This window comes from Flavobacterium sp. AJR (assembly GCF_002156885.1).
Classification (GTDB): Bacteria; Bacteroidota; Bacteroidia; order Flavobacteriales; family Flavobacteriaceae; genus Flavobacterium.
In genome coordinates this window covers 1-57,300 of record NZ_NCWQ01000071.1, presented here as the reverse complement: position 1 = coordinate 57,300, position 57,300 = coordinate 1, and the positions used below count along the sequence as shown (strand labels likewise).

Sequence of the window (57,300 nt, the reverse complement as noted above, 5' to 3'; positions counted from 1 at the left end):
TTCGATCAAACTTTTTAATAATGCTATTGCTTCTTGAGTAAGCGTTTCTGTATTTTTCATTTTTTGATAGGTACTGAAGTCTATCCCGAAGCTTCGGGGCTGAGTTTCTAAGATTACAAAAGTCTTGGTTTCTTAGAAACTTAGCAACTTTTTTCTTTTATAATTTAATAGTTGTATGCAATATATTGGAATTTTGCAACATACTATGGTGTCCGATTTTTATGGTCTGAACTCCCTTAGACAGGCTATTAAAACAATTGTCTAGTTTTGGAATCATTCCGGAATGAATTACTTTTTCGGCTTTTAGTTTTTCGTATAATTCGGCGTTTATTTCGGTAATAACCGAATCATCGTCTTCTGAATCTGATAAAACTCCTTGTTTTTCAAAACAATAGGTAAGCGTAACATCAAAATTTTCGGATAATGCAATCGCTAACTCGCTTGCAATTGTATCGGCATTTGTGTTTAGCAACTGTCCATTTTTATCGTGCGTAATGGCGCAAAAAACTGGTACAATATTGTTTTCTAGCAATGTAGCCAATAAACTTGTATTTACTTGTTTTACATCGCCTACAAAACCATAATCGATTGTTGGGTGGTTTCTTTTTGTCGATTGGATTAAATTTCCATCGGCTCCCGAAAATCCAATTGCATTATTGTTTTTTGCCTGCAATTGCGCTACAATATTCTTATTGATTTGTCCTGCATAAATCATCACGACAACATCCAGCATCGCTGCATCGGTTATACGACGACCATCTATCATTTGCGGAACTAAACCAATACTTTCGGCCATTTTTGTAGCCGACTTTCCACCACCGTGAATCAATACTTTATGTCCTTCTATCTTAGAGAAATCAGTTAAGAATTTCTCCAATTCTGATGGATTATCGATTATATTACCGCCAATTTTTATTAATGTAACGTTCATTTTTTATAGGTTCAGAGGAACAAAGGCTCAAAGGTTCAAAGGTTTCTTTTAAGGCTTCTAAACCTTTGTTCCTCTGCAACTTTGTATCTTTGTACCTTTATTTATAACTTTTTAAGAATCTTCTGTAATACCAATTGTGCTGCGTACGTTCTGTTATTGGCTTGCTCGATTACAATTGAATTTTCGCCATCTAAAACTTCATCGCTTACAATTACATTACGACGAACTGGAAGACAATGCATAAATTTTCCATTGTTGGTTAATGCCATTTTTTCGACAGTAACTGTCCAATTTGGATCTGAATTAGTTACTTTTCCGTAATCATTAAAATTACTCCAGTTTTTTACATACACAAAATCGGCATTTTCGAATGCTTTGTCCTGATCGTATTCTATTTTCGAATCCTTGGTAATTTCTGGACTTAGTTCGTATCCTTCGGGATGTGTAATTACAAAGTCTACATTTTTTTTCATTTGCATCATTTCTACAAATGAGTTAGCAACTGCTTGTGGCAAAGCCTTAGGATGTGGCGCCCAAGAAAGTACTACTTTTGGCTTATGCTTAGTCTTAAACTCTTCCATTGTAATAGCATCTGCCAAGGATTGCATCGGGTGACGAACAGCACTTTCCATATTTACGATTGGAACTGTAGCGTATTTTAAGAATCCCGAGATAACGGTTTCTGCATAGTCTTTTTCTTTATCTAATAATCCTGCAAAGGCTCTAATAGCAATAATATCGCAGTATTGAGAAACTACTTCGGCAGCTTCTTTAATATGTTCTGAAGCTCCTGAGTTCATAATCGCTCCATCCTCAAACTCTAGCGTCCAGCCTTCGTTGGTAAAATTCATTACCATTACGTTCATTCCTAAGTTTAAAGCGGCTTTTTGAGTACTTAAACGTGTTCTTAAACTCGGGTTAAAGAATAACATTCCTAAGGTTTTATTCTTACCCAGGTGTTGGTTTTTTAGTGGCTTTTTCTTGATTTTTAAAGCACCTTTTACCCATTTTGATAATGAGTTGATATCTTGAATTGAAATATAGTTCATTTTGTATGTTTTATATTGTTACGTATTTTGGACGCGGATTAAACTGATTCGCTATCGCGAAGACACAGATTTACACGGATTTCATTTATCATTAAATCTATTCTATCGGCGTTTCTGTTTTTAACAAATCTACATCCGTCGCGTTCCTCTTTGAACAATTTTTGCAATTTGAATTGAAATATAATTCATCGTTTTTTATTTAATCGGTTAATCATTTTTTGTTTAATCGGCTTACTAACTAAACAAACCTAACTTATATACTTTTCTAAAAAATTGTTCCGTAATGCTTTCTTTTAATCGATTAAACAAATTAAACGATTAAACAAATAAACATTTCTATACTATCTTGGTAAAAGGAATTTCATCCTTTAATGCTTTTAGAATAAAATTATCTTCTAGTCCGTTTACGATCCAGGTTTCGATATTTGCTGCTTTGGCGATTGCCGCTGCTTCAATTTTTGATTGCATTCCTCCTGTTCCGTGTGACGATTTAGATTCTCCTATTTCTTTTTCTAAAAGCTGTAAATCATTTACTAAAGTTATCGTTTCTGGCACTTCATTATGTATAGATTCTTTCGTGTAAATTCCGCTTGTATTTGTCGCAATTATCAAGATATCTACATTTAATAAAACTGCCGTTAATGCTGCTAATTTATCGTTATCTCCAAACTGAATTTCGTCGGTTGCAACGGTATCATTTTCATTGATAATCGGAATATAATTATTCTCGACCAAAACATTAATTGTGTTTACAATATTGATTTTGGATTGTTCTTTTTCGAAATCTGAATAGGATAACAAACATTGCGAAGTCAGCAATCCCAAATCACTGAAGTTCTCATGGAAAATCCGCATTAAATGAGGTTGTCCGATCGATGCCAAAGCTTGTTTTACAATAATCTCTTTGCCTTTGCTCTCTAATTTCACAAATTGTTTCGCTGCTGCAATAGCTCCGGAACTTACAATTACAAATTCATATTTGTCATTTAAAGCCGCGATTTGCATCCCAATATCCTCAATCTTTCCTCTCGAAATATGATTGGTTTCTTTGGTTAGTGTATTGCTTCCTATTTTTAATAAAATCCTTTTTTTAGTCATTTTTTTTAAGTGGCTAAGGTTCTGAGTTACTATCCCGAAGCCTCGGGACTAAGTTTTTATATTGTAAACGTTTTTACCGCAAAGGGCGCAAGGTTTTATATTCTGTTTGTGTTTACAAACGCTGAGTTCGCAAAGCTATATCTATAGTTAAATTCCAAATTTTAAAATCCAAATTCCAAATCGAGAATCATTAATCTATCCCGAAGCCTTGGGACTTAAATTCTAAGAAGTCTAAGTATCTAATAATCTAAGAAGTCTAAATTACCTAATTTGCCCTTCTCCGTAAATATACCACTTATTAGTAACCAGATGTTGTAATCCGATTGGTCCCCGCTGATGTAATTTATCTGTGCTTATGGCTAATTCTCCGCCTAAGCCCAGTTGTCCTCCATCGGTAAATCGAGTTGAGGCATTATGATAAACTGCCGCTGCATCTATTGATTCCATAAATTCTTGGGCAACATCATTATTTCTTGTAATAATCGCAGCCGAATGTCCGCCACAATACTTATTTATTTTTGCAATAGCATCTTGTTCTGAATCGATTGTTCCTAATACGATTTTATAATCAAGAAACTCTTCGTACCAAATATCTTCATCTTTTAGAACACTTGTGTTCGCAAAAGATTCTAATGTTTTATCTACAATAATCTCAACTTTCGATTCATCTAGTTCTTCTATTAAAATGGCTAGAAAACCTTCAAAATTTGGCAATCGTGAATCTACCAAAACTTTATCTACAGCATTACAAGCTGAAATTTTGGATGTTTTTGCATTCAGAATTACTTTTAGAGCAATATCTGTATTTGCTTCTTTATGAACGTAAACAAAATTATTTCCCCGTCCGCTTACGATTACAGGGCAAGTAGCATGTGCTTTTACAAACTCTATTAATTTTTCGCCTCCACGTGGTACAATTAAATCTACTTTTTGTGTTGGTTTTTCTAAAAAAGCTTGAGTTTCTTGTCGAGTAAAATTTAGATATTCCACCCATTCTGTCGAAACATTATGTTCTGCTAAAGCCTGATGCCATAAACTCACAATCTTTAAATTGGATTTTAGCGCTTCTTTTCCGCCTTTAAGCAAAATTTTATTTCCTGATTTAAAGGCAATTCCACCAGCTTCGATAGTTACATCGGGTCTTGATTCGTAAATAATCAATATCGTACCAAAAGCTGCTGTTTTATTACTGACTTTAATTCCGTTATCGTGTACAAAATGAAACCTTTCCACGCCAACTGGGTCTTCCTGAGAAGCCAATTGATTCAATGACAGAATCATTTCGTCAATCTTGGCGTTATCTACTTTTAAACGTTCTTCCATTGCTAGATCTTCGCCATTGTAAGCGGCTAAATCAGCTTGATTCGTCAGAATAATTTGGTTTCTTTCTTCTTCGACAAGCTTTGCCATCGAGAGTAAAACCAAATTTCGCTTTTCAATTGATAAATGGTGGTTCATAATTTTTGTAGTTGGTTGTTTTTGGTTGTTTTCTAAAATCTAGTCTGTGTTGAGAGATATAAATCTGCGTATAAAACTCCGTAATAAAGTAAAATATTTACTACTATCCATACTCTCCTTTTTATACTATTATCCGAGGAAAAATAAATCCTTGAAATCTGCATTATCAATATTATAACAGAAGATAATCCAATTAAAAAATATACAAAAAAAAGAATTAGGTTTATCATTTCTATATGCTTCCAAATAACAAACAAACTTTGAAAGCTACTAATTAAAATCGCCCAAAAAATGATAATCAAATATGCTAATGATTGAAATTTGAGAAACAAATCTGAAATCAAAAAATTATTGTTCATGTTCTTTAATTTTAAATCCATAAACTATTTTTTTTGGCTCATTTTCCTTTACTAAATTATATTTTTTAGCTAAAGCATTTTCTTCATTAGGCTGAACTTTATCTTCTTTCAATTTATAGGTGAATATTAAAGAATCATAACATTTACAACCTATTTCTTTCTCAATCAAAGGTGCGTATTTATTAATTTTTTCTTTAATAAAAGAATCATTTTTGATTTCTGAAAGTTCAATTTTAAAATTATCTAAAGAATCTAGCTTTAGATTCTCACAATCTCTCAAATACCATAGATCAACTTCATTATTATAAGTATCAATTTCTATGTCTTCTTGCTCATTGATTTCTTTTTGCATTCTTCCCAAAACTTTTTCAAGTCCAGCAGAAGGAATATATTCAGGGGCTCTTCTCATTCCCCACGCAAATGGATTCAGAAAAAGCAACATTGGTAGTAAAACACTAATTACCAATATAACACCCCAAATATTTTTTAATGCTTTCATTAATATTGAAGCTCTTCTAAACTTTCTTTTAATGCAACGATAAAGGTATCAATATCAGATTTCTTCACAGTTAATGGCGGCAAAATTCTCAATAGATTTTTGTTGTTGGCACTTCCTGTAAAAATATGTTTCTCAACAATTAACTTTTTACGAAGCGGACCAATTTCAAAATCGAATTCTACTCCGAGCATTAATCCTTTTCCTTTTACTTGTTTGATTTGAGGAACTTGCTTGATTTGCTCAAAAAAGTAAGCCGAAACTTCGTTTACATTATCCTGTAATTTCAATTTTTCGATTACATCCAGAACCGCAATTCCTGCTGCACAAGACAAATGGCTTCCTCCAAAAGTAGTTCCTAATAATCCGAAACTAGCTTCAAATTCTGGCGAAATCAAAATGGCTCCAACTGGAAATCCATTCCCCATTCCTTTTGCAACCGAAATAATATCGGCTTTGATATTGTGATGTTGGTACGCAAAAAACTTTCCGCTTCTTCCATAACCAGATTGTACTTCGTCTAAAATTAAAACTGCACCGTATTTTTTACAAGCTTTTTCTAAAGCCTGAAAAAACTCAGTTGTTCCTTCATCTAAACCTCCTACTCCTTGAATTCCTTCAATAATTACACTCGAAACATCTCCCTTTGCCAGTTCTGCTTCTACTAATTCGATATTATTAAGAGGTAAAAAAGTAACTACTTGTTGTGCATTTATTGGAGCTACAATTTTTTTATTGTCTGTAACTGCAACGGCTGCCGAAGTTCTTCCGTGAAAAGAATTATCAAAAGCAACAACTCTTGATTTTCCGTTATGGAATGAAGCTAGTTTCAAAGCATTTTCATTAGCCTCAGCTCCTGAACTACATAAAAACAGTTCATAATCTTCTAATCCAGAAAGTTTCCCTAATTTTTCAGCTAATTCTACCTGCAAAGGATTCTGAATTGCATTGGAATAAAAACCTAAATTATCTAATTGATTTTTAAGTTTTGCTACATAATCTGGTTGTGTGTGTCCAATAGAAATTACTCCATGTCCACTATATAAATCTAAATACTCTACTCCGTTATTATCTGTAATAGTACAATCTAATGCTTTTACAGGTGTTATGTCATAAAGTGGGTATACGTTAAATAAGTTCATTCTTTTAATTATTTAAAGATTTAAAAATTGAATAATTTAAAGATTCTGCGAGATGAATTAATTAAAAAGATTAAACTTTGATTTTTTTTTTAATATTTTATTTTTTGTAAAATTGAGATTATAAATATATTATTTTAAATTATAGTTTATACATAAAAAATCTTTTAAAAAGACATAGAATTCAGTATCCAAATTTTGTTAATAGTTGGTGTTAAAAGCTGATATGTGTTGTTGTTTTGGTGAATTTTTATAAAAAAAATTGGTGCTCCTAAACATCATACATGCGTAAATCTCCTCTAGAGCCCCCCCGCCACTTGTGCAAACGCACGAAACACCCCCACTTATTCTGAGCAATGACGAATTTCTTGCGCCTGATTTTAAATCATATTTTTTCCTATACATAAAAATTCAAGTTGAAAGCTGTAATTTTTTGTATGCGAATTGATGTTTTAACTCAGGGTATTTTCAACTCAAAAAATCAAAAATATGGTACGAATTGTAAACTATCAAAAAAGGCAAACAGAGGAGGGGAAACTATTCTTTGTATTAGAAATCCAAAGAGGGATTGAAATGATATTTAATAGAATACATTATGGGGTTTCTTGTAAAAATCACGATCAAAAAAATTATTTCTACTGTTTCGGTCTAAAATATTATTTTGAAGAATGTAGTTTTAGAATTAGTAGTTATTAAAATATATTGATAGTCTAGGATAGGGTATTTTAAAGATAGTAAACGAATTTAAAAGATAAGTTGCTTAATAACTTTAGATATAAGCTTAATTTTAATAATTACTTTTCACCTAAAATAGTTATTCCTTTAAATATTTCATTTAAATCAATTTTAAGAGCAATACAAAATCTTAGTAATAAATTGACAGTCATTCTTTGTTCATTTCTAAACACACGTCTCACAGTGGTTTCAGAACATAAAGCAACTCTAGCGAACTCAGATTTATTTCCATCAAATTTTAAAAGGAATTCTTTATAAATCCTTTTAACCAATTCGACTTCTATTTCCTCCAAATGCTTCTGCATATGACAAAGAAAACAAAGAAGAAAGTCAAAAAACCTTTTACATATCGACTTATAAGTCGAAAATTAATTTAAATTTGTACAAAAACTATTAATTAATCAATATTATGAAAAACAAATGCCTATTATTTATAGTACTTTTAATAATTTCAACACTAACTTATTCATGTACTTCAAACAATTCAGATAATGCAACTTCAAATGAAAGCTCATTTTCAAAATTAATTATAGGAAAATGGGGGCTTAATGGTACTTCAAAATGCTCTGATTATATTTCATTTGGCACATTGACAACTGGAATGTATCAAATAGTTTATGAGACTTGTAGTAATGTTCCTAAATATGACGACGGAGAATATGAAATAAAAGGAGATCGAATGTATCGAAAATCTTATGGTGGAATGATTGTTAATCCAACAACTATTATTAGTATAACTGAGACCACACTAGTGCTTAAGAGAGACAACATGGACACACAAGAAATCTATACTAAATTTAAATAATCTCTTCTTTTATCTAAAATTGATTATTTAGTCTATAAAATTAACAACAATACTTTAACTACTCAAAATACTATATTCAAAAAAAAAACATTAAAACAAAAACAATTATTGAGCTAATCAAAAACAACTATAAAAACAAGTATTCACAGTTGCCAGTTCAATATATTTCATACCTGAAAATTGAATAACGTTACTAAGGTTATACATCTACCCTATTTAAATAATTATAAAATTCAAAAAATGAAAAAGTATATTTTCTTAATAAGCATAATAGTTACGGTATCTTTAATGAGCTGTGAAATTAAAAACAACGGTAAAATTATTGGTAAATGGAATGGTACACATGAACAAAAATTGTATTATACCGATAAAGTATACACTAGATCATGTGAAATTGAATTTGGAAATGACGGTAAAGGTTGGAGTCAATTGTATAATGGAGAAGAAGATGAGAAGTATCCCTCAAAAATTTTTGATTATAAAATTATAAATGATTCAATAATTTTTACATCTTCAAAACATCCAGAAAACCTAAAAATTGAGTATGTTTCAGATACAAAACTTGTTTTAAAAAAGTTTAGCCAAATGAGCGGAACAATTACTTATGACCTTAATAAAGTTTTAAACTAAAATTATTTAAACTTTTCTAGTTTTTTAATTATCATTTTTGAATACGCAAGATAACCAACAATGGCACCCCACTTATTTTTAGAATTGGTGCTATCCCCCCCCTAACTTTATAAAATTAATAATGGGAACACCAATTGTATAATCTTAAACATTTAAAACTATGGTAACAATTGTAGATTACAAATCTTTCGAAAAAGAGAATGGAGAAAACTTCTTTGGCTTAGTTGTTCAAGGTGGAGTTGAATCAGTAAAGAGTGGAAAAACTGGTAAAATGTATTTAACTGCAAAATCAGCAACAGTTCCAACAACATTTAATGAGTCTGTGTGTAAAAGCTTATTGGGCTCAACACTTGAAGGCTCAGTTAGAAAAATTGAATGTGATTCTTATGAATACACTATTAAAGATACAGGAGAAATAATTGAATTAAAACATAGATATGAATACGTTTCAGATGAAATGGAAATCATTCAAAAGAATGTTTTAGAAGTGGATGTAGTTCTATAAACATACAATCATCAAAGAAAATTATAAAGGATACTCATATTTGGGTATCCTTTTTTTTTGCTTTAAAGAATTATCTAAAGCATAACATTTTATAATTATAATCTATAACAAAATTATTATGAAATTACAAAAAGCACAAAGACATCAAGTTAAGCTAAGACTAGGTTTAAGTGGTGCATCTGGTTTTGGAAAAACCTACTCGGCATTATTACTTGCTTATGGTATAACACAAGATTGGACAAAAATTGCAATAATTGACACAGAGAATAAAAGTGCAAGTTTATATTCTCATTTAGGAGATTACAATATTCTAAATTTAGAAGCACCATTTAATCCTGAGCGTTTTATAAAAGCAATTGAAACTTGTGAATTATCACAAATAGAAGTAATAGTCATTGATAGTATTACTCATGAGTGGCAAGGCAAAGGAGGATGTTTAGAACTCCACGAACAATTAGGTGGGAAATTTCAAGATTGGGGAAAAATATCTCCAAGGCATCAAGCATTTATTGATAAAATTCTAAATTCAAATTGTCATGTTATTACAACTGTCAGAAGAAAAATTGATTACAGTATGGATTCTGATATGAATGGAAAAAGCAAAGTTGTAAAACATGGCACAAAGGAAATAACACGCGAAGGGTTTGAATATGAGTTAACTGTAAATTTTGAAGTTATCAATGAAAAGCATCTTACTAAAGTATCTAAAGACAGAACAGGTTTGTTTTCAGGAAAACCTGAATTTATAATAAACTCAGCAACAGGAAAACGACTAATTCAGTGGTGTAACCAAGGAATTTCTTTAGATAAAATTAAAGAAGAAATAATGAGCTGTGAAACTAGTGACTCATTAAAAATTATCTATAATCAGTATCCAAATTTTGCTACAGAAATTTATCCCTTGATTCTTTCTAGGAAAGAAATACTAGATAATTCAATTATTCAACTCATAAACGAAAATGTTATTATTAACCCTAAAAACTCTTAAAAATGAATTTAATATTAAACGATAATGTTGACCAAATCATTGAAGAATCAGAAATTATTATAAATTCTAAATCCAATTTTATTGAAGCAAATACAATTAAGGTTGAATTAGAACATTTAAAAAATGAATGTACAATACCAGTATTTTCAAAAGACAATGAATCAACAATCAGTCATTATGAGTTTATTCAAAGTACTTTAGAAGTTGTGCACGAAATCCTAAATTATAAAAACTTTTTAAAGCCTGAAATTAGGACATCTCACGTAATAAAAGGGAGAATCCCTAGCGCAATAGGTAAACCAGTAAAAGATTTGCTAGAACACGAGAAAACTATTTATTATGAACGAATGGCTTTTGTAATTGAAGTTCCAGAGATTAGTGAAAGTATAAATGGAAATAAAATCAATTTAGCTATAGGAGGTGTAAGAGCTTACAATCAAGAAAACTTGTTTAGCAAGAAGACAATAGAGAAATTCAAGATTTTCATAGGATTTCAAAATTCAGTCTGTACAAATCTTTGTATTTCTACAGATGGTTTAAAAGAAGATGTTAGAGTAAGTTCGATATATGAACTAAAATCTAAAATTTATGAATTGATAAACAGTTACAACAGACAAAGTCATTTAGTAAAACTAAAAAGCATGGCTGATTATAGTATAACCGAAAAACAATTTGCTCATTTGATTGGAAAGATGAAGATGTTTGGGCACCTGTCGAAACAGGAAAAACAAAATATCTTTCCTCTTAACATGAATGATAATCAAATCAGTATTATAGTTAAGAACTATTACGAAGATTCTAATTTCTCAAAAAATAATTATTCTCATATTAATTTGTGGATGCTCTATAATTTATTTACTGAGGCAAATAAGAGCTCTTACATTGACCAAAACCTATCTAGAAATGTAAACGCATACGAGTTTATAAATGAGCTGTCCTATTCGTTAAAAAACAACACTCCGAATTGGTTTTTACATTTAGATAAATAGCTAACAAGTTTAATTTCCTTAATTCTAAAAAGAATAATGACTAAAAAAGAATTAGCAGAAATATTAAAATACAGTTCTCCTAATGAGTTATGGGTTATTTCAGAATTACACTCATTAATTAAATTAGAGTGCCCTTTTGAAGTCATGGTATTAAACGACATAGGCTCATTAAAAAAATGGCAAATTGTCAATGTCATAGAAGTAAAAGTAACAGTAGAATTAAAAACTGTATTTATCGTTGAGACCAATGCTTATTACTATCACCACTTTGATATTCTTATATAAATAGCTAAAAGGCAGTTATGTTGTATTTTGTATAACCAAACTTTTGAGGTCGTTTTCTGCCCAACCAAAAAAGCCCTGAAAATGTAAATCTAGATCAAAATAGGTAACGTAGTTTTATTAAATTGCGGTACCTATTTATTTAATAATAACTTGTCAAAGTTGACGTCAACTTTTTTACTATGCTTTTACATACCCTATTAAGATTTCAAGATTTTACTTCAGAAATCAATTATGCAGCACTACAACACAAATTTGCATCATACGATGCAAAATATAATGGCATTTTAGAACCTAGATTTGACCATTCTATAGAAGGTGATTTTTCCATAAATTATAAATACAACGAGGATGGTTACGCAGAATTATCTTTTTTTGATGATTTTTTATATCCAAAAATCGATAATTTATCAAAATCAACAATAAATATAATCCAGCAAAAAATAAAAACAACTTTTCAATATGATAAAATAAAAATTGAACTTTTTATCAATGACACATTGAAAGAATGCTACGAGAAGGAATCAATTATTAAAAAAAATGAATTTTTAAATGAGGAAACAAGAAGTAGGTTGTCTTCTCAAATGGCGATTGTTCTAGAATTCCTAAATGATGATTATCTTAAACAATTTGAATTTAAAGATAAATTTCAATTTAAACTCATGGAACAGGATTTATTAGTCCTACTTGCTCTATTGCGAGACAAAAAGAAACTTGTTCACCACAATGAATCACAATTAGGTCATTTAATTGAACGTCATTTTGAGTGTTTTGATGAATCTACTCAATCGTACAAAACAATTCAAAAAGCTGGAAAAAAATTAAACAACTTTAAAAACAGTTATAAAACAATACAAAATTCAATAACTAGATTAAAAATTCTGCTTCAAAACGATTCTTTTTACGAAATGTAAATCACCTGTTTTTCATATTCATTTTGTAGGGGAAAAAAAACTTCCCCCTATAGTAGACTTATTATATTTCTTCCTTTGCACTGTCAAAATAAGTATCCGGAGCTTATGAAAACAGCAAGGAAAGTGTTTCTCCTTTAATTATGAAACGCAAAATTAATATTAATAAATATGGAAATGAAAAATGTCTTTTGGACAGAGAATGGGGCACCAAAAATCCTGCATGTAGGTTTACTAAAGTTCTTAGGTGACAATGGATATGTCAGGGTAATAATAGGAGAGAATAATTATGTTTTCGCAAAATTGGTTAATAACAGATTACGTCTTACTAATGATGCTCAAATGGCTAATGAGGTTAGAGACTACCTAATACAAAACAAAAAAGCAGAAGTACTAGAAGTATTTGTAAAGGGTGTGAGCAGTTATATTTCAACAAAAAAATTGGAAATGCTTCCAACGATTGAAAATATAAATGATAGAGATACAAGAACTAGTTCAATATTCTATTTTAAAAATTGCTTTTGTGAAGTAACCAAAGAAGGTATTGCAACCAAAACTTATGAGGATCTAAAAAATCCTATTTGGGAAAAAAGAGTTATACCTAAATCATTTTCACATTCCTCTGAAAAAGGTCAATTTGAAATATTTTGTGAAAATATTTCAGGAAGAGATAAAGAAAGGTTACTAGCTTTAAAAACCATTTTGGGATATTTAATGCATCGCAACAAAGAAGTAGGAGAACCTAAAGCAGTCATTCTTTACGATGAGAAAATGAGTCAAGGCAACCAAGCACATGGAGGTACAGGAAAGACAATGCTAGCAACTGCTCTACGAGCTTGTAGAGAAGTTGAAATTTTTGATGCTAAAGACATCAAAGAAGGTAGCTGGTTTAAAAACCAAAGAATCCAATTAACTACAGATGTTTTAGTATACGATGATTTAAAACGCAATTACAGTATTGAAAATTTCTTTCCAATGATTACGTCTGGACTAGAAGTCGAACGCAAACGAGAAAAAGCCTTTTTTATTGACTTCAACAACTCCCCGAAATTATTGATCACATCAAATTACTACGTTTCTGGTCCTGGCGGTTCTTCTGATCAAAGACGAAGACATGAATTTGAAATCAATAATCATTACAATCAAGATCATACACCCGAAACAGAATTTGGAAATCGATTTTTTGGTTCACAATGGGATGTCGATGAATGGAATAAATTTTACGGTTTTATGTTGGACTGTTGTCAATCTTACTTTCAACATGGGCTATTCAAAGTACCTCACATTAATTTATCTCAGAATAAATTCCTAGATGGACTAAATGAACAATTTGTAACTTATGCCGATGCATATATTCAAAATAACACTTTAATTGATAAAAGAAAATTTGAAAGTGATTTTAAAACTACCTATCCAGAAATGCAAGAGATAACTTCACATCAAATGGCCAAATGGCTTAAGATTTACGCAGATAAAAAAGGGACAATATACTCCATTACTTCAACAGGAGGGAATTATAAATTTACTATGACACCTAATAATACAAAAAATGGCATATAGTATAATTTATAAGGCAGAAAACCGCTTAACAGGGGAAGTTTACATTGGAGCTAGTACCAAGTCATTAGAAGAACGCAAACAAGACCACCTTCAAAAAGCTGAAAAAAAAGTTGGCTCATATTTTCAAGAAGCAATCGCAACATATAGCCCTGAAGCTTTTACTTGGGAACAGATTGATACTGCAAATAATAACAATGAATTAGCTCAAAAAGAAACTAAATATATTTTCAAATACAATTCAGTTAAAAACGGCTATAACTGTGATCGAGGTGGAGGTATTAAAAAAGAAGTATACCAATACAATTTAGAAGGTAAATTGATCAAAACTTTTGAAAGTTTGAAAATAATTAAAGATAATTTAGGATTAGGAAAACAAAGAATATCAAATGCTTGTATTAATTCAACTATGTATTCTGATAGCTTTTGGTCTTATGAATTGGTTGAAAACTTTTCTCCAAAAAAAGATCTTCGAAAAAAGTCAGTTAGTCAATTTTCATTAGATGAAAAATTTATTGAAAATTTCAAATCTGCATCAGAAGCATCGAGAATAACAGGAATATCCAAAACTTGTATTACCAGATGCTGTAGGGGAGAAAGAGAACAAACAGGTGGATTTCTTTGGAAGTACATCTAAAATTAAGGCAACTCGAAAGGGTTGCCTTTTTTATTATAACCCATACAGATTAATTTTAACAACTTTTTATGATTGAAAAAAAATAAGTTGTACATTTAAAAACCAATTTATCGAATAAAAGCATAAAGTAAACGACAAAGTGTATTGAATATTATAATTTACAATGCTTTTCTTTAATTATGTGGCATGCTTAAAAAAGTAACATGAAAGCTAACATTGTATTTATAGGAGGGATTCACGGAGTCGGTAAAAGTACCATCTGTCAGCAAATCTGCAATGAAGTAAAATTACAATACTTATCAGCAAGTGAGCTTATTAAATGGAAAGACATAAACACAGATTTTCAAAATAAAAAAGTGCGGAATATTCCCGAGACTCAAGACAGTTTAATTATCGGCTTGAATAATAGCATTCAGAAAGACAAATCTTATATACTTGATGGACATTACTGTTTATTTAATAGCGCTAACGAAATTGTAAATGTCCCACTCGATACGTTTAAATTAATCAACCCTATTTCTTTGAATATTATCTTGGGAGACATCATTGAAATCAAGAATAGACTTGAAAAACGGGACAACCGCCCTTATGACAAAGAACTCTTAAACAGAATGCAAGAAAACGAGTTAAATTATGCTAGATATTTGTCAAAAACTTTGGAGGTAACTTTAAACATCGGAACTCAAAATGACTTTTCTGAATTGCTAACTTCACTTCGTGTTTTGATGGGGCAAACCAAAAGTAAAATTTAATATATATTTAGAAGTTAAACAAAGAGGAATAAATTAATGGAAAACTCATTTTTTATATATACCGAAAAAGGGAACACTATTCAAATAGAGAGGTTTCATATTTGTACTTGGGAGTTTAATAACAATAGTTCTTTAGTAGAGTTCGGTTTTGAAATTTCCAAAGAATCAATAACAAATGACAATTTAACTATTTCTCTTTTTATCCCTTGGGTAGAAAAATCTTGTGAAATGAAAGACTTGTATGATAAACTAAGTATTGCCGATAATAGTCGGTTTATTTTTAACGATTCAATAAGTGCAACTAAATACTTAAAAAACAACACAAATAAATCAGGGGTTATCCATACGTTTAACGACAGGAATGAACTTTGTGTGTTACCAGCCGACATAAAGATTGATGAAGACAAAATTGTTACAGCTACTTTAAACATTAAAGCTTATAGAGAGTACAATCAAGAAACAAAGCCAAATCTTTATTTTAGATTTTGGGTTAAACCCTCTGTCCCCTTTATCTCTATGCGTAAAAAAGGTGTGAGTAAATCCACAATTATTTATGACATTAAAGTTAATGAACGAAGAAATATACCAGACAACAAAACAGAGTATTTTAACGACCATCAATTTTGTAAAATAAAGTATTGCTTTTCTTTTAATATATTGCCAAATAAGTATGACATCGTGTTCTTTGATAATACATCGCTTAAAAATGTAAGGACATTAGAATACGAATCTTTCAATAAGTATTTGGGCGATAAGCGAGTAAAAAAAGATGAACTCATAGTCGTATTCAATAAGAAACAAGATTCTGAGTCTTATTCATTCTTCTCAATATATTCAATGGAAAGAATTGGAACGGGACAGTTTGCATTAGCTATATTGATAAATATTTTCTGTGGTGTGCTATTATTCATCCCCGCATTTAGAAAAACTTTTGTTCCTGAAATTTCACTTTTAAAAGTTTGGACAGAATTGCCATCCGAAATTTTTATTGCCCTTGGTCTAGCAATTACTACTCTTATATATTTTATATTACCCTTAATTGTTTACAATATAAAAAAGACTTGGTCTTGGATATCTACTAATTTTGGTTCGAAAAAATGAAATGTATATTCTGTAAAAATGATAGTTCAAATTCTAAATCAGTAGAGCATATAATCCCTGAAAGTCTTGGGAATAAAAATCAGGTGCTTTCTAAAGGTGTAGTATGTGATTCTTGTAATAATTACTTTGGTAATAAAATTGAAAAAACCGTCTTAGAAATGCCATATTTTAAATCGTTAAGGGGGCGAATAATGATTGAAAACAAAAAAGGTAAAATACCAAGGATTCCAGGATTTACTAAAGATAAAGATAATATTGAAATTAGTTTTTCTCAAGAAAGAAGCAATACGATTGAGGTTATATATAAGGGCAAAAAAGCATTAGAAACCATAATAAAACACAATGAACTTTATATTCCACTAATCCCTGAGCCTCCTAAAAATGATTTACTTGTTTCAAAATTCGTCGGCAAAATTGCTCTTGAAGCGTTTGCAAAACGAGTGTCCTCTGCAGAAGATTGGCAAGAAGATTTTGTTGAGAATAGTGGTTTAGATATGCTTCGTGATTTCGTTAGATATGGAAAGGGTTATACGATATGGCCTTATCATATAAGAAGAATCTACGATGAACATCAAATTAAGTATGATAAAAAATCAAATAAAATTTTACAAAAATTAAATGAGTATGATTTTTTAATCCCTGATAATCCAACAACTCAAAACGAAATTCACACTTTTGACAATCTATATTTTGTGATGGCTATAATGGGCGTAGAATATACAATAAATTTGACCGATGCAGGATTAAATAGATATGTTACTTGGTTATCTGACAACGAAAATAAATCAATCCTACAGATGGAAAAATCTGAATTTCATTCAAACTTAAATTTATGAGAGCATTACTCGACACTAATATCATAATTCATCGTGAAGCTTCAAAGGTAATTAATCAAGATGTAGGCATTTTGTATCGTTGGTTAGATAGAATAAAATACACAAAATGTGTTCATTCATTATCTATAGCAGAAATTGAAAAATATAAAGACCGACAGACTGTTCTATCTTTTCAAATAAAATTAGATAGCTATGAACAAATAGAAATTCCTTCGCCTTTGCAAGCTGAAGTCAAACTTGTTTCTGATAAAACGGATGTTAATGTAAATGATATAAATGACACTCAATTATTAAATGAAGTCTTTGTTGGCAGAGTAGATGTTTTAATTACTGAAGACAAAAAGATTCACAGGAAAGCAACTAAATTAGGGATTGAAGACAAAGTATTTACAATAGATTCATTTCTTGAAAAAACGTTTGCAGAGCACCCCGATTTAGTAAATTACAAAGTTTTAAATGTCCAGAAATTAAAATTTGGCAGAATAAATCTTGATGATGATTTCTTTACCAGTTTAAAGGAAGACTATATTGGTTTTGATAAGTGGTTTATTAAAAAATTTGATGAAGAAGCTTATATAACAGTTAACTCAAACAATGGATTACTGTTGTCATTTTTATATTTGAAAGTAGAAAATAAAGAAGAATCATTTACTGATATCATTCCTTTATTTACTCCAAAAAAACGTCTTAAGGTAGGAACTTTTAAAGTCATTAATAACGGTTTTAGGCTTGGTGAACGATTTATAAAAATTATTTTTGACAATGCACTTAAAAACAAAGTAGATGAAATTTACGTCACTATTTTTGATAAAAGAGATGAACAAAAAAGATTGATTGAACTTCTAGAACAATGGGGATTTACATTGTGGGGAAAGAAGAATGATGAATTTGTCTACATTAGAGATTTTAGTAGAAAAACTGATGAAAAAAATTTAAAACTATGTTATCCATATATTTCTAGTAATAAAGATTGCTATATTGTTCCAATTTATCCCGATTATCATACGGAATTATTACCTGACTCAATTTTAAATACAGAATCACCAGAAGAATTTATCGAAGATTTCCCTCATCGTAACGGTATAAATAAAGTTTATGTATCTAGAGCTCTGACACCTCATCCTAACATCGGTGATATATTAGTGTTTTATCGGACTGGAGGTTATTTTAAAAGTGTTATTTCTACAATTGGCGTAGTACAAGAAATTAAATATGATTTTATAAACGTTGAAGAATTTATATTATACTGCAGAAAAAGTAGTGTTTTTCCTGAAGACCAACTTCGCGCAATGTGGTCTTATTCAGCAAGTAAACCTTTTGTTATAAAATTTTTATATGTTTATTCTTTTCCACATCGAATAAACATGAAAGAATTAATAGATTTGCAAGTACTAAATGGAATTAATGATGCTCCTAGAGGATTTAAAAAAATTTCAAAAAATCAATTAAATAACATTTTAAAAGCAACAAAAAGCGATGAGAGTTTTATTGTCGATTAAGCCAGAGTATGCTTTCAAAATATTTGATGGCACTAAAAAATTTGAATTTCGTAAAGTTATATTTAAAAATCCTAACGTAAAAACAGTTATTGTTTACGCATCATCTCCCGTTCAACAAGTTATAGGAGAATTTGAAATTGATGATATTTTTAGCTTCAATCCTAAAGCTATTTGGGAAATGACAAAAAAGCATTCTGGAATAACAGAAGATTTTTTTTATAAATATTTCGCTGACAGAGAAATTGCACACGCCATTAAAATTAAGAATACAATAAAATATAAAAATCCATTGTCAATTAAGGACGATTTTAATGTTGTTCCTCCTCAGTCATATGTTTATCTACAACGGGAATTAGAAGAAAGCACGACCGTATAACTGCATCTACATCAAATTGGCGATTGAGTGGTTCAAGAACCTTAGATATTCAAACAAAAAGAATACTAATCAAATAAGAGTATTTGCAAATTATTAAAATAATTGACCCTAAATTTAGTTTTTAAAATTTACTTCCTAATTTAGGAATAGAAAATCTAATCTTTATTAGTGGGTTAACAATAATAAGTTATGATTAAATAAAAAACAATGAATGTTTAATAAATTATAATAGACTTACATTACAATATTTATATAAAATCATTAAATAAAATTAATAAATAAAATTAATAAAAGGCATACAATTCGGATGCCTAAATAATAATAGCATGCTTAATACTATGAAAAACAATCGCATAGCGCGTCACTGGAGAGCCCAGGTGGGACCACAGTTTAAATAAGAAAAGCCTTTACAGTAAAGTAGAGGCTTTTTTTGTGGGTAAAAATTTTTAGGGTTCAAAAAACAACAGGAAATTTATGTAATCCTCGTATTATGTTACTGGGGCGCCATTTAAGAACTTTGGCTTCTTTATCGAATCTTAAATTTGGTAACCGGTTTAAAATAGTATTTATGGCTATTTCGCATTCTAGGCGAGCTAAGGCCGCTCCCATACAGAAATGTATTCCATGACCAAAAGCAAGATGCTTGTTGTTCTCTCGGGTTATATCAAAGCGAAGTGAATCGTTGAACATGGCTTCGTCTTGGTTTGCAGATGAGAATAATGCCAATGCTCCTTCTCCTTTTTTAATTGTAATTCCTTTGATAGTGATGTCTTCTGCGGCCAATCGCATTGTTGAAGCAAAAAGGGGGCTATTATATCGTAGCATCTCTTCGATGGCAGAATGAATTAGTTTTGGATTGTTTTTTAAAAGCTCCAACTGGTCAGGGTGAGATAATAAAGCATGCATTCCGTTGCTAATAAGGTTAAGTGTGGTTTCATGGCCAGCGATGATAAGTAGTAGGATAGAGGCGTAAAGTTCGTCTTCGGTCATGTGGTCTTCGGCTTCTTCCAGTTTTAAAAAAGCGCTGATAAGGTCGTTACCAGGTTTTTTTCTGCGTAAATCTAGTATGTTTTTCATGTAGTCGATAAAAGCTTCAGAACTTTCATTGAGAGATTGTTTGTTTTTATCAGTTATATGAGACTCAATCAAAACATCTGACCAGCGTCTAAGTTTTTCTTGGTCTTCAATCGGGATACCTAATAATTCGATAATTACTGTAAAAGGAAGTGGGTAAGCAAAATCATCAAGGAAATCCATTTTTTTGTTGTCGTAGATTTTATCTATTAGCTCATCGGTTATCTGTTGAATTCGAGGACGCATCTCGGCAACTATTTTTGGGGTAAAAGCTTTTTGTGTAAAACCTCTCAGTCGTGTATGTTGAGGTGGATCGCTGGAAAGCATGTGCCATCTTCTTAGTATATATGCGGCTGTTGTTCGTTTGGCTTTTTCTTTTGAGGATTCGTTGTTAAGTGTTTGCGAGTTGTTTAGAGATTTGACAAATCTGGGGTCGCGTAGCATGTTGGTTACGTCATCGTATTTGGAAATTAGCCATATGGGGAATTCGTCCCCCAATGTAATTTGCTGAATTGGAGCAATGTTTCTTAGTTTCTGAAACGTCAATTCAGGATTTGCAATAAATGATTCGTCGTAAAAATCAAGTGGGACGTGTGATTTCGTAGCATAAGGACATGTGCTTCGGGTTTTGGTAAAGTCAATCTTGTTGTTGATAACGGGATTTTTCATAGTAGGTATTTTTAAAGGAGTTGTGTTTGGGTGAAACTCATTATAAAAATAAGGAAAAATCGTTCAATTTGTAATTAAAGTATTGATTTTTAGTAAATTAATTATTTTTGTACTTCAGAAGTAAATAAGAATTTGATAATGAGGAGCGGTTTTTGGGTTTTAGCTTATGTCTTGGTAATGTTTTTTGTGTAGGATTTTTAGTTTGTTAAATGCTGAATTGTGTGGATGTGATAAGAAATAAAATAGCTTATAATCAGGTTGTTGGGTGTTTTTGTTGATGATAATTGTTGTGTTTTTTAGAATTTGTTTAAGCTTTTTTTATTAAGGTATTGCAGCTTTCTATTAAATTTATACATTTGTCCAGCAATTTTGTTTTGAGTTTTTTCATTACAAGATTTAATAAAAAAAAACGGATTTCCTTTATTTATTGTGTTGAACTCAGGTAGCTAATATTTTTATATGAAAATTATTTCAAGTAAGTTTTTAATGGTTTTTTTCTTCATGTTTAATGTTGTTACTGTTTTGGCAGGTTCGATTCCGCCGGGGCCTCCGCAAAAAGGGCCAACAGGACCAATAGGGCCGCCTACACCTATCGATGAAAATTTGGTATTGTTGCTTGTAGGAGCATTATCGTTCGGGATATATAGTATATATAGACATAAATCAAAACAAAAAACTCCAGCATAGCTGGAGTTTTTTGTTTATTAATGCTTTTGTTTTTTTAGTTGTTTTTGTATAATCTCGATACATATTTTCCGATTACATCAAACTCTAGATTTATTTTAGTTCCAACTTTAAAATCTTTGAAATTAGTATTTTCAAAAGTATAAGGGATTATCGATACGCTAAATTGGTTTTTCTTAGAGTTTACAACGGTTAAGCTAACTCCGTTTACGGTAATTGACCCTTTTTCGATTGTAATATTGTTTAGATTTTCGTCGTATTCGAAAGTGTAGTTCCAGCTACCGTTGGCTTCTTCTATTGCAATACAGTTTCCTGTTTGATCTACGTGGCCTTGTACAATGTGTCCGTCAAGACGGTCATTTAGTTTCATGCCTCTTTCTAGATTGATAATATCACCAGTTTTCCAATCTCCAATATTTGTCTTTTGTATTGTTTCGGCGATGGCTGTAACGGTGTAAAGTGAGTCCTGTGTATTTACAACAGTTAAGCAAATACCATTATGGGATACGCTTTGGTCTATTTTAAGTTCGTTTGTGATTGTAGAATCTACAGTTATATGAAGATTGTCTCTGTCTTTTCTTATTTCGGTTACTTTGCCAAGGGTTTCTATGATTCCTGTAAACATTTCTTATTTTATTTTACTAAATTTGCACATCAAAATTAGTAATAAATAACCTGAGGTCATGATAAAAAATGCAGAAAATATAATCGTTGGAATTTCAATAGGAGATTTAAACGGTATTGGAAGCGAAGTTGTTCTTAAAACATTCGAAGATTCTCGGATGCTTGAGCTGTGCACACCAGTTATTTTTGCAAATGTGAAAATTCTTTCTTTTATCAAAAAGAATTTTACTTCATCGGTAATGTTGCATGGAATTGATAAATTAGATCAGATTTTACCAGGAAAAATTAATGTTTTTAATCTTTGGAGAGAAGGGATTGATGTTAATCTGGGGGCTAATGATGATAAAGTAGGGGAGTACGCGATAAAGTCTTTTGTTGCAGCTACTAAAGCTTTAAAAGAAGGAATTGTAGATGTTTTGGTAACTGCACCTATCAATAAGTATAATATTCAATCGGAAACGTTTAAATTTCCTGGGCATACAGATTATTTAGATCAGGAGTTAGAGGGTAATGCCTTGATGATGATGGTTCAGGATAATCTAAGAGTTGGTTTGTTAACAGATCATATTCCGTTAAGTGAGGTTGCATCGCATCTTACAGAAGAATTAATAGAGCGTAAAATTCAAACGATTAAACAATCATTGATTCAGGATTTTAGTATCAATAAACCGAAAATTGCAGTTTTAGGAGTTAATCCGCATTGTGGAGATGGTGGTGTAATTGGTAAAGAAGATGATGCGATTTTAAAGCCGACATTAAAGAAAATATTTGATAAAGGGACATTGGTTTTTGGACCTTTTCCTGCAGATGGTTTTTTTGGAAGTGGTCAATATGAAAAATATGATGCAATTGTAGCTACATATCATGATCAGGGATTGATTCCTTTTAAAACATTAGCATTTGGTAAAGGAGTTAATTATACAGCTGGTTTAAACAAGGTGAGAACCTCGCCGGATCACGGTACAGCTTATGATATTGCAGGGAAAGACGTTGCAGATTACAATTCATTTAAAGAGGCTGTTTATTTGGCAATAGACATATTTCGCTCTCGTAATCAATATGAGGAGATTAGCAAAAAACCTCTTAAAATAAAAGAAAAACAGTTATAAACAAAAAAAGGTGAATAAGATTATTAGTTTTACAATAATTTTATATCTTTGCACCCCGATTCAGACTTCTGTGGTTCAGAATATGAATTAGGAAAAATGATGTTGAAATGAGCAAGACAAAAGAATATTTAATTCCTTTCGTAGGATTAAAGTTAGGGAAACACCATTTTGAGTATCAAATAAATAATGTGTTCTTTGAGAACTTTGATTATGAAGAATTTCAAAATTCTGATATCAAGGTAAATGTAGTTTTAGAGAAGAAAAGCAACATGTTAGAGTTGGGTTTCAAACACAAGGGTACGGTAAATGTACCATGTGACTTAACAAGCGAAGATTTTGATTTACCATTAAAGGGTAGTATGAAGTTGATAGTGCGTTTTGGAGAAGCTTTTAATAATGACAATGAAGAATTGCTTATTCTGCCTTATGGTGAATTTGAAATAGATATAGCACAATATATCTATGAAATGATTGCACTTTCGGTTCCTCTAAAAAGAATTCATCCAGGAATTAAAGACGGAAGTTTAAAAACTGAAGCTTTGGATAAGCTGAATGAGTTAACTATAAAAGAACAAAAAGTAGAGAGTACAAAAGAAGAAGATATTGACCCTCGTTGGGACAAATTAAAGAAACTATTAACGGATAAATAATATAGTAAAATGGCACATCCTAAGAGAAAAATCTCGAAAACAAGAAGAGATAAGAGAAGAACACATTATAAAGCTACTGTAGCTCAAATCGCTACATGTCCTATTACTGGAGAAGCACATTTATACCACAGAGCTTACTGGCATGAAGGGAAAATGTACTACAGAGGGCAAGTTGTTATAGATAAATCTGTAGCTGTTGCTTAATACATTTTTGTAAATGATATTAGAACTCTCACTATGTGAGAGTTTTTTTTGTTAGTAATAATTTTCTTTATTTAAGAAAATTAAGACATTACGTTTAGAATTTTTTTTGTAATTTTCAAGTCTTTTAAAAATTTTTCAAATACCAGTATTTGGAAGGAAATAATTGAATATAATGAATACAATCACAGCCGCAATAACCGCTGTTGGAGCTTATGTTCCAGACTTTGTACTTTCAAACAAAGTCTTAGAAACTATGGTAGATACCAACGATGAATGGATTACTACCCGCACCGGAATAAAAGAAAGAAGAATTCTTAAAGATACTGATAAAGGAACCTCATTCCTTGCCATAAAAGCAGCACAAGATTTAATAGCCAAAGCTAATATTGATCCTCTGGAGATTGATATGATAATAATGGCAACCGCTACAGCAGATATGCCAGTAGCTTCTACAGGAGTTTATGTTGCTACAGAAATAGGCGCAACAAATGCATTCGCATACGATTTACAAGCAGCTTGTTCTAGTTTCCTTTACGGAATGTCTACAGCTGCAGCATACATTCAATCAGGAAGATATAAAAAAGTATTACTAATAGGAGCAGATAAAATGTCTTCGATAGTAGATTATACAGACAGATCAACTTGTATTATTTTTGGAGATGGAGCAGGAGCAGTATTATTTGAACCAAATTACGAAGGTTTAGGCTTGCAAGACGAATACTTGCGTAGTGATGGAGTAGGCCGTGATTTCTTAAAAATACCAGCAGGAGGATCTTTAATCCCAACTACTTTAGAAACAGTTCAAAATAATAGACATAATATTATTCAAGATGGGAAAACAGTATTTAAATACGCTGTTACCAATATGGCTGATTCAAGCGAATTGATTCTTAAGAGAAATAACTTAACAAATCAAGACGTAAATTGGTTAGTTCCACATCAGGCAAATAAGCGTATTATAGATGCTACTGCACACAGAATGAATTTAGAAGACTCAAAAGTATTAATGAACATCGAAAGATACGGAAATACAACTTCGGCTACATTACCATTGGTACTTAGCGATTTTGAGCATTTATTCAAAAAAGGAGATAACATTATTTTTGCCGCTTTTGGAGGTGGATTCACTTGGGGATCTATTTACCTAAAATGGGCTTACGATAAAAAATAAATTTAAACTAAAAACGAATATTATGGATTTAAAAGAAATTCAAAACCTAATCAAATTTGTAGCAAATTCGGGAGTTGCTGAAGTAAAGTTGGAGATGGACGATGTTAAAATCACCATTAGAACAACTTTAGAGGGTAATGTAACAGAAACCACGTATGTTCAACAATTGCCTACTCAAGCAACGTTACCACAAGCTGTAGTACCACAGGCTATTCCAGTAGTAACAAATACAGAAGCTCCAGCAGCAGCTGAAAATTCTAAATTTATCACTATAAAATCTCCAATTATTGGAACTTTTTATAGAAAACCTTCACCAGACAAACCAGCTTTCGCAGAGGTAGGTTCAACAATTGCAAAAGGAGATGTTCTTTGCGTTATTGAAGCAATGAAATTATTCAATGAAATTGAATCTGAAGTTTCTGGTAAAATTGTTAAGATTTTAGTAGACGATATGTCTCCAGTTGAGTTTGATCAACCATTGTTTTTAGTAGATCCATCATAAAAATTTAGATTTTAGATTTTGGGTTTTAGAAATTTTCTATAATCTAATGATCAAACTATCTAATTATCTAATTATCTAATTTTAAAAAGATGTTTAAAAAAATATTAATTGCGAATAGAGGGGAAATTGCACTTCGTGTAATTCGTACATGTAAGGAAATGGGGATTAAAACTGTTGCAGTTTATTCTACAGCCGATGCTGAAAGTTTGCATGTTAAATTTGCAGATGAAGCGGTTTGTATAGGTCCACCTCCGAGTAACTTATCGTATTTGAAAATGTCAAATATTATTGCTGCTGCCGAAATTACTAATGCAGATGCAATACATCCGGGATACGGATTTCTTTCTGAGAATTCAAAGTTTTCTAAAATATGTCAGGAACATGGTATCAAATTTATTGGTGCTGCTCCTGAAATGATTGACAGAATGGGGGATAAAGCTTCTGCTAAAGCTACAATGAAAGAAGCAGGAGTTCCTTGTGTACCAGGTTCAGATGGTTTATTAGAATCATTCGAACAAACACAAAAATTAGCTGAAGAATTTGGTTATCCAGTAATGCTTAAAGCTACTGCCGGTGGTGGTGGAAAAGGTATGAGAGCTGTTTGGAAAGCTGAAGAACTTCAAAAAGCTTGGGATAGTGCTCGTCAAGAATCACTAGCTGCTTTTGGTAATGACGGAATGTACCTTGAAAAATTAATCGAGGAACCACGTCATATCGAAATTCAGATTGTTGGTGATGCTTACGGTAAAGCATGTCACCTTTCTGAAAGAGATTGTTCTGTACAACGTCGTCACCAAAAATTAACTGAAGAAACTCCTTCGCCATTCATGACAGATGAATTGCGTGAAAAAATGGGTGAAGCTGCTGTAAAAGCTGCTGAATTTATTAAGTATGAAGGAGCTGGAACAGTAGAATTCTTGGTAGATAAACACAGAAATTTCTATTTCATGGAGATGAATACGCGTATTCAGGTTGAGCACCCGATTACAGAACAAGTTATTGATTATGACTTGATCCGTGAGCAAATTATGGTGGCAGCTGGAATTCCAATCTCTGGAAAAAATTACTTGCCACAATTACACGCTATAGAATGTCGTATTAATGCTGAAGATCCTTATAATGATTTTCGCCCTTCACCAGGAAAAATTACTACGCTTCATATGCCAGGAGGTCACGGTGTACGTTTAGATACTCACGTGTACTCAGGATATAGCATTCCGCCAAACTATGATTCTATGATTGCTAAATTAATTACTACTGCACAATCTCGGGAAGAAGCAATTAGCAAGATGAGAAGAGCTTTGGATGAATTTGTAATCGAAGGAGTAAAAACTACAATTCCTTTCCATAGACAATTAATGGATGACCCACGTTATATCGCAGGAGATTATACAACTGCTTTTATGGATACATTTAAAATGAAAGATCCAGAATAAAACATTACTATATTATTCTAAAAGCCTCACAGCAATGTGAGGCTTTTTTTGTTTCTGCTCTTTTCTAATGAATCTGTGTATACTTTTTACACACTTTTTATCCAGTTTACACACTTTGTAACTGGGTAGAATATAATGTGTTTTATTTAAATACCTGATAATTAGTTAATTGACTTGTTTTGTGGTTCGTTGAATTTTGCGGCATAATAATTTCTTTATCTGAAGTGTAAAAACAATACAAATAATTTAAAATCTATTATTATGAAAAAGTTAATCTTATCAGCCGCAATCGTATTAGGAAGTTTATCTTCATTTGCAACAACTTTACCAACTTCAGTTATAGATGTTAAAACTACATCAGTTCAAGAAGAATACACAGAAGTAAAAATCGAAGAATTACCAGCAGCTATTACTGCAGCCTTGAAAAAAGCATATCCAGATGCAGTACTTAATAAAGCATATGTAAATGCAAACAAAGAGTACAAACTAGATGTTACTGTAGGAGACAAAGTAGGAAATCTGTTTGCTGATGCTACAGGAAATTGGATTAAAAAATAATTTAATCTAGAAACTATAAACCCAAAATAGAATAAAAACATTAAAAATATATCATTATGAAAAAGTTAATCTTATCAGCCGCAATCGTATTAGGAAGTTTATCTTCATTTGCAACAACTTTACCAACTTCAGTTTTAGATGTTAAAACTACATCAGTTCAAGAAGAATACACAGAAGTAAAAATCGAAGAATTGCCAGCGGCTATTACTGCAGCTTTGAAAAAAGCATATCCAGATGCAGTACTTACTAAAGCATATGTAAATGCAAACAAAGAATACAAACTAGATGTTACTGTAGGTGATAAAGTAGGAAATCTTTTTGCAGACGCTACTGGAAACTGGATTAAAAAATAATCTAACTTAGTGGTTTAAAATAAATTAAAAACATTAAAATCTATTATTATGAAAAAGTTAATCTTATCAGCAGCAATCGTATTAGGTGGTTTGTCAGTTAATGCTGCAACTGTAGCGAGTACAGAACCAACAGTAAAAGTAATTAGTATTCAAGACGAATACACAGAAATTGGAGCAGATGCACTTCCTGCAGAGGTAAAAGCTACCCTGGAAAAATCTTTTCCAGGAGCAAAACTTGAAAAAGCATACAAAAATGAGAAAAATGTGTATAAACTAGAAATCGCTCATGGTGATAAAAAGTATACTATTTTCTCTGATGCATCAGGAAATTTGATTAAGAAGTAATTATAAGCCAAATAAATTAAAACATATATCATTATGAAAAAGTTAATCTTATCCGCAGCAGTTGTTTTTGGGAGTTTGTCAATTTACGCAGCAACTATAACAACTACAGAGCCAGTTGCTAAAGTTGTAACAGTGCAAGATGGTTACACAGAAGTTAGCGTAGATGTAGTACCGGTACCGGTAAAAACAGCTTTACAAAAGGCTTATCCGGATGCGAAACTTGATAAGGCATATGTGAATGAAAAGAAAGAATATAAATTAGAAATTTCAGTTGGTGACCAAAAGGCTACTGTCTATTCAGATGTCAATGGCAATTGGATAAAAATATAATTTAGGTAGATTAGTTTAGGTTTTTTTAAAAAGAGATTGCATCTGCAATCTCTTTTTTTTTGCAAAATTTTATGAGAATACAATTATTTTAGTCTTATTTTAGCATGAAAAGCCCAAACACTAATGCCAAAGATTTTATTAATAGAAGATGATATTTCGTTTTGTAAATTGTTAGATAAATTCCTGACAAAAAAGTTATACACGGTTGTGACTGCTTTTTCTGCAGCCGAAGCACGAAATATAATTAAAGAAGAATCTTTTGACCTTATTATTACCGATTTAAGACTTCCAGATTCAGATGGAATTGGGTTAATGTCTGAATTTAAAAAAATGTATCCCGAAATTCCAGTTATTTTAATGACAGGATATTCAGATGTAAATACTGCTGTAAAAGCAATAAAAAATGGAGCTTCAGATTATATTTCGAAACCATTTAATCCAGAAGAAGTTTTACTTGTAATTGCAAATGCTTTACAAACTTCACCTCAAGTTCCAGAAAAAGAACAAAAAGCTAAAGTTCAAAAAAAATCTAGTGAATTTGAATTTGTAAAAGGAATTTCTAAAGCTTCTAAAAAATTAGCAGAACATATCGAGTTGGTAAGTCCAACTAATATGTCGGTTTTAATTATTGGCGAAAGCGGTACCGGAAAAGAAATAATTGCCAAGAGTATTCATGAACAGAGCCCTAGGAAAGGCAATAACTTTATTGCGGTAGATTGTGGTGCAATACCAAAAGAATTGGCTGCAAGTGAGTTTTTTGGGCATTTAAAAGGTTCTTTTACAGGAGCAGTAACTGATAAAATAGGTTATTTTGAAGCGGCAAATGGAGGAACAATATTTCTGGACGAAATAGGGAATCTTTCGTATGAAAATCAAATTCAACTTTTAAGAGCCTTACAAGAACGAAAGATAAAACCTGTAGGTAGTAATAAAGAAATCGATGTTGATATACGTATTGTAACTGCGACCAACGAAGATTTGCGAGAAGCTGTAAAAAAGGGAGATTTCCGTGAAGATTTATACCACCGAATTAATGAGTTCTCTATACATTCACCTTCATTGATTGATAGAGAAGAAGATTTAATGCTTTTTGCAGATTTCTTTCTTGAAAAAGCAAATGATCAATTGAACAAAAACATTATTGGTTTTTCGGATGAAGTAATTACTATTTTTCAGAAATATAGGTGGCCAGGAAACTTAAGAGAACTTCAAAATTGTGTAAAGAGAGCAACGCTTTTATCACAAGGAGATTTTATAGAAAGTACTGTATTGCCAGTTGAATTTTTTCAGGTTCAGAAACAAGTTCCAAATGATTTCTCATTATCTGAAAATGAAAAAGAGGCTATTATTCATGCTTTAGCAAAAGCGAAAAACAATAAATCTGAAGCTGCAAAAATGCTTAAGATTACCCGAAAAACATTATACAATAAGCTAAAACAATACGATATAGATTAGGCTATTTCTTTTTCCAAAATTAAAAGCAGCGAACTAATCTTCGTTTTTAATGTATTGTAAATTGTTTCTAAATCGGTATCAGGGTATTTCTTTTGCTCTAGATTATCTAAAATTTTGCTGATTTCCGAAGCTTGAATTTGTTTAAACATTGGAGCAATTCTATGTGCAATAGCACTTATTTCCATGCTATCTTTCTCAGTAATACTTTTTTCTAAAATGACTAAGTTGTCTTTTGTTGTTTTTATGAAAGTTTTAATTACCTCTCGCAGTGCTTCTTTATCATTGGTTAAAAATGATTTTAAAGAGTCAAGAGAGAATCCTTTTTCTAAATTAGCATTATTGCTTTCATCATCTTCCTGATTGATTTCGGTTGAATCATCAAAGAGTGAAAGTATTGTTTGTAGTAATACTTTAGGCGAGTATGGTTTTTTTACAACAGTTGTAAATCCTGCATCAGTATAAACTTTCAGATCTAAATCGTCTCTTCCTGTTAAAGCAATTATAGGTTGGTTTTTATATTGAGAATTGTTGGTTTCTTTCAGCTTTTCTAAAAACTGAAATCCATCAATTTCTGGCATTTGAATATCGGTTAAAATAAAATCAAAAGCAGTGTTCTCAATCGTTTTTAGCGCTTCATTGGCATTGCCAAAAGCCAGAACCGTGTATTTATGCTGTTTTAAAACCTCAGAAGTTAAACCTAATAAATTACTATCATCATCTATTACAATTGCGGTTTTGGCCGTGATAATAGGTGTGATGTGAGGCTCTTTATTTGTTTCTTCTAGTTCTATTTCTGTGTTAGTGTCGAATACTAAAGGAAGTTGAATTTCAAAAGTACTTCCTTTTCCAAAAACGCTTTTTAGATGTAAATCACCACCCAAAAGAGTTGCTATTTTTTTAGATATAGCAAGTCCCAGACCAGTACCACCATATTTTTTTTCAATGCCTTCATTTGCCTGAGCAAATTCTTCAAACACAAGATTTTGGTTTTTTTTCTCAATCCCGATACCTGAATCTTCTATTTTAATAAAAACAAATTCTCCATTATGATTAATTGTAGCATCGATTTTTATAAATCCTTCTTCGGTAAATTTATAAGCATTCCCGATGATATTGCTTAAGATTTGTTTTAATCGAAACGAATCTCCAATTACTCTTTGGTTTAATCTCTCATCGGTTTTAATTATAAGTTCTATATCTTTTTGCTTGTAAACAGATTGGATGTTTTTAGCAACATCAGTTATAATTTCAGGAAGTGAGAAAGGTTTTTTCTCAATTGCAATTTTCCCAGCTTCGATTTGAGAAAAATCTAGCAAATCCTGTACTAATTGCGAAATGTACTCAGATGAATTTTTGATATTTTTAATAAAATACGATTGCTTCGTGTTTAAGTCAGAATTGCCCAAAAGCTCAGTATAACCTACAATTGTACTCAAAGGGGTTTTTAAATCGTGACTTACCGTAGAGATAAGTTGCTCACGACTTTTTAGGAGGTTTTTGGTCTTAAAATTGGCAATTTCTAATTGCTTCTTATACAGCTGTGTTTTAGAATAATCACTGGCGATAAGTATAGAGAAAAAGACTGTAAGCAATAAACCAACAACGGCTGCTCCAGTTACAATTTGATTAATTTTTTTTAATGATTTTTCTTTATCCGTATTGTATTTTATCGAGTTAATTATGATTTCTCGTTCAATAATTCGCAATACTTTTCGGAGTTGTTCGGATATTAAAATCTCATTTTTAAGTAGTTTATTCTCCTGATAATTTAGAGATTCTTTTTTCTTTTCAGTTTCTCTTTTTACAGAACTTAATAATTTTTTGGATGTAGATAAAATCGAATCAGATGCTTTTTTACTTAACGTATTTGTACTGTCATCTGGGATATTTTGGTTGAGATAATCAACATATTTTTGCAGTACATTACGCTGATAACTCCCCAGTTGTCCTGGGTTTTTGGTAAAATCCTCAAGTTGTAATTTACGTAATGAAAATTCTAGTTTTGTTAATTCGTCAATGGCATTGTTTACCGTAACTTCATCATTAGCCTTGCTTTTGATGGTTTTTAATTGACGAATATTTTTGGTCTTTTCAGCCAATAAATAATTTACGCTATCTAGTAGAACAATTTGTGATTGCGTAGTAACAATTTTTTTTAAAGAATCAATTCGAATTCGTAAAGAATCCGATTCTCTAATGTAATGTTCAAAGTCTGATTCCGAATTAGACTGAATTGTCTTTCGGGCAAGACTTTCGGTTTTATATACATTCGAAAAAAGCTGACTAACCTTTAAAATTTTAGTCTTTTCAAAAGCAATTTTGCTTTCTATTTTCGAATAAATAACATTTTCTGAATATAAAACCCACCCCACACTAATTACAAGCGAAGCTAATGCGATGTAACTTATAAAAACTTTAAGCGGAATGTAACTCTTCTTACTTTCCATATTGTATGGTTGAAATAATTAGTATGGGATGTGTTTTTAAATTTTAATTATAGGGTCTCGTTTAGCCATTTAAAGAATTCACTTTGCCAAACTTGAGCATTTTGAGGTTTTAAAACCCAGTGATTTTCTTCAGGGAAATACAATAATCTACTTTTTATACCGCGCAATTGAGCAGCTTGAAATGCTTCTTGAGATTGTCCAATTGGTACACGGAAATCTTTTCCACCCTGAATAATCAAGATTGGTTGGTTCCATTTATCAACATGGTTAATTGGGTTAAAAGTAGTGTATGTTTTTTGAGCAATTGCGTTGTCTTTTTCCCAGTATGCACCACCAAAATCCCAGTTGTTAAAGAAAACTTCTTCAGTAGTTCCAAACATACTTTGCGTGTTGAAAACACCATCATGAGCGATAAAAGTTTTGAAACGGTTGTTGTGGATTCCTGCTAGATAGAAAACAGAATAACCACCATAACTTGCACCTACGCAACCTAAACGAGTTTTGTCTACATAGTTTTCTTTGGCAACATCATCAATAGCCGATAAGTAATCGTCCATAACCTGTCCGCCCCAATCTTTACTAATTTGTTCGTTCCATTCTACACCATGACCTGGCATTCCGCGGCGGTTAGGAGCAACAACAACATAACCTTTGGCAGCCATTAATGAAAAATTCCAACGGAAAGAATATGATTGTGTTAAAGCAGATTGAGGTCCGCCTTGGCAATATAAAAGAGTTGGGTATTTTTTTGATGCATCAAAATTTGGAGGTAAGATTACCCAAACCAACATTTTTTTACCATCAGTTGTAGTAACATAGCGTCTTTCAGTTTTGCTTAAAGTTAAAGTACTGTAAGTAGCTGTATTTACATTTGATAATTGTTCCCAAGTGTTTTTCTTTAAATTGAAAGAAAAAATCTCGTTTGCATGATTCATATCCGATCTTGTTACAATGATATTATCACCTACAAAACCAACGATATCATTTACATCATAATTACCATTTGTAATTTGAAGTACTTTTATAGCAATTTTAGTTAATCCAGGAAAGTTTACTTCAAATAATTGTTTTGTACCATCTATTGGAGCTGTAAAAAATACTTTTTTACCGTCTTTGCTCCACGTAAAGCTATCAACAGTTCCGTCCCAATTAGCGGTTAGGTTCATTTTCATACCTTTAAAATCAACAATAATGTCGTTTTTATCAGCCTCATAACCATCACGCTTCATTTGTAACCAAGTTAGGTTTCCGGTTGGCGAAAATTGTGGTGCCATATCGTAACCTAAATTTCCTTCGGTTCTATTTGTTGTTTTACCAGTTTCAAGATTGTACTCGTAAATATCAGTATTGGTAGAAATAGCATATTGAGTTCCTGCTTTTTTCTTGCTTACATACAAGATACTTTTACCATCAGGCGACCAGATATAATCTTCGTCTCCACCAAAAGGTTTTTGCGGACTATCAAAAGTTTCTCCTTTTAAAATATCAATTCCAACAGCTCCATCTTTGTTTTCTTTGTAAAAAACATGATTAAATTTACCTTCATTCCAAGTATCCCAATGACGGTAATCCAGACCATTGTATATTTGAGCATCAGATTTATCCAGATTAGGGTAAAAATCTTTCCCTAAAACTTTATCGATTTTCACTTCTTCATTATACACTAAAAATTTCCCGTCTGGCGAAATGTTTTTATCTGCCAAAATGGTTTTTGTGTCCGAAATTTCGGTTGCATTTCCACCATTTACAGGTAAAGTATAATATTTAGATGTCGAATTATTTTCGGCAATAGATGGTGTTGTAACCTTGTAAACAACGTTTTTTCCATCTTTTGAAAGTCCAAGTGCTGTAACTCTTCCTAATTTCCACAATAATTCTGGTGACATTACATTCTGTGCCATGGTGCTTAAACTCATCATTACTAAGGTTGTAAATAGTACTTTTTTCATAAATTTAATCTAAAAATTTTAAGGTTTTAAAAGTACAAAATTAATTCCATCAAGCTGGCTATAGTGCGTCTCCGATAGTCTTAAATAAATTATAAAGTTAACTACAGATTAAAGTGACCATAAAGATTTTCATTTTAATAATACCATTAAGAAATTAAGAGAAATTAAGCTTTGCTACTTAATGAAACTTAATTTCTTAATGGTGAAAAATATTTTTAAATGTTTAATAGTCGCTTTAATCTGTGGCTTGAAAATAAATTTAACTTGTATCGTAAGTGCTCAGAAAACATTATTTTTATAAAAAATATCGAAATGGAATTAAGCTATTGGGAACTTAAAAATTGGTTTACAAATGTAGATTTCACCATTGTAGGTAGTGGAATTGTAGGTTTGCATGCAGGATTGCGCTTACGCGAAAAATTTCCGAAAGCCAAAATTTTGATTCTCGAGAAAGGAATGTTACCACAAGGAGCCAGTACCAAGAATGCTGGTTTTGCTTGCTTTGGGAGTCTTTCGGAAATAATTGAAGATTTAAAAACACATACCGAAGAAGATGTAATCCAGCTTATCGAAAAACGCTGGAGAGGGTTACAACTATTACGTAAACGTTTAGGAGATTATGCAATCGATTTTAAACCTTATGGAGGATATGAATTATTCTTAAAGGAAGATGAAAATGGATATGACGAATGTTCAAGCAAATTATCCTTTGTAAATGAAATTCTCAGGCCACTTTTTAAAACAGATGTTTTTGCTAAAGAAATAGATCGTTTTGAGTTTAAAGGTATTCATGAGTATTTGGTTTTTAATCCTTTTGAAGGACAAATTGATACTGGTAATATGATGCAGGCATTGCTAAAAGAAGCAATTGAAGCTGATATTTTAATCTTGAATCAACAAACAGTAACTTCCTATTTGGATACTGGAAATAATGTCGAAATAACCTTGAAGGATTTTACTTTTACTACAAATAAAATTCTTTTTGCTACCAACGGATTTGCTAATACACTTACAAACGGTGGAGTTAAACCTGCCAGAGCACAGGTTTTAATTACTGAACCAATTCCTGATTTAGAAATTAAAGGCACATTTCACTTAGATAGAGGGTATTATTATTTTAGGAATGTGGGTAATAGGATTTTATTGGGAGGAGGACGAAACCTGGATTTTGAGACAGAAACTACCACTGAATTTGGGAACACAGAAATAATACAAAATAAATTGGAAGATTTGTTGAAAAATGTAATTTTACCAAATCAAAAAACAGATATCGCTCATAGATGGAGCGGGATAATGGGAGTAGGAAATAGTAAAAATCCTATTGTAACTCAATTATCCGAAAATGTATATTGCGGCGTTCGATTAGGAGGAATGGGAGTAGCAATAGGAAGTTTAATAGGAACAGAATTAGCAGATTTAATATAATGGCAGTAACCAAAAAACCGGCACCAAAAAAACCGGCACCAAAAAAAACAACACCAAGTAAAGCAAAACCAGCAGCGAAAAAGAAAAATCGCTCGTTTGGGAGCAAAATTGCTCGTTTCTTTTTTAAGCTACTTTTATGGTTCTTTGGGGTTTCAATATTTTTTGTAGTTTTCTTTAAATATGTTCCTGTGCCTTTTACGCCTTTAATGGTAATTCGTGGTATTGAAAATAAGTTGGCTGGTAAAGAGAATTATTTTAGTCACGATTGGGAACCAATAGAAAATTTATCGATGAACTTGCAAAAAGCTGTTATTGCAAGTGAAGATGGAACTTTCTTAACACACAATGGTTTTGACTTTAAGGCATTGCAAAAAGCATATAAAAGTAACGAACGCGGCAGAAGAATAAGAGGAGGAAGTACGATATCGCAACAAACTGCCAAAAATGTATTTTTATGGCAAGGGAAAAGCTATTTCCGTAAAGGACTAGAAGCTTATTTTACAGTTTTAATCGAGTTGGTTTGGGGAAAAGAACGTATTATGGAGGTATATCTTAATAGTATCGAAATGGGCGATGGTGTTTATGGAGCTGAGGCTGCAGCGCAACATTGGTACCGTAAGAGCGCAAAGAGTCTTACACCTATACAAGCTGCTGGAATTGCAGCTATCTTGCCAAATCCACGAAAATTTAAAGCAACTGGGTCATCTAGTTATATTAATAAAAGAAAAAATAAGATTGTTAAAGTAATGCGTAGCGTTGGTAAAATTAATTATGATGGTACCAAAAAAGGGACTTAGTATTCTGTTTATTTTAGCAACCACTTTTGTTTTTGCCCAAAGTAGAACCAGTGAGATTGGATTGATTACCGATAATGATTTATATACATCGTCTAAAAATGACATGTATTATACAAATGGATTAGAGCTTTTCTATCGTTTTTTATCAAAGAATGAGAACGAAAAGATAAACAAGAAAATTACAGAATTTCGTCTTGGACAATATATCTATAATCCAAGATTTATTAATCAATCGGCTGTTGATAAAAATGACCGTCCTTTTACAGGATATCTTTTTGTCGAAGCAGGCCGAAGTTTTTTTTATCAAAGCGAATCGGTTTTAAAGACAGATTTTCAATTAGGTTTTATGGGCCCAAATGCTTTAGGAAAAGAAACCCAGGAAAGTTTCCATCATTTAATAGGCTACAAAAATGTATATGGTTGGGAAAATCAGCTTAGTAATGCTTTTGCCGTGCAGGCGCATGTTATGTATTCTAAGAAATTATTCCCAACGAAACACAATGATTTTATTGACCTTCATTTTCAATCTGAAGCGAACCTAGGAACCATTTTTACAGGAGTTTCTACGGGATTATTAACCCGAATAGGCTTTAAGAGATTACTCCCAATTTATGACTCTAATTTGCATGATGCTTCAGTAAGTTTCGAACCACAATTCAATATTAGAGAGTTTTACTTTTACGCCATGCCAAGCGTTAATTATCAATTTTATGATGCTACGATTCAGGGTAGTATGTTTAACAATAATAGCCCAATAACTTTTGATTTAGAACCGCTTCGTTTTAATGCTGAGTTTGGTTTAAAATACCGCCACAATAATTTTAATATGTCTTATTCTTTTATTTACCGTGGCAAAGAATTAAAGGGGGACCCTTATAATACTAATACAGGTTATTTCTTTGGTTCTATTCGATTTGGGTATTTGTTGAAGTAGGACTTATTTTCTTAATGATATTTTGAGTTTATCTTTTTAAAAAAATTAGGAATTGATTTATTTTGATTAGATTAGACTTTGTTTTGAAAAATCTAACTAAGAAAATAACCTATAAATGACTACAAACATACCTAAACAATCTATTAATCAATTAAAAAAAACTCTTGAGAATTTTAAAATTAGCGATGCAATTGAATTGTGTACTAATGAAGCTCAAACACGTAAATTTTTAATTGAACCATTTTTCGAAATGTTAAACTTTGTTTCGAATGATTTAATACCAGAATACAATGCTGATTTTGGTGAACGCATAAGTCAAAAAATTGATTATGCTATTTTGCTAAATAAGAAAGATACAATTTTAGTAGAGGCAAAAAAGTATAATAGTAGATTAAGTGATAAAGAAGCGGGTCAGCTAAACGGGTATTTTAATAATACTAAAAATTCAAGAATTGCGGTATTGACAAATGGAATCGAATATAGATTTTATTCAGATGTTTTGCAGCCAAATGTAATTGATAATAAGCCTTTTTTTGTTTTTAACTTATCTAATTATTCAGATAGAGATTTAGAGACGCTAATTAAGTTTGATAAGAGGTATGTTGTTATTAATGAGATTATTAAAACAGCACAAGAAGCAGTTTTTGTCGAAGATTTTGAAAATAGTCTATTAAAAGAATTGATTGCTCCTTCAAAGGATTTATTGAAAATTATTCATAGAAATATGAATTTTAAAACTAAATTCAATGACGATACTCAAGGTAAAATGATAAGTATGATTAATTCATCTTTATTAAAATCTCTTTATGATAAAAAAGTCATTGCAGAATCAAACTCCAATACTGGTGGAATTATTACAACCGAATCTGAAATTCAAGCATATCATACAATAAGAACATTACTTATTCAAAATAAAAAAATTCCAAATGAAAGAATTTTTTATAGAGATTTTAAAAGCTTCTTTAATATTAGTATTGATGATAATGTCAAAAAAGTGATTTGTAAGTTAGTTTTTAATGATTCAAAGATGAAGATTCTTATTGAAAATAATGAGTATCTGCTAACGAGCATTGATGATGTTTTGAAATATAAAAATGAATTAACTAATAGAACACTTTCTTTGATAGAATAAATAAAAATAAATTAGAGTGAGTACGAAGTCAGGAGACTTCGTACAGCGGATTAAATAAATCATATTGTTTATTTACCATTCCATAAAAACAATAAAATGATTATCTGGATCTTTTAGGAAAAGCACTTTTCCACCAGGAAAATCCCACGGACCTGAAAATGTACCTGCAGGTAATTTTTCGATATCAGATTCATTGCTTTGAGGGAGTTGGTTTTTTATAAGTGTGTCGTATAATTGGTCTACCGATGCTTCATTTATTTCTATATTTCCTTCATTAATAGGTTTTTGTAAGGTGCTTATTTTTAATTCGACATGACTGTTAATCGGTGCAAAGAAGGTTTTTGCTTTATTTGTAAAGACTTCGGTTTTGAAATCAAAAACTTTTTGATAAAAATTAAATGACACTTCGAGATTAGAACTATAAAGCCAGAAATGAATTTTCATACAACTATTTTTAAGTAAAGTTAAATTAGAAAGTCCAGATTTGCAATTTGTATGCACCATCAATATCAAAAAAAGGTTCTTGTAAAATCTAAAACCTCTAATCTAGCCCTGATGGAAACGGCATCCTTTTTATCCGTCTTTTTGCGGATAAAAAGATATAGTGTACAGCGGGAAATAGGTCTTTTATAAATGAAACTTTCTGCTTCTTAAAAAAAAATAAGCCGCAATCACATAAGAGCGATTACGGCTTTATATCTGTCTTTTCTGGAACATTTTTAATTTGTATTTAATTTCTACGTACTAATTCAGAAATATTTAAAAATGTTATATCATAAAAAAACAAATAAATTTTTATATCAATACTCAGACGATTTATATTGAGTAGTTTGTGTTTTGTAATACTATATGTCATAAGACTACTATAGAAACTAATTGTTACAGTGTTAAAGAATTATTTTTATCTTTTTACTTAAAAAATACAACTTACTGTAAGAAAATCGCGTTTTTGCAATAAAAATCACAAGGAGTTGTTTGTGAATTTGTACTAGTGGACAAAAAAAACCGTAAATCATTTAATTTGAAAATAATTTACGGTTTTGAACTCACTTTTATTTGAGCAAGAATTTCTAGATGCTTATTGTTTTATGTAATTTCCAGGCAGATGTCCTTTTGATTCCATTTTTGTATCGGATGTTTTTACAAAGTTAAATCGGATTATGGAACCTTCTTTGCCTTGAGAAAAATCAGATACATATAAATTTGGGCTAGAAGAAATTTCTTGTGGTAATGTATTAGAGAACTTGGTTGTTTGTTTGCTAAAAGAAAAAGAATCACCTATTGTGGTATATTTTATATCACGTGATGTAAAAGTTAATATTGCTCCAGAAGTTTCCTCTTTCCAAGTTCCTTGAATCCAGTTAGGGGGATTAAAAATGCCATAAGTATCTTCATCGTTAGATGAGCAAGAAGTAATAATAAGCATTAAACTAAATAATAGAATAATTTTTTTCATGTATAATAATTAAAAGATTAAATAATGGAAATATAACAAGAGGCTATGTTTTGTTATATTGCTCGGATGGTGAAATTGGTAGACACGCTGGACTTAAAATCCAGTGAACAGCAATGTTCGTGCGGGTTCAAGTCCCGCTCTGAGTACTAAAAACCTCTTCTTTTTGAAGGGGTTTTTTTATTTTACAAAAGTTTGTAATCTTAAAAGTAAACTTAATAATACTTGATTATGAGCTTTGAATAAATCTTCGTTGGTTTTGAAATCAGTAATCTAGAAGTCTGGGGTTTTGTAATCAACAATCTAAAAATTTAAAATATAAATGGGTGCTTTCGTGATAAGTAAGAGGTTTAATGATGAGTATAAATTTGTGTTTACTTCGAGAAAAGGCAAAGTGATATTTACAAGTTTGAGTTACGAGTTGAAGTTTGAGGGTGAAGAGGATATTGAGAAGTTTAAGGCAAATATTGATCAGGCTAGGTTTTTGAAATTTAAAGGTTCTGGTGGTAAGTATTTTTTTAAATTGATGTTGGGTGAGGTTCATTTTGCTACAAGTCGAAAATACACTACAGAATTGCTTTTGCAGAAAGGAGTTAAGGAAATAGTAACTTATGCTGCGAGGTCTGAAACTTTGGATTTTTCATCAAGTGAATCTATTTTTGAAGATGAAGTTGTTGAGGAGGAGATGGAAGATTAGGAAAGCGATAAATTCTAATAAAAAGAAATCCCAAATTCCAATACTGTAAAAGGTTGGGATTTGGGATTTTTTTTTGCTTTTTAAATTCTATTGCTTGAATTTGGACTCAAATGATAGTGAACAGGCGAAGCAATTTTGAAATATTAGAATTTCAAAAATTATAAGCACAAAAAAAACCATCTCAAGGATGGTTTTAAAAATTTTAGAATCTAGGTTCTAATTATTTTTTTGCAGCTTCAGTTGCAGTTTTAGCAGCATCAGTAGCAGTAGCAGCAGCAGAATCAACTACAACAGCAGCAGAATCAACTACAGCAGCAGCAGAATCAACAACAACAGCAGCAGAATCAACTACAGCAGCAGCGTCGTCAGCAGGAGCAGCGTCAGCTTTTTTACAAGATACAACAGTTAAAACAGCAACAACAGCTAAACTTAAAAATACTTTTTTCATCTTACTTTATTATAAAAGGTTAATTATTAATTCGTGGCAAAGATATAAATTTTTTAATATGTAAAATATTTTTTTATTTTTTTTTTAAAATATTCTTCGTTGCCTACGTTTATCTTATTATCAATTAACGTGCCAAAAACGTTAAAAAGCTTTTAGAGGTAATGAATTAATGTTTAAAGGGGTGTTTTTTAGTAAAAGGTACTCGGCAAGACTAGTAAATACGGTACTTTTTTATTTTTTATTGGATTAATCTCTGTAGAAATGGATTGATATTGGTTGTGAAAATTTGAAATTCTAATTTATTTTATCTGGAAACAGTCGAAAAATTATGATTTGAATAACATGTTTTATGATAATTTAGGGAGAGAGATTAAATAGTACTCATAATTTTATCGGTAGCTCCCTTCTTGTTTTGAACGTAAGACTTGCAAATTAATCCTTTCTCGTTAAAGTGGTTTTTATCTGTAATAAGGTTGTTGAATTCTTTTTTCAGTTCTTCCGTAGTAGTAATAGATATGCAGCCTCCTAATTGTACAAGTTCTGTGGCTTCGGCAAAATGGGAATAATTTGGTCCAATTATAATAGGAAGGCCAAAAGTTGCAGGCTCGAGAATATTATGAACGCCAGGATTTCCGAAACCACCGCCTACATAAGCAATCGTTGCGTAGCTATATATCTTGGTTAGTATTCCGACAGTATCAATTATAAATACATCATAATCTGCTAGGTTCTTGCCTTCTTTTTCAGAAAACAGAATTGTCTTCTTAGTAATAGATTGTTGTAGCGCAGTAATTTGTTCTGGTTTGATATTATGTGGAGCGATAATAAATTTTACACGCTCTTGGGTAGTATTGATGTATTTTGTTAGTAAAACTTCGTCTTTAGGCCATGAACTACCAATAACAATAGTAGTTGTGTTGTTTTTAAACTCAGCAATAAAATCTAAAGTATTATCACGTTCCAAAATAGCAACAACACGATCAAATCGGGTATCACCCGAAATAATTACGTTCTTATATCCGATAGATTCAATTTTGTTTTTGGAGCTTTCGTTTTGAACAAAAAAATAAGTAAAGGCATCAAGCGCTTTTTTATAAAAACCACCATACCATTTAAAGAATATCTGATTGTCTCTAAAAATTCCCGAAACTAAATAAGTAGGGATATTGTTTTTCTTTAGTTCATTAAGGTAGTTTAGCCAGAACTCATATTTGATAAAGAATACCATTTCTGGGTGAGCAAGTTTTAGAAATTGCTTAGCATTATATTTAGTGTCCAATGGCAAATAAAGCGTTACATCAGCAACAGTATTATTCTTTCTGACTTCATAACCTGAAGGAGAAAAGAAAGTAACAATGATTTTATGAGAAGGGTATTTTTCTTTTACTTTTTCAATAACGGGTAATCCTTGCTCGTATTCGCCTAGTGAAGCAGCGTGAAACCAAATCGTTTTGTCTGAGGGTTTTATCTTTTCTTTAAGGATAGTAAAAACATCTTTTCTTCCGTTTACAAAAAGTCTAATTTTTGGACTAAAAAGGGCTACTATTTTTAATAAAAAGGCTACAACAAAAACGATTAGATTGTATAGAAAAAGCATAGTTAAATATTTGGGGCTAAAATACGTTTCTTTCAATTATTTTCATTGGTTTAAACTCATTAAATAACTATTTTTGTTGCTCGTTTTCGGAAGTATTATTTTGAAGGTCAATAGAAATGTGGCTTTCTTTATTCGGGAACGCAAACTTTAAATTAGAATATCGAAATGAAAAAAATTCAAATGGTTGACTTAAAAAGTCAATATGATAAAATAAAAGTAGCTGTAAATGCTTCAATTCAAGACGTTTTAGATACAAATACATATATTAATGGGCCATTAGTTCATGAATTCCAGAAAAATCTTGAAACCTATTTAGGAGTAAAACATGTTATACCTTGTGCAAACGGTACAGATGCATTGCAAATCGCAATGATGGGGTTGGATTTAAAACCAGGAGATGAAGTTATTACTGCCGATTTTACTTTTGCTGCCACTGTAGAGGTGATTGCTTTGTTGCAATTAACTCCAGTTTTAGTAGATGTTGAGATGGATAGTATGAACATTTCTATCGATGCAATTAAAAAAGCAATTACTCCAAAAACTAAAGCAATCGTTCCGGTACATTTGTTCGGACGTGCTGCTAATATGGATGCAATTATGGATCTTGCCAAGGAACATAATTTGTATGTAATCGAAGATAATGCACAAGCAATAGGAGCTGATTATGTTTCTAAATCTGGTGCAAAAACCAAAGTAGGAGTTATGGGGCATGTAGCTGCAACTTCTTTCTTTCCATCTAAAAACTTAGGTTGTTATGGAGATGGTGGAGCAATTTTTACAAATGATGATGCTTTGGCACACATTATTCGTGGAATTGTAAATCACGGAATGTATGAGCGTTACCATCATGATGTAGTGGGTGTAAATTCACGTTTAGATAGTATTCAGGCAGGAGTTTTAAATGTAAAACTTCCATTATTAGATGAATATAATAAAGCACGTCGTGAAGCAGCAACTAAGTATAATGCTGCATTAGCGGGTCATGCTAACATTATTACGCCTTCATTTAATGCTAACGAAAACGACCACGTTTTTCATCAATATACTTTGCGAATTATAAATGCAGACAGAAACGGATTGTTGCAACATTTACAGGATAAAGGAATTCCTTGTGCAATTTATTATCCAATTCCGTTGCATTCGCAAAAAGCATATGTAGATGTTCGTTATAAAGAAGAATATTTCCCAGTAACTAATCAATTGGTACAAGAAGTATTGTCGTTGCCAATGCATACTGAGCTTGACGATGAGCAAATTAAATTCATTACTGATAGTGTAATTGAATTTTTAAAATAAACCAGACTAAATAAATAGCTAAAAAACAACCAGGAAATGAAAGTATTAGTAACAGGGGGATTAGGATTTATCGGTTCGCATACCGTAGTCGAATTGCAAAATGAAGGCTTTGAAGTTGTAATAATTGATAATCTTTCTAATTCTTCAGAAGATGTTTTAAAAGGTATTGTAGCCATTACAGGTAAAACGCCTTTATTCGAAAAATTAGATTTAAGAGAAAAGGCTGCAGTGCAAAACTTCTTTAAGAAATATAATGATGTTACTGGGGTAATTCATTTTGCGGCATCAAAAGCGGTTGGAGAAAGTGTTGAAAATCCACTTTTGTACTACGAAAACAATATTAGTAGCTTGGTGTATCTTTTACAAGAGTTACAGCAAAAACCTGAAGCTAGTTTTATATTTAGTTCTTCTTGTACGGTTTACGGTCAAGCCGAAAAAATGCCAATTACAGAAGATGCTCCTGTGCAACAACCAATATCTCCTTATGGAAATACCAAGAAAATTGGTGAAGAAATTATTAGAGATACTGCAAAAGCAACTAATATCAATGCTATTTTATTGCGTTATTTTAATCCGATTGGAGCGCATCCATCAACAGAAATTGGAGAGTTACCGATTGGAGTTCCTCAAAATTTAGTTCCTTTTATTACACAAACCGGAATCGGATTGCGTCAGGAGTTATCAGTTTATGGAGATGATTATCCTACAACTGATGGTACTTGTGTTCGTGATTATATTCATGTCGTTGATTTAGCAAAAGCGCATGTTGTGGCTCTGCAAAGATTATTGACTAAAAAGAATCTGGATAAAGTAGAAACATTTAATCTGGGTACAGGAAAAGGAAGTTCTGTTCTTGAGGTGATTACAAGCTTTGAAAAGGTAAGCGATAAAAAATTACCATACAAAATTGTAGCGCGAAGAGAAGGTGATATTACTGAGGCCTATGCAAATACAGCAAAAGCTAATGATGTGCTGGGATGGAAAGCTCAATCAACGCTTGATGAAGCGATGAAGAGCGCTTGGAAATGGGAAGAAAAGATAAGAAATAAAGTTTCTTAATTTAAAATAGATAGTATTTTAAAAGTCCCAAATTATAGCATTATAATTTGGGACTTTTTTATTTAAAAGACATAGTATTAGCGATGCAACAAAAGCCAGATTATAAATTATATCTCTGCATGGCAACAGTAGGGATTGTGTGGGGAACAACTTTTTTAGGAATCAGGGTTGCGGTAGAAACAATTCCGCCATGGTTTGTAACCTCTATTCGTCAGGGTTTAGCAGGATTAATAGCAATGACTATTTTACTGTTTAAAAAAGAATTAAAATGGATTGGTTGGGAGAATTTTAAACACCAATTAATTCCAGCTTTATTAATGATTGTAATTGCAAATGGTTTTACTACAGTTGCGGAACAAACTTTACCGAGTGGGTTAGCATCTATAATGAGTGCTCTATCACCTGTACTTATTTTTATAGGAAGTGTTTTATTCGGATTGCAAAAGCCAAGCTTAAAAGGTGTTATAGGAGTAATAATTGGTTTTACAGGAGTTGTTTTTATTTTTAAAGATGGACTTGGTTCGTTTTTAGATTCGAATTACCAACACGGACTTATATTTATGAGTTTAGCAATTTTAGGTTGGGCGGCAGGTACAATTTATACAAAGACTCACGCTCATAAATCGAATAATATTACGCTGAATTTATTTTATCAGTTTACTATTGCTACTTTGGTTCAGTTGGTTTTGGCATTTATTTTTTCTCCAAATCCAGATGTGAGTTTATGGAGTACGAGAAGTATTTTTGCAGCTTTGTATTTGTCTGTTTTTGGATCAATACTTGCTTTTTTCTCCTATCATTATGCTTTAAAACGAGTTACGGCTATTCAGGTTTCTATTTTGTCTTACTTTAATACTATAATTGCAGTTTTTCTGGGGTGGTTATTGTTGGACGAAGTAATTACTGTCGATTTTATTATAGCTACAGCGCTTATTATATCAGGAGTTTTTATTATCAACTATAAAAAGAAAGAAAAAAAGATTGTATAAAAATCTTATTTCTAATTAAATAGAAATCCCAAATTATTATTTATGATAGTTTGGGATTTTTTGTTTAATGTAAAATGTTGTAAATTTGACAGTTAAATAAAATTATCATGAATGCTAAAAAAGAAAACTCCAAAATAAACAAAGTCGAAGAACCTTCGGTTGAATATGAGGTTTCTAAAGCTAAATTTAAGGGAATCGACAGGGCTACTTTTGATTTTGATGAAGAGATGAAAAAAGGATATACGCCCGAAGAATTTAAGGCTGAAATGCTTAAAAGAATAAAAGCATATCCTTGGGAAAAATAATTTTCGAACAAACTGTTCTAGAATATTTTGATAAATTGGTTTTTACTCTTTTTGTTGAAGAATATTTCAGTTATCCTAAAAGTGCTCAACTTTATGTTGATAAAATTGTAGATTTTATAATTCTGGAAATTTCTAGTTTCCCTCATAAGGTAACACCAAAAAGACTACAATCCTTAGGTTCAAATTACATTTTCTATAAAGTAAATAAAAGAACTACATGGTTTATTTTCTTCGAAAAGCAGAATGAAAACTTCTTGATTACGGGAATTTTAAATAATCATTGCGAAGAAGCAAATGTTTTGTAAATTTATTTTTATTGTAAAATTATATAACTGATACTTAACTCAGTGCTAACGTTTGTTGAGTGAAAATGGCATTTATTTGCTGAAAATATAAACTATGAACTCATTTCAAATTTTAAAAAGTACAATTTTCTTAAGTGCTGTAATTTTGTTATTGGCTTGTGATATGAATGATGATAATCAAACGCCCGAAAATGGAAAATATCCTACTTTAACAGGTGCAAATCCTATTGTAGTGGCGCACCGTGGTGCATCGGGTTATTTGCCAGAGCATACAATCGAAGGATATACAAAAGCTATAGAAATGGGTGCCGATTTTATAGAGCCCGATTTAGTAATGACGAAAGATGGACAACTAGTAGTTCGTCATGAACCAATGTTATCCGGAACTACAAATGTGTCAGAAATTCCAGCTTTTGCTTCTAAAAAAACTACCAAAAATATTGATGGTGCAATGATAACCGATTGGTTTGTTTCTGATTTTACTTTGGCAGAAATAAAACAATTAAAAGCAAAACAAGCTTTTGCGGAGCGTTCTCAAGCGTATAATAATAAATATTCGATTCCAACATTTGCAGAAGTTATTGCTTTAGCAAAACAAAAATCAGCACAATCAGGACGTGTTATAGGGATTTATCCTGAAACAAAACACCCTTCTTTTCATGAAGCATTAGGTTTAAAAATCACAGATAAGCTATTAGAAATGTTAACTGCTGAAGGTTGGAACAGTGCTTCATCTCCAGTTTATATTCAGTCGTTTGAAGTTTCTAATTTGCAATATATCAGAAGTAAGTCAACGGTTAAAATTATCCAGTTGTTAAGTTGCTATGATGTGGCTTTAAATGGAGATTTAATTTTTACAGTTCCCGAAGGAGAGATTATTTCTGATGGAAAACCGTATGATTGGCATTTAAAAGGAGACACTAGAGATTACGGATTTTTTAGAACTCAGGAAGGTTTGGATTTTGTTAAAACCTACGCAACAGGAATTGGTCCTTGGAAGCCTTTTATTATTCCTTATAAAGGAACAGATGTAAATAAAGATGGAAAGGCTGATGATATAAATGCTGATGGTAAAGTAGATGACGCTGATAAAGAAGCCTTGTCGCCAACAACTTTAATTTCAGATGCGCATAAAAAAGGATTACTGGTACATGCTTATACGTTTAGAAATGAAGGGAAACGATTGTTGAGTAATTATAAAAATAACCCAACTTTAGAATATCAGGCATTCTATAAATTAGGATTGGATGGTGTGTTTTCTGACTTTACAGATACAGCCGTTCAGGCGAGATAATTTGCTTTTTGATATGAACTCTAATTCTGCAAGGTGTTTTTTAAGTCTTGTAGGTATGATATAATGTATATTCTAAATACCTAACAGGTTTTTAAAACCTGTTAGGATAATGTAGAGTTGTTATTTCGGATCGAAAGTTTGCGGGATTTTTTGGTTTTCTTTTTCTTTATCAAAAATCCAAGATATAATCCACCATCTTCCTTCGTTATAATAAAGTTGTATACTGTTAATGCCTCTTCGGGCAACAGGACCGTTTTTTACTAATCGAGTTTCGTAAGTGCTCCAAACGTGCGCAATATTTCCAAACACACGAACTTCTCTGTTTGTTTCATTTTCATAGAAAGCTGTTTTTGCAACCATATCATCCGTTTCTTTGTGAAACTCTTTAAGAGTCATAGTAGTATGTTGTAGTTTTCCTGCGGCGTTTTCTAATGGAAAAGAATAGATAGCATTTGTGTCATGAAGCGAAAGGTCGCGTTCCCATTGTCTTTTTTCGCCAGCTTCTCCAGAAACGGCTTCGTATGTAGCTTTCATAATTCCATTAATAGTAGCTACATCTTCCTTTAGAGGGTATTTTTGCGCATTCGAAATTTGTGTAGTCATAATAATAGTAAATGTGATTTTTAAAATTGCTTTAATCATTACTGAATTGTTTAATGTTCAGGCAAATGAAAACAAAGTATAAAGCACATGAAACTATTTTATACAGTAGTGTGTAAATACTACACATACTGCTTGTTTTTTTATGTAGATGGTTATAGCATAAATTTATCGAGAGCAGTATTTAGACATTCTTTGTAGGTTTTGCCAATGGTGATTTTGTTTCCCTTGGCAATAATATGATTATCTTCTATGCTGTCAATATTAGTTAAATTGACTATTGATGAATTATGAACTCTCATAAATTCTTTGGGTAATACATCGATTAATTCTTTTAGAGATTTGTAATAGGTGTATTTTGTGTTGTCTACAGTTATTATTTGTACATAATTCCCTAAGCCTACAATAACAGCGATAGTATCAAAGTATAGTTTAATTATCTTTTTATCGGTTTTTATGAATGTGAATTTTTCAGATGTCATTGTGGTTTTGTGATTTGTGTGGATTTTCAAAATTACACAAATACTATTGTATTGATGATGTGGATAATAAAAAAATCCCCACAAACATATGCTTGTGAGGATTCTATTTGTATTGACAATTTTTAGACTGACTACTTAAAACTGTAACTACGACTTAAAATTATGCATTCGCCGTAACAGCTTCTTTATCAATTTTTCCAATTAATCCAGCTAAAACTTTTCCTGGACCTACTTCTGTAAATAAAGTAGCACCATCAGCAATCATTTGTTGTACAGATTGTGTCCATTTTACAGGAGCTGTAAGCTGAATGATTAAATTCTTTTTTATTTCGTTTGCATCAGAAACTGCACTTGCAGTTACGTTTTGATATACAGGACAAATAGGAGTAGAGAAAGTTGTTGCTTCAATCGCAGCAGCTAATTCTTCTCTTGCAGGTTCCATCATTGGAGAGTGAAAAGCTCCTCCAACAGGTAATATTAAAGCGCGTTTTGCTCCAGCAGCTTTCATTGCTTCACAAGCTTTTTCAACAGCACTAGTTTCACCAGAAATTACTAATTGTCCAGGACAGTTATAGTTTGCTGCAACTACAATTCCGTCTATCGAAGCACAAACTTCTTCCACTACATTATCTGCTAATCCTAAAACTGCAGCCATTGTAGATGGAGTAATTTCGCATGCTTTTTGCATTGCCAAAGCACGTTGAGAAACTAATTTTAATCCGTCTTCAAAAGACAAAGTACCGTTTGCAACTAGAGCAGAAAATTCTCCTAAAGAGTGACCTGCTACCATTTCTGGTTTAAAATCTTCTCCCAAAGTTTTGGCTAAAATAACCGAATGCAAGAATACAGCAGGCTGGGTTACTTTGGTTTCTTTTAGTTCTTCGGCAGTACCTTCGAACATGATATCTGTGATTCTGAAACCTAATATTTCATTAGCTCTTTCAAATAATTCTTTGGCTAAAGCCGAATTTTCATATAAGTCTTTGCCCATTCCTGTAAATTGTGCGCCTTGACCTGGAAATACGTATGCTTTCATTTCTTTTAATTTAAAAATTTAGTGATTCTAAGATTGAAAAATTAGTTTCAATTGAAAGACAAAAATACTATTTTTTTTAGCTTGAATAATTCTTAAACATATAAATCCACAACAATCTCGAAAGTCGGATATTAAAGAAAGAAAAAGCAATAATCACTACGGCAATAATTGGAATGATTCTTAAATCGAAATTTTTTTCAAAGAAAAATTGAGCAATGCAATAAGTAGCAATGCCTTGTGCTACAGTTAGTCCATAGCTCATATACATGGCGCCAAAAAAGAAACCAGGTTCTTTCTCGAATTTAAAACCACATTCACTACAAGTTTTGTGCATTTTTGGAAATTTGAATGTGAAAAATATATTTTTCTCATCTAGAACTTTTCCTTTGTGACAATTAGGACATTCATTTCTTAAAACATGGGTGATCATATATGACATAATTGATTCATTTTTTATTATATACAAAGATACCGCGCTGGTTTTCAATTCTGTTTTTATATCTTCGCTTATTATAGCACAATAAAGACATTTATACCCATGAAAAAGTATCCAATTTATAGCGTTACCAATTTTAGTTGTAATGATACGAGGAGTGATTTTTATGTTAATTCGTTTACCGAACATTTAAAAACACACAGTTTTGTCGAGAAGCCACATCGTCATGATTCCTATTTAATGGTTTTGTTTACGGATGGTTCTGGAATTCATGAGATTGATTTTGATAGATTTGATATAAAAAAAGGAAGTTTGTTTTTACTTCAGCCAGGACAAATCCATTTTTGGAGTTTAGCACAAGATATTGAAGGATATGTTGTAATCTTCTCTCAGGAAATGTACAACCTGTATTTTGGTCAAAAAAAAATTAATGATTATGCTTTTTACAGTTCGATAAATAATAAACCTCAAGTTTATTTTGATGCCGATTCTATAAAAGGAATTGCACCTTATTTTGAGTTGTTAATGCGAGAAAGTAAGCAGAAGAATAAATACCAGTTGGATAAAATGCTTAATCTTTTAGATTCAATTCATATAGAAATTGCAAGGAAATATGATGATTCTGATGTTCATGAAGTGCATCCTTATAACATAAAAATAAAGAAATTTGAAGAGCTTTTGGAACTTCATTTTAAGACTAATAAATCGCCTTCATTTTACGCTGAACAATTGCATATTACCTTAAAGCATCTTAATAGAATATGTAATGATATTTTAAAAAAAACTGCGACAGAAGTAATTACAGATCGAGTTGTTTTGGAGATAAAAAGAATGCTAATTGATAAACAACTAGCGGTAAATGAAATTGCAGAAGAAGTTGGGTATGATGATTATTCGTATTTCTCTAGAGTCTTTAAAAAATATACCAACTTATCGCCAACTGAGTTTAGGAATTTGAAGAAGTAGCTTTTTTTGAGAGGTGAGGGAAGCAAGATGTTAGAAGCAAGATAAGAGAAGTAAGATGTTAGAAGTAAGATGAGATGAGAGATGCGATAAGCTAGATGTAAGGTAAAAACGGTTGTCAGGCTGAGCGGAGTCGAAGCCTCGGAATGTGAGTAAGTAATAGAATTACAATCGCAAATCTCATGGTAAATAGAACGCAGATTAAACGGATTCACAAAAGTGAAGACACGGATAAAAACGGATTTTTTCAAATAACGGTTGTTACGTCCTGTTTGTAGAGGCGCACCGCAGTGCGTCTTCATAATATAATTCCGCAAACATTCGGTGTTGTTTAGAAAATACAAAAAAAACAAAACCCTATACTTCTTTCAAAGCATAGGGTTTTAACCAAATTAAATACTAAAATTTATGTAGGGATAATTATTGTTTTGCAAATTGCAATTCGATGTTCAAACGAACATCATCGCTTACTAAAACTCCACCAGCTTCTAATGCTGAGTTCCAGTTTAATCCCCAATCTTTACGGTTGATTTTTCCTGTAATATTCAAACCAACTTTTGTGTTTCCCCATGGGTCAGTCATGATTCCGCTAAATTCTACCGGAAGGTTAACTTGTTTTTCAACACCTCTGATGTCTAAATTACCAGTAAGTTCGTAATTACCATCGTCTATTTTTGTAAATGAACTAGATTTAAAAGTCATTTTTGGACTGTTTTCTATATCAAAGAAATCAGCACTTCTTAAATGATTGTCTCTATCTGTGTTTCCGGTATCAATAGATTTGATGTCTGCAGAAAAAGTAATCGCTGCGTTCTCAAAGTTATTCTCATTGCTTGCAATAGTAGCTTCATAGTCATTAAATTTACCTGAAACATTAGTAAACATCATGTGTTTTACTTTAAAACCAATTTCTGAGTGTGTTGGGTCAATTGCCCATTTTGTAGTTGCCATAATTTTTTGTTTTTATTTATTAAATAATAGTTTTATATAATGTTGAATTAATAATTTACTTGCATCGGAATTTCCATTAATAAAAATTCCGCATCGGTATTTGCAGTAATATTTGCTGTTTTAAAATCTTTGATTCCTATTGCATCACGAGTATTTAATTCTTGCCCGTTGATGGTTACGTTTCCTTTTAAAATAAAAGCATATAAACCGTTTCCTTCTTTTTTAACTGAATACTCTGTTGTGGTTCCAGCATCAAAATTCCCCATATGAAACCAAGCGTCTTGATGAATCCAAACTCCAGTATCATCAGGATTCGGAGATAATACTTGCTGTAATTTATTATGTCTGTCTTCTGTTTTTAAAGAAATTTGTTGGTAACGTGGAGTTACATTGCGTTTGTTTGGGAACAACCAAATCTGTAATAATTTAGTTTGTTTATCTGCGTTTGGATTAAACTCACTATGTTGGATCCCTGTTCCGGCACTCATTACCTGGATATCTCCATGTTTAATGATTTCGGTATTTCCCATGCTGTCTTTATGAGCTAAATCTCCTTCTAGCGGAATGGTAATAATCTCCATATTATCGTGAGGATGCGTGCCAAAACCCATTCCTGCTGCAATAGTATCATCGTTTAAAACGCGAAGTGCTCCAAATTGTATACGCTCTGAATCGTAATAGGTTGCGAAACTAAAACTGTGATATGCATTTAACCAACCGTGGTTTGCATTTCCACGAGTTTCGGCTTTGTGTATTACTATATTTTCCATGATTGTTTGTGTTTGTTGTTATTTGATAGGGCAAATTTACAACCAAAGGAAAGGGAGAGCACTTAACCTAGATTAAGAAATGAATTTTTTTGAGGTTCAGAGGTTTTTTGAGAGGTTCAGAGGGGCAAAGGTTCAAAGGTTTTGAGTTGCTGAGGCTCTGAGGTTCTGAGTGATAAAGAAACAAAGGCTTGTTTTACCGCATAAAGCAGCCATAACCTAGCCATAACCTAACCGGAACATTGTCAGAGATGACAAGATTGTGTGAAAATCTAAGAAATCTAATGTCTAAGAAGTCTAGAAATCTAATTTAACTATATTTCGCTATATACTGCTGTACCACTAAATCGGTATTTTCGTGGCGTTTCTTGTTTTCAAGTTGAGTTGGAGGCGAGGCTCTTTGTAAGCAATTTTTTACAGCGCAAGTTTCGCAAGTAACACCAACTATTTGTTTTACGACTGGTTTAGCTTCTATAAACTTAAATTTCTTTTTCATGGCTGGAGTAATCAAGATTCCAACCGAAATACTTCGGATACAGTTTTCTACAAAAGGATCTTTGGTAGCCGATGAAAAAACCAAATATTCGTTTCCGCTATTCTCATAACTCGAAATTTGAGCGTCAAAGAAATGCGCTTTGTTTTGTTTAATCGCTTCGTCAATGGTTTTAATAGAAACCCATCGGCGGCAATAATGCTCATTCATTTCATTAGCATGAGGTTCTTGCTGATTGGTAATATGAAGTTCTTTTTTTATTTGATACGTTCCCGAGCCTATATGATGGGACATTCTCAGGAAGAATAAATTCTTTAAATGAAAATCCTTTGGCAAAAGATTGGTTAATCTTTGGTAAAATGATTCAGGCGAAACATTGAATTTTTCGATTAAAACAACAAACTCTTCAGGTCTTGGATGCTCTTTGGTTAAGAAAAGATTAATGTCATCTATTAATAATTTTCTAGGTAATAATAATGCTCCAGCAAAATAGGAAGCGTAAAAATTATGCAAGACCTGATCAAAATTATCAAACTTTATCCAGCTGAAGGTCAGTAATCTGTCGGTTATCTCTAAGTAATTATAAGCTATTTCTTTGGCTAATATAAAAGCCCTTTGTGGATCATCTATTTCTTTAGAAAGTAATAAAGTTTTGCTTTTAGGAACATAAATAGATCGTAAATCGCCCAAAGCTTCCTGATCTTTAAAGAAGAGTTCTTTAATTGTATAACCGTATTCTTCTTTTAGAATGGCACTTAACTCAAGAGTTGAAATTTGATTTTCAAGATTAATCTGGAATGATTTTGAGAAAGCAACTACTTTATTTTCTAAATCTTCAAAGTAATTTGTGTGTGCTTCTTGGTAGGAACGCAATGATGCCAAGAAAAAACTTTCCCGACTTAAATTATAGTGTTGTGCAATTTCTATTATGGTGCTAATAAAGGCATTGACTTTTGCAGGAGCATTAGCAATAATATCAATTAAATCGTTTTCATGGATTCCAAAAAGCTCTAACGGAATTTCTTTTAAAATACCAGATTTTAAAATTTCGCCTATCGGTGCCAAGTTGTTATCTAGTTTCAAAGAAACCATTTGATCGTAACTTATGTCAAGATTTTCGCACAAGAGTAAAATCTTATCAGTCTTCGGATATTTCTTTCCTTTTTCTATTTCGTTCAAATAGGATTTAGAAAGGTTCGTGAGTTTGGCTAAGCCAAATAACGAAAGGTTTTTTTGCGTGCGAACCTGTTTTAATTTAAGTCCGAAAATAAGCTTGATATAGTCTTTTTCAATGTCCATAACTCAAAAATACGCATTATAAAAATAATCGCCAAAAAAATATTTTTAATATTTAGCGAACGTTCGCTTGTTTTGTATTGAACTTTTTTATAACATTGTCGTATAAAATGTATTAGCTATGAAAAACCAATTGGAAATTACAGAGACGGCAATGGAGTTTTTAGCCGAAAAAAACAATTCTTATACTGCTATCTGGACAGATGAAGCAGTAGCTTTTATAACAGAATTGCATCGAAAATTTGATTCTCAACGTAAACTATTACTGTTTCAGAGAGAGCAGAAACAAATTTTATTTGATCAAGGCGTCATGCCAACTTTTCCAGTTGAAACTAAATTAGTCAGAGAAGATAATTGGACAGCAGGATCCATTCCTAAAGATTTATTGGATAGGAGAGTAGAGATTACAGGGCCAGTTGATAGAAAAATGATTATCAATGCCCTTAATTCTGGTGCGAAAACATTCATGGCTGATTTTGAAGATAGTACTTCTCCAACATGGGGAAATTTAATGAGCGGACAAGTAAACTTAATCGATGCTGTAAATAAAACTATCAGTTTGACCGATGAGGTTAAAAACAAAACCTATCAGTTAAATGAAAATATCGCGACTTTAATTGTTCGACCTAGAGGAATACATCTTAATGAGAAACATGTTCTGGTAGAGGGTCAGGAAGTTTCAGGGTCATTGGTAGATTTTGGTTTGTATGTTTTTCATAATCATAAAAAATTACTTGAAAACGGAACAGCACCTTATTTCTATATTCCAAAATTAGAACATTATCTAGAAGCACGTTGGTGGAATAACGTGATTGAATTTACTCAGAACTATTTAAGAATTCCTCAAGGAACGATTAAAGTTACGGTTCTTATAGAAACGATAACGGCAAGTTTTCAGCTGGACGAAATTATATTCGAATTAAAAAATCATATTGTTGGATTAAACTGTGGTCGTTGGGATTATATCTTTTCGTACATAAAAAAATTCCACAAACATCCTTCATTTTTAGTTCCGGATAGAGATCAGGTAAATATGACTTCTCCTTTTATGAAAGCGTATTCTAATCTGGTAATTCAGAGATGTCATAAAAGAGGTATTCACGCAATTGGAGGAATGGCAGCTCAAATTCCGATTAAGAATAATGATGAGGCTAATGCTATCGCTTTCGCGAAAGTAAAAGCCGATAAAGAGCGTGAGGTTCGTAACGGTCACGACGGAACATGGGTAGCACATCCAGATTTGGTTTCATTAGCAAAAGAGATATTTGATGCAGGAATGCCAACACCAAATCAGATTCATATAACAAGACCGCATCTTACAATTACCGAGCAAGATTTGCTTGAAGTGCCAAATGGTACTATAACTGAAGAAGGAGTTCGAAAAAATATTAATGTGGGAGTTTTGTATCTGGCTTCCTGGCTTAACGGACAAGGTGCAGCGGCTATACATAATTTAATGGAAGATGCGGCAACAGCAGAGATTTCGAGATCGCAATTGTGGCAATGGTTATATAACAAAGTGGTTTTGGATAATGGAAAGCAGTTGAATCTTGCCTATTATCACAAATTAGCTTTAGATGAATTCAGTAAAATTAAAAAGGAATTGGGCGAAGAAAACTATGAAAAACGCTGGTTTCCTTTGGCTGAAAAAGTACTGGAAAGGTTGGTTATAACTCTCGACTTTGAAAACTTTCTTACTATCCCATGTTACAAATATCTATAATGATTAAAAATTAAAAATTGAGAATTAAAAATTAAAAATATTTTTTCACGCAGATTTAGCAGGTAACGCAGATTTTTAATTTAAAATCTATGGATTTAAAAAAAAATCAGAGTAGCAATAAAAAAAACT

General features: G+C 31.6%; 62 protein-coding genes and 1 tRNA gene (1 of these 63 only partly in view). 40 read left to right on the top strand and 23 right to left on the bottom strand.

Going from position 1 to position 57,300, the window contains the following annotated elements; all coding sequences use genetic code 11:
- The 8 genes from B8T70_RS17795 to B8T70_RS24455 form a co-directional block, all read right to left on the bottom strand.
- Positions 1-60, bottom strand: the beginning of a protein-coding gene (locus tag B8T70_RS17795; RefSeq protein ID WP_086895707.1) for a M20 family metallo-hydrolase. It extends 1,011 nt beyond the left edge of the window; 60 of the gene's 1,071 nt are visible here — the first part of the coding sequence; its start codon is at positions 58-60; its stop codon lies beyond the left edge, outside the window.
- Between the two features lie 97 nt (positions 61-157).
- The gene (gene argB / locus B8T70_RS17790; protein ID WP_086895706.1) at positions 158-931 is read right to left on the bottom strand and encodes an acetylglutamate kinase; all 774 of its coding nucleotides are present in this window, start codon (positions 929-931) and stop codon (positions 158-160) included.
- Positions 932-1,032: 101 nt separating this feature from the next.
- Complete coding sequence (locus B8T70_RS17785) at positions 1,033-1,980, bottom strand: N-acetylornithine carbamoyltransferase (protein ID WP_086895705.1); 948 nt, start codon at positions 1,978-1,980, stop codon at positions 1,033-1,035.
- Between the two features lie 336 nt (positions 1,981-2,316).
- Complete coding sequence (gene proB, locus B8T70_RS17780; protein WP_086895704.1) at positions 2,317-3,078, bottom strand: glutamate 5-kinase; 762 nt, start codon at positions 3,076-3,078, stop codon at positions 2,317-2,319.
- 261 nt (positions 3,079-3,339) lie between these two features.
- Positions 3,340-4,536 (bottom strand): glutamate-5-semialdehyde dehydrogenase, encoded by a 1,197-nt coding sequence (locus tag B8T70_RS17775; protein WP_086895703.1) that lies wholly within the window; start codon positions 4,534-4,536, stop codon positions 3,340-3,342.
- A 348-nt stretch (positions 4,537-4,884) separates the two neighbouring features.
- Positions 4,885-5,394, bottom strand: coding sequence for a hypothetical protein (locus tag B8T70_RS17765; protein WP_086895701.1), 510 nt, complete (start codon positions 5,392-5,394; stop codon positions 4,885-4,887).
- Complete coding sequence (locus tag B8T70_RS17760; protein WP_086895700.1) at positions 5,394-6,533, bottom strand: aspartate aminotransferase family protein; 1,140 nt, start codon at positions 6,531-6,533, stop codon at positions 5,394-5,396. Before B8T70_RS17760 ends, B8T70_RS17765 begins: the two co-directional genes overlap by 1 nt.
- 791 nt (positions 6,534-7,324) lie before the next feature.
- A complete protein-coding gene (locus tag B8T70_RS24455; protein WP_086895698.1) occupies positions 7,325-7,570 on the bottom strand; it encodes a helix-turn-helix domain-containing protein in 246 nt (81 codons plus the stop codon).
- A 104-nt stretch (positions 7,571-7,674) separates the two neighbouring features.
- Between B8T70_RS24455 and B8T70_RS17745 the strand changes: the two genes are divergently transcribed.
- The 14 genes from B8T70_RS17745 to B8T70_RS17680 all read left to right on the top strand — a co-directional run bounded on the left by B8T70_RS17745 (position 7,675) and on the right by B8T70_RS17680 (position 19,133).
- Positions 7,675-8,070 carry a hypothetical protein gene (locus B8T70_RS17745; RefSeq protein ID WP_086895697.1) on the top strand — a complete coding sequence of 132 codons (396 nt, stop codon included), beginning with the start codon at positions 7,675-7,677 and terminating at the stop codon, positions 8,068-8,070.
- Positions 8,071-8,310: 240 nt separating this feature from the next.
- Entirely contained in the window at positions 8,311-8,700 is a 390-nt protein-coding gene (locus B8T70_RS17740) for a hypothetical protein (protein ID WP_086895696.1), read from the top strand.
- A 160-nt stretch (positions 8,701-8,860) separates the two neighbouring features.
- Complete coding sequence (locus B8T70_RS17735; RefSeq protein ID WP_086895695.1) at positions 8,861-9,205, top strand: hypothetical protein; 345 nt, start codon at positions 8,861-8,863, stop codon at positions 9,203-9,205.
- Positions 9,206-9,323: 118 nt separating this feature from the next.
- Complete coding sequence (locus tag B8T70_RS17730; protein ID WP_086895694.1) at positions 9,324-10,193, top strand: AAA family ATPase; 870 nt, start codon at positions 9,324-9,326, stop codon at positions 10,191-10,193.
- A gap of 2 nt (positions 10,194-10,195) precedes the next feature.
- Positions 10,196-11,182 carry a DUF3871 family protein gene (locus B8T70_RS17725; RefSeq protein WP_086895693.1) on the top strand — a complete coding sequence of 329 codons (987 nt, stop codon included), beginning with the start codon at positions 10,196-10,198 and terminating at the stop codon, positions 11,180-11,182.
- A gap of 36 nt (positions 11,183-11,218) precedes the next feature.
- Positions 11,219-11,467: a hypothetical protein gene (locus B8T70_RS17720; protein ID WP_086895692.1), complete on the top strand. Its 249-nt coding sequence runs from the start codon at positions 11,219-11,221 to the stop codon at positions 11,465-11,467.
- Positions 11,468-11,646: 179 nt separating this feature from the next.
- Positions 11,647-12,378: a hypothetical protein gene (locus tag B8T70_RS17715; protein WP_086895691.1), complete on the top strand. Its 732-nt coding sequence runs from the start codon at positions 11,647-11,649 to the stop codon at positions 12,376-12,378.
- A gap of 168 nt (positions 12,379-12,546) precedes the next feature.
- Positions 12,547-13,935, top strand: a complete 1,389-nt coding sequence (locus tag B8T70_RS17710; RefSeq protein WP_086895690.1) for a primase-helicase family protein — start codon at positions 12,547-12,549, stop codon at positions 13,933-13,935.
- Positions 13,925-14,569 (top strand): NUMOD1 domain-containing DNA-binding protein, encoded by a 645-nt coding sequence (locus B8T70_RS17705; RefSeq protein WP_086895689.1) that lies wholly within the window; start codon positions 13,925-13,927, stop codon positions 14,567-14,569. Before B8T70_RS17710 ends, B8T70_RS17705 begins: the two co-directional genes overlap by 11 nt.
- 203 nt (positions 14,570-14,772) lie before the next feature.
- Entirely contained in the window at positions 14,773-15,321 is a 549-nt protein-coding gene (locus B8T70_RS17700) for an ATP-binding protein (RefSeq protein WP_086895688.1), read from the top strand.
- Positions 15,322-15,357: 36 nt separating this feature from the next.
- A complete protein-coding gene (locus B8T70_RS17695; protein WP_086895687.1) occupies positions 15,358-16,422 on the top strand; it encodes a hypothetical protein in 1,065 nt (354 codons plus the stop codon).
- Positions 16,419-17,258 (top strand): HNH endonuclease, encoded by an 840-nt coding sequence (locus B8T70_RS17690; RefSeq protein WP_086895686.1) that lies wholly within the window; start codon positions 16,419-16,421, stop codon positions 17,256-17,258. The genes B8T70_RS17695 and B8T70_RS17690 overlap by 4 nt, the downstream gene beginning before the upstream one ends.
- Positions 17,255-18,757, top strand: coding sequence for a PIN domain-containing protein (locus B8T70_RS17685; protein WP_086895685.1), 1,503 nt, complete (start codon positions 17,255-17,257; stop codon positions 18,755-18,757). Before B8T70_RS17690 ends, B8T70_RS17685 begins: the two co-directional genes overlap by 4 nt.
- Entirely contained in the window at positions 18,735-19,133 is a 399-nt protein-coding gene (locus tag B8T70_RS17680) for an ASCH domain-containing protein (RefSeq protein WP_086895684.1), read from the top strand. Before B8T70_RS17685 ends, B8T70_RS17680 begins: the two co-directional genes overlap by 23 nt.
- A 453-nt stretch (positions 19,134-19,586) precedes the next feature.
- Here B8T70_RS17680 and B8T70_RS17675 read toward each other — a convergent pair whose 3' ends face one another.
- Positions 19,587-20,876, bottom strand: coding sequence for a cytochrome P450 (locus tag B8T70_RS17675; RefSeq protein ID WP_086895683.1), 1,290 nt, complete (start codon positions 20,874-20,876; stop codon positions 19,587-19,589).
- Between the two features lie 459 nt (positions 20,877-21,335).
- Between B8T70_RS17675 and B8T70_RS17670 the strand changes: the two genes are divergently transcribed.
- Complete coding sequence (locus tag B8T70_RS17670) at positions 21,336-21,563, top strand: hypothetical protein (RefSeq protein ID WP_086895682.1); 228 nt, start codon at positions 21,336-21,338, stop codon at positions 21,561-21,563.
- 34 nt (positions 21,564-21,597) lie between these two features.
- Here the strand turns inward: B8T70_RS17670 and B8T70_RS17665 are convergent, their stop codons facing one another.
- Positions 21,598-22,185 carry a riboflavin synthase gene (locus tag B8T70_RS17665; RefSeq protein ID WP_039113099.1) on the bottom strand — a complete coding sequence of 196 codons (588 nt, stop codon included), beginning with the start codon at positions 22,183-22,185 and terminating at the stop codon, positions 21,598-21,600.
- A 58-nt stretch (positions 22,186-22,243) separates the two neighbouring features.
- Here B8T70_RS17665 and pdxA point away from each other — a divergent pair, with 58 nt between their 5' ends.
- The 11 genes from pdxA (at position 22,244) to B8T70_RS17610 (ending at position 30,297) form a co-directional block, all read left to right on the top strand.
- The gene (gene pdxA / locus B8T70_RS17660) at positions 22,244-23,293 is read left to right on the top strand and encodes a 4-hydroxythreonine-4-phosphate dehydrogenase PdxA (RefSeq protein WP_086895681.1); all 1,050 of its coding nucleotides are present in this window, start codon (positions 22,244-22,246) and stop codon (positions 23,291-23,293) included.
- A gap of 107 nt (positions 23,294-23,400) precedes the next feature.
- Positions 23,401-23,943 carry a DUF177 domain-containing protein gene (locus tag B8T70_RS17655; protein WP_039120573.1) on the top strand — a complete coding sequence of 181 codons (543 nt, stop codon included), beginning with the start codon at positions 23,401-23,403 and terminating at the stop codon, positions 23,941-23,943.
- Between the two features lie 9 nt (positions 23,944-23,952).
- Positions 23,953-24,147, top strand: coding sequence for a 50S ribosomal protein L32 (rpmF, locus tag B8T70_RS17650; RefSeq protein WP_007137315.1), 195 nt, complete (start codon positions 23,953-23,955; stop codon positions 24,145-24,147).
- A 172-nt stretch (positions 24,148-24,319) separates the two neighbouring features.
- Positions 24,320-25,318 (top strand): beta-ketoacyl-ACP synthase III, encoded by a 999-nt coding sequence (locus tag B8T70_RS17645; RefSeq protein WP_039113096.1) that lies wholly within the window; start codon positions 24,320-24,322, stop codon positions 25,316-25,318.
- Between the two features lie 22 nt (positions 25,319-25,340).
- Entirely contained in the window at positions 25,341-25,820 is a 480-nt protein-coding gene (gene accB / locus B8T70_RS17640) for an acetyl-CoA carboxylase biotin carboxyl carrier protein (protein WP_035617503.1), read from the top strand.
- Between the two features lie 89 nt (positions 25,821-25,909).
- A complete protein-coding gene (gene accC / locus B8T70_RS17635) occupies positions 25,910-27,256 on the top strand; it encodes an acetyl-CoA carboxylase biotin carboxylase subunit (protein WP_039113095.1) in 1,347 nt (448 codons plus the stop codon).
- Between the two features lie 261 nt (positions 27,257-27,517).
- Positions 27,518-27,814 (top strand): hypothetical protein, encoded by a 297-nt coding sequence (locus B8T70_RS17630; protein WP_086895680.1) that lies wholly within the window; start codon positions 27,518-27,520, stop codon positions 27,812-27,814.
- Positions 27,815-27,870: 56 nt separating this feature from the next.
- On the top strand, positions 27,871-28,167 hold the full coding sequence (locus B8T70_RS17625; RefSeq protein ID WP_086895679.1) for a hypothetical protein: 297 nt from the start codon (positions 27,871-27,873) through the stop codon (positions 28,165-28,167).
- A gap of 48 nt (positions 28,168-28,215) precedes the next feature.
- A complete protein-coding gene (locus B8T70_RS17620) occupies positions 28,216-28,512 on the top strand; it encodes a hypothetical protein (protein ID WP_039115474.1) in 297 nt (98 codons plus the stop codon).
- A 33-nt stretch (positions 28,513-28,545) separates the two neighbouring features.
- Entirely contained in the window at positions 28,546-28,842 is a 297-nt protein-coding gene (locus B8T70_RS17615) for a hypothetical protein (RefSeq protein WP_039115472.1), read from the top strand.
- A gap of 123 nt (positions 28,843-28,965) precedes the next feature.
- Positions 28,966-30,297 (top strand): sigma-54 dependent transcriptional regulator, encoded by a 1,332-nt coding sequence (locus B8T70_RS17610; protein ID WP_086895678.1) that lies wholly within the window; start codon positions 28,966-28,968, stop codon positions 30,295-30,297.
- On the opposite strand, the gene B8T70_RS17605 is transcribed toward B8T70_RS17610, so the two are convergent.
- Positions 30,294-32,744: an ATP-binding protein gene (locus B8T70_RS17605; protein WP_086895677.1), complete on the bottom strand. Its 2,451-nt coding sequence runs from the start codon at positions 32,742-32,744 to the stop codon at positions 30,294-30,296. The genes B8T70_RS17610 and B8T70_RS17605 overlap by 4 nt on opposite strands.
- 47 nt (positions 32,745-32,791) lie before the next feature.
- Entirely contained in the window at positions 32,792-34,693 is a 1,902-nt protein-coding gene (locus tag B8T70_RS17600; RefSeq protein ID WP_086895676.1) for a S9 family peptidase, read from the bottom strand.
- Positions 34,694-35,005: 312 nt separating this feature from the next.
- On the opposite strand from B8T70_RS17600, the gene B8T70_RS17595 reads away from it, so the two are divergent.
- The 4 genes from B8T70_RS17595 to B8T70_RS17580 all read left to right on the top strand — a co-directional run bounded on the left by B8T70_RS17595 (position 35,006) and on the right by B8T70_RS17580 (position 38,981).
- Positions 35,006-36,118: an FAD-binding oxidoreductase gene (locus B8T70_RS17595; RefSeq protein ID WP_086895675.1), complete on the top strand. Its 1,113-nt coding sequence runs from the start codon at positions 35,006-35,008 to the stop codon at positions 36,116-36,118.
- Positions 36,118-36,915 carry a monofunctional biosynthetic peptidoglycan transglycosylase gene (gene mtgA / locus B8T70_RS17590; protein ID WP_086895674.1) on the top strand — a complete coding sequence of 266 codons (798 nt, stop codon included), beginning with the start codon at positions 36,118-36,120 and terminating at the stop codon, positions 36,913-36,915. Before B8T70_RS17595 ends, mtgA begins: the two co-directional genes overlap by 1 nt.
- Positions 36,890-37,849 carry a lipid A deacylase LpxR family protein gene (locus tag B8T70_RS17585; RefSeq protein ID WP_369827408.1) on the top strand — a complete coding sequence of 320 codons (960 nt, stop codon included), beginning with the start codon at positions 36,890-36,892 and terminating at the stop codon, positions 37,847-37,849. The genes mtgA and B8T70_RS17585 overlap by 26 nt, the downstream gene beginning before the upstream one ends.
- 115 nt (positions 37,850-37,964) lie before the next feature.
- Complete coding sequence (locus B8T70_RS17580; protein ID WP_086895673.1) at positions 37,965-38,981, top strand: type I restriction enzyme HsdR N-terminal domain-containing protein; 1,017 nt, start codon at positions 37,965-37,967, stop codon at positions 38,979-38,981.
- A 72-nt stretch (positions 38,982-39,053) separates the two neighbouring features.
- Here B8T70_RS17580 and B8T70_RS17575 read toward each other — a convergent pair whose 3' ends face one another.
- Positions 39,054-39,425 carry a hypothetical protein gene (locus B8T70_RS17575; protein WP_123912125.1) on the bottom strand — a complete coding sequence of 124 codons (372 nt, stop codon included), beginning with the start codon at positions 39,423-39,425 and terminating at the stop codon, positions 39,054-39,056.
- A gap of 634 nt (positions 39,426-40,059) precedes the next feature.
- Positions 40,060-40,437 carry a membrane lipoprotein lipid attachment site-containing protein gene (locus tag B8T70_RS17570; protein ID WP_086895671.1) on the bottom strand — a complete coding sequence of 126 codons (378 nt, stop codon included), beginning with the start codon at positions 40,435-40,437 and terminating at the stop codon, positions 40,060-40,062.
- A gap of 60 nt (positions 40,438-40,497) precedes the next feature.
- Here B8T70_RS17570 and B8T70_RS17565 point away from each other — a divergent pair.
- A tRNA-Leu gene (locus B8T70_RS17565) sits at positions 40,498-40,583 on the top strand.
- 173 nt (positions 40,584-40,756) lie between these two features.
- Positions 40,757-41,131, top strand: a complete 375-nt coding sequence (locus tag B8T70_RS17560; RefSeq protein WP_039118511.1) for a hypothetical protein — start codon at positions 40,757-40,759, stop codon at positions 41,129-41,131.
- Positions 41,132-41,351: 220 nt separating this feature from the next.
- Here the strand turns inward: B8T70_RS17560 and B8T70_RS17555 are convergent, their stop codons facing one another.
- Together B8T70_RS17555 and B8T70_RS17550 are read right to left on the bottom strand one after the other, a co-directional pair.
- Positions 41,352-41,579 (bottom strand): hypothetical protein, encoded by a 228-nt coding sequence (locus B8T70_RS17555; protein ID WP_035617948.1) that lies wholly within the window; start codon positions 41,577-41,579, stop codon positions 41,352-41,354.
- 370 nt (positions 41,580-41,949) lie between these two features.
- Positions 41,950-43,176, bottom strand: a complete 1,227-nt coding sequence (locus tag B8T70_RS17550; protein WP_086895670.1) for a 3-deoxy-D-manno-octulosonic acid transferase — start codon at positions 43,174-43,176, stop codon at positions 41,950-41,952.
- 165 nt (positions 43,177-43,341) lie between these two features.
- On the opposite strand from B8T70_RS17550, the gene B8T70_RS17545 reads away from it, so the two are divergent.
- The 6 genes from B8T70_RS17545 to B8T70_RS17520 all read left to right on the top strand — a co-directional run bounded on the left by B8T70_RS17545 (position 43,342) and on the right by B8T70_RS17520 (position 48,424).
- On the top strand, positions 43,342-44,472 hold the full coding sequence (locus B8T70_RS17545; RefSeq protein ID WP_086895669.1) for a DegT/DnrJ/EryC1/StrS aminotransferase family protein: 1,131 nt from the start codon (positions 43,342-43,344) through the stop codon (positions 44,470-44,472).
- A gap of 36 nt (positions 44,473-44,508) precedes the next feature.
- Positions 44,509-45,531, top strand: coding sequence for a UDP-glucose 4-epimerase GalE (gene galE, locus B8T70_RS17540; RefSeq protein WP_086895668.1), 1,023 nt, complete (start codon positions 44,509-44,511; stop codon positions 45,529-45,531).
- Between the two features lie 83 nt (positions 45,532-45,614).
- On the top strand, positions 45,615-46,520 hold the full coding sequence (locus B8T70_RS17535) for a DMT family transporter (RefSeq protein ID WP_039118506.1): 906 nt from the start codon (positions 45,615-45,617) through the stop codon (positions 46,518-46,520).
- Between the two features lie 107 nt (positions 46,521-46,627).
- Positions 46,628-46,825, top strand: a complete 198-nt coding sequence (locus B8T70_RS17530; RefSeq protein ID WP_086895667.1) for a hypothetical protein — start codon at positions 46,628-46,630, stop codon at positions 46,823-46,825.
- The gene (locus B8T70_RS17525) at positions 46,813-47,130 is read left to right on the top strand and encodes a hypothetical protein (protein WP_086895666.1); all 318 of its coding nucleotides are present in this window, start codon (positions 46,813-46,815) and stop codon (positions 47,128-47,130) included. The genes B8T70_RS17530 and B8T70_RS17525 overlap by 13 nt, the downstream gene beginning before the upstream one ends.
- A gap of 94 nt (positions 47,131-47,224) precedes the next feature.
- A complete protein-coding gene (locus B8T70_RS17520; RefSeq protein ID WP_086895665.1) occupies positions 47,225-48,424 on the top strand; it encodes a glycerophosphodiester phosphodiesterase in 1,200 nt (399 codons plus the stop codon).
- 120 nt (positions 48,425-48,544) lie between these two features.
- On the opposite strand, the gene B8T70_RS17515 is transcribed toward B8T70_RS17520, so the two are convergent.
- From B8T70_RS17515 to B8T70_RS17500, 4 genes are all read right to left on the bottom strand, one after another.
- Positions 48,545-49,066 (bottom strand): hypothetical protein, encoded by a 522-nt coding sequence (locus B8T70_RS17515; RefSeq protein WP_242667515.1) that lies wholly within the window; start codon positions 49,064-49,066, stop codon positions 48,545-48,547.
- Between the two features lie 113 nt (positions 49,067-49,179).
- A complete protein-coding gene (locus B8T70_RS17510; RefSeq protein WP_086895664.1) occupies positions 49,180-49,506 on the bottom strand; it encodes a LytTR family DNA-binding domain-containing protein in 327 nt (108 codons plus the stop codon).
- A 160-nt stretch (positions 49,507-49,666) separates the two neighbouring features.
- Positions 49,667-50,542, bottom strand: coding sequence for an ACP S-malonyltransferase (fabD, locus tag B8T70_RS17505; protein WP_086895663.1), 876 nt, complete (start codon positions 50,540-50,542; stop codon positions 49,667-49,669).
- A gap of 76 nt (positions 50,543-50,618) precedes the next feature.
- A complete protein-coding gene (locus tag B8T70_RS17500) occupies positions 50,619-50,981 on the bottom strand; it encodes a DUF983 domain-containing protein (RefSeq protein WP_039114773.1) in 363 nt (120 codons plus the stop codon).
- 99 nt (positions 50,982-51,080) lie between these two features.
- Between B8T70_RS17500 and B8T70_RS17495 the strand changes: the two genes are divergently transcribed.
- Complete coding sequence (locus B8T70_RS17495) at positions 51,081-51,944, top strand: AraC family transcriptional regulator (protein ID WP_039114772.1); 864 nt, start codon at positions 51,081-51,083, stop codon at positions 51,942-51,944.
- 417 nt (positions 51,945-52,361) lie between these two features.
- On the opposite strand, the gene B8T70_RS17490 is transcribed toward B8T70_RS17495, so the two are convergent.
- From B8T70_RS17490 to B8T70_RS17480, 3 genes are all read right to left on the bottom strand, one after another.
- Positions 52,362-52,892, bottom strand: coding sequence for a YceI family protein (locus B8T70_RS17490; RefSeq protein WP_086895662.1), 531 nt, complete (start codon positions 52,890-52,892; stop codon positions 52,362-52,364).
- Positions 52,893-52,939: 47 nt separating this feature from the next.
- Complete coding sequence (locus tag B8T70_RS17485; protein ID WP_086895661.1) at positions 52,940-53,662, bottom strand: pirin family protein; 723 nt, start codon at positions 53,660-53,662, stop codon at positions 52,940-52,942.
- Between the two features lie 307 nt (positions 53,663-53,969).
- The gene (locus B8T70_RS17480; protein WP_086895660.1) at positions 53,970-55,451 is read right to left on the bottom strand and encodes a helix-turn-helix domain-containing protein; all 1,482 of its coding nucleotides are present in this window, start codon (positions 55,449-55,451) and stop codon (positions 53,970-53,972) included.
- Between the two features lie 118 nt (positions 55,452-55,569).
- Between B8T70_RS17480 and aceB the strand changes: the two genes are divergently transcribed.
- Positions 55,570-57,171, top strand: a complete 1,602-nt coding sequence (gene aceB, locus B8T70_RS17475; protein WP_086895659.1) for a malate synthase A — start codon at positions 55,570-55,572, stop codon at positions 57,169-57,171.
- Positions 57,172-57,300: the final 129 nt, after the last annotated feature.

Excerpts from the sequence above, each read along its gene's own strand:
- argB (WP_086895706.1), bottom strand. The coding sequence starts at position 931 with ATGAACGTTACATTAATAAAAATTGGCGGTAATATAATCGATAATCCA.
- B8T70_RS17785 (WP_086895705.1), bottom strand. The coding sequence starts at position 1,980 with ATGAACTATATTTCAATTCAAGATATCAACTCATTATCAAAATGGGTA.
- proB (WP_086895704.1), bottom strand. The coding sequence starts at position 3,078 with ATGACTAAAAAAAGGATTTTATTAAAAATAGGAAGCAATACACTAACC.
- B8T70_RS17775 (WP_086895703.1), bottom strand. The coding sequence starts at position 4,536 with ATGAACCACCATTTATCAATTGAAAAGCGAAATTTGGTTTTACTCTCG.
- B8T70_RS17765 (WP_086895701.1), bottom strand. The coding sequence starts at position 5,394 with ATGAAAGCATTAAAAAATATTTGGGGTGTTATATTGGTAATTAGTGTT.
- B8T70_RS17760 (WP_086895700.1), bottom strand. The coding sequence starts at position 6,533 with ATGAACTTATTTAACGTATACCCACTTTATGACATAACACCTGTAAAA.
- B8T70_RS24455 (WP_086895698.1), bottom strand. The coding sequence starts at position 7,570 with ATGCAGAAGCATTTGGAGGAAATAGAAGTCGAATTGGTTAAAAGGATT.
- B8T70_RS17745 (WP_086895697.1), top strand. The coding sequence starts at position 7,675 with ATGAAAAACAAATGCCTATTATTTATAGTACTTTTAATAATTTCAACA.
- B8T70_RS17740 (WP_086895696.1), top strand. The coding sequence starts at position 8,311 with ATGAAAAAGTATATTTTCTTAATAAGCATAATAGTTACGGTATCTTTA.
- B8T70_RS17735 (WP_086895695.1), top strand. The coding sequence starts at position 8,861 with ATGGTAACAATTGTAGATTACAAATCTTTCGAAAAAGAGAATGGAGAA.
- B8T70_RS17730 (WP_086895694.1), top strand. The coding sequence starts at position 9,324 with ATGAAATTACAAAAAGCACAAAGACATCAAGTTAAGCTAAGACTAGGT.
- B8T70_RS17725 (WP_086895693.1), top strand. The coding sequence starts at position 10,196 with ATGAATTTAATATTAAACGATAATGTTGACCAAATCATTGAAGAATCA.
- B8T70_RS17720 (WP_086895692.1), top strand. The coding sequence starts at position 11,219 with ATGACTAAAAAAGAATTAGCAGAAATATTAAAATACAGTTCTCCTAAT.
- B8T70_RS17715 (WP_086895691.1), top strand. The coding sequence starts at position 11,647 with ATGCTTTTACATACCCTATTAAGATTTCAAGATTTTACTTCAGAAATC.
- B8T70_RS17710 (WP_086895690.1), top strand. The coding sequence starts at position 12,547 with ATGGAAATGAAAAATGTCTTTTGGACAGAGAATGGGGCACCAAAAATC.
- B8T70_RS17705 (WP_086895689.1), top strand. The coding sequence starts at position 13,925 with ATGGCATATAGTATAATTTATAAGGCAGAAAACCGCTTAACAGGGGAA.
- B8T70_RS17700 (WP_086895688.1), top strand. The coding sequence starts at position 14,773 with ATGAAAGCTAACATTGTATTTATAGGAGGGATTCACGGAGTCGGTAAA.
- B8T70_RS17695 (WP_086895687.1), top strand. The coding sequence starts at position 15,358 with ATGGAAAACTCATTTTTTATATATACCGAAAAAGGGAACACTATTCAA.
- B8T70_RS17690 (WP_086895686.1), top strand. The coding sequence starts at position 16,419 with ATGAAATGTATATTCTGTAAAAATGATAGTTCAAATTCTAAATCAGTA.
- B8T70_RS17685 (WP_086895685.1), top strand. The coding sequence starts at position 17,255 with ATGAGAGCATTACTCGACACTAATATCATAATTCATCGTGAAGCTTCA.
- B8T70_RS17680 (WP_086895684.1), top strand. The coding sequence starts at position 18,735 with ATGAGAGTTTTATTGTCGATTAAGCCAGAGTATGCTTTCAAAATATTT.
- B8T70_RS17675 (WP_086895683.1), bottom strand. The coding sequence starts at position 20,876 with ATGAAAAATCCCGTTATCAACAACAAGATTGACTTTACCAAAACCCGA.
- B8T70_RS17670 (WP_086895682.1), top strand. The coding sequence starts at position 21,336 with ATGAAAATTATTTCAAGTAAGTTTTTAATGGTTTTTTTCTTCATGTTT.
- B8T70_RS17665 (WP_039113099.1), bottom strand. The coding sequence starts at position 22,185 with ATGTTTACAGGAATCATAGAAACCCTTGGCAAAGTAACCGAAATAAGA.
- pdxA (WP_086895681.1), top strand. The coding sequence starts at position 22,244 with ATGATAAAAAATGCAGAAAATATAATCGTTGGAATTTCAATAGGAGAT.
- B8T70_RS17655 (WP_039120573.1), top strand. The coding sequence starts at position 23,401 with ATGAGCAAGACAAAAGAATATTTAATTCCTTTCGTAGGATTAAAGTTA.
- rpmF (WP_007137315.1), top strand. The coding sequence starts at position 23,953 with ATGGCACATCCTAAGAGAAAAATCTCGAAAACAAGAAGAGATAAGAGA.
- B8T70_RS17645 (WP_039113096.1), top strand. The coding sequence starts at position 24,320 with ATGAATACAATCACAGCCGCAATAACCGCTGTTGGAGCTTATGTTCCA.
- accB (WP_035617503.1), top strand. The coding sequence starts at position 25,341 with ATGGATTTAAAAGAAATTCAAAACCTAATCAAATTTGTAGCAAATTCG.
- accC (WP_039113095.1), top strand. The coding sequence starts at position 25,910 with ATGTTTAAAAAAATATTAATTGCGAATAGAGGGGAAATTGCACTTCGT.
- B8T70_RS17630 (WP_086895680.1), top strand. The coding sequence starts at position 27,518 with ATGAAAAAGTTAATCTTATCAGCCGCAATCGTATTAGGAAGTTTATCT.
- B8T70_RS17625 (WP_086895679.1), top strand. The coding sequence starts at position 27,871 with ATGAAAAAGTTAATCTTATCAGCCGCAATCGTATTAGGAAGTTTATCT.
- B8T70_RS17620 (WP_039115474.1), top strand. The coding sequence starts at position 28,216 with ATGAAAAAGTTAATCTTATCAGCAGCAATCGTATTAGGTGGTTTGTCA.
- B8T70_RS17615 (WP_039115472.1), top strand. The coding sequence starts at position 28,546 with ATGAAAAAGTTAATCTTATCCGCAGCAGTTGTTTTTGGGAGTTTGTCA.
- B8T70_RS17610 (WP_086895678.1), top strand. The coding sequence starts at position 28,966 with ATGCCAAAGATTTTATTAATAGAAGATGATATTTCGTTTTGTAAATTG.
- B8T70_RS17605 (WP_086895677.1), bottom strand. The coding sequence starts at position 32,744 with ATGGAAAGTAAGAAGAGTTACATTCCGCTTAAAGTTTTTATAAGTTAC.
- B8T70_RS17600 (WP_086895676.1), bottom strand. The coding sequence starts at position 34,693 with ATGAAAAAAGTACTATTTACAACCTTAGTAATGATGAGTTTAAGCACC.
- B8T70_RS17595 (WP_086895675.1), top strand. The coding sequence starts at position 35,006 with ATGGAATTAAGCTATTGGGAACTTAAAAATTGGTTTACAAATGTAGAT.
- mtgA (WP_086895674.1), top strand. The coding sequence starts at position 36,118 with ATGGCAGTAACCAAAAAACCGGCACCAAAAAAACCGGCACCAAAAAAA.
- B8T70_RS17585 (WP_369827408.1), top strand. The coding sequence starts at position 36,890 with ATGATGGTACCAAAAAAGGGACTTAGTATTCTGTTTATTTTAGCAACC.
- B8T70_RS17580 (WP_086895673.1), top strand. The coding sequence starts at position 37,965 with ATGACTACAAACATACCTAAACAATCTATTAATCAATTAAAAAAAACT.
- B8T70_RS17575 (WP_123912125.1), bottom strand. The coding sequence starts at position 39,425 with ATGAAAATTCATTTCTGGCTTTATAGTTCTAATCTCGAAGTGTCATTT.
- B8T70_RS17570 (WP_086895671.1), bottom strand. The coding sequence starts at position 40,437 with ATGAAAAAAATTATTCTATTATTTAGTTTAATGCTTATTATTACTTCT.
- B8T70_RS17560 (WP_039118511.1), top strand. The coding sequence starts at position 40,757 with ATGGGTGCTTTCGTGATAAGTAAGAGGTTTAATGATGAGTATAAATTT.
- B8T70_RS17555 (WP_035617948.1), bottom strand. The coding sequence starts at position 41,579 with ATGAAAAAAGTATTTTTAAGTTTAGCTGTTGTTGCTGTTTTAACTGTT.
- B8T70_RS17550 (WP_086895670.1), bottom strand. The coding sequence starts at position 43,176 with ATGCTTTTTCTATACAATCTAATCGTTTTTGTTGTAGCCTTTTTATTA.
- B8T70_RS17545 (WP_086895669.1), top strand. The coding sequence starts at position 43,342 with ATGAAAAAAATTCAAATGGTTGACTTAAAAAGTCAATATGATAAAATA.
- galE (WP_086895668.1), top strand. The coding sequence starts at position 44,509 with ATGAAAGTATTAGTAACAGGGGGATTAGGATTTATCGGTTCGCATACC.
- B8T70_RS17535 (WP_039118506.1), top strand. The coding sequence starts at position 45,615 with ATGCAACAAAAGCCAGATTATAAATTATATCTCTGCATGGCAACAGTA.
- B8T70_RS17530 (WP_086895667.1), top strand. The coding sequence starts at position 46,628 with ATGAATGCTAAAAAAGAAAACTCCAAAATAAACAAAGTCGAAGAACCT.
- B8T70_RS17520 (WP_086895665.1), top strand. The coding sequence starts at position 47,225 with ATGAACTCATTTCAAATTTTAAAAAGTACAATTTTCTTAAGTGCTGTA.
- B8T70_RS17515 (WP_242667515.1), bottom strand. The coding sequence starts at position 49,066 with ATGATTAAAGCAATTTTAAAAATCACATTTACTATTATTATGACTACA.
- B8T70_RS17510 (WP_086895664.1), bottom strand. The coding sequence starts at position 49,506 with ATGACATCTGAAAAATTCACATTCATAAAAACCGATAAAAAGATAATT.
- fabD (WP_086895663.1), bottom strand. The coding sequence starts at position 50,542 with ATGAAAGCATACGTATTTCCAGGTCAAGGCGCACAATTTACAGGAATG.
- B8T70_RS17500 (WP_039114773.1), bottom strand. The coding sequence starts at position 50,981 with ATGTCATATATGATCACCCATGTTTTAAGAAATGAATGTCCTAATTGT.
- B8T70_RS17495 (WP_039114772.1), top strand. The coding sequence starts at position 51,081 with ATGAAAAAGTATCCAATTTATAGCGTTACCAATTTTAGTTGTAATGAT.
- B8T70_RS17490 (WP_086895662.1), bottom strand. The coding sequence starts at position 52,892 with ATGGCAACTACAAAATGGGCAATTGACCCAACACACTCAGAAATTGGT.
- B8T70_RS17485 (WP_086895661.1), bottom strand. The coding sequence starts at position 53,662 with ATGGAAAATATAGTAATACACAAAGCCGAAACTCGTGGAAATGCAAAC.
- B8T70_RS17480 (WP_086895660.1), bottom strand. The coding sequence starts at position 55,451 with ATGGACATTGAAAAAGACTATATCAAGCTTATTTTCGGACTTAAATTA.
- aceB (WP_086895659.1), top strand. The coding sequence starts at position 55,570 with ATGAAAAACCAATTGGAAATTACAGAGACGGCAATGGAGTTTTTAGCC.